This is a genomic window from Stenotrophomonas sp. Steno-C15, from assembly GCF_056393265.1.
The window spans coordinates 1-47,582 of the sequence record NZ_JBWJPF010000027.1 but is presented as its reverse complement, the minus strand read 5'-3'; the positions used below and the strand labels follow the sequence as shown (position 1 = coordinate 47,582).

General features: G+C 66.8%; 44 protein-coding genes. 25 read left to right on the top strand and 19 right to left on the bottom strand.

Annotated features, from left to right (window positions below):
- The first annotated feature begins 36 nt into the window (after positions 1 to 36).
- Positions 37 to 810 (top strand): NAD kinase, encoded by a 774-nt coding sequence (locus tag AC06FB_RS16650; RefSeq protein ID WP_053515423.1) that lies wholly within the window; start codon positions 37 to 39, stop codon positions 808 to 810.
- Positions 811 to 857: 47 nt separating this feature from the next.
- Positions 858 to 1,802: a 5'-nucleotidase gene (locus tag AC06FB_RS16645; RefSeq protein ID WP_053515425.1), complete on the top strand. Its 945-nt coding sequence runs from the start codon at positions 858 to 860 to the stop codon at positions 1,800 to 1,802.
- A gap of 75 nt (positions 1,803 to 1,877) precedes the next feature.
- On the opposite strand, the gene AC06FB_RS16640 is transcribed toward AC06FB_RS16645, so the two are convergent.
- The 12 genes from AC06FB_RS16640 to asnS all read right to left on the bottom strand — a co-directional run bounded on the left by AC06FB_RS16640 (position 1,878) and on the right by asnS (position 12,434).
- Positions 1,878 to 2,429: a DUF2939 domain-containing protein gene (locus tag AC06FB_RS16640; protein ID WP_461289477.1), complete on the bottom strand. Its 552-nt coding sequence runs from the start codon at positions 2,427 to 2,429 to the stop codon at positions 1,878 to 1,880.
- A 41-nt stretch (positions 2,430 to 2,470) separates the two neighbouring features.
- Positions 2,471 to 3,451: an aldo/keto reductase gene (locus tag AC06FB_RS16635; RefSeq protein ID WP_053515428.1), complete on the bottom strand. Its 981-nt coding sequence runs from the start codon at positions 3,449 to 3,451 to the stop codon at positions 2,471 to 2,473.
- Positions 3,451 to 4,137 (bottom strand): DUF2461 domain-containing protein, encoded by a 687-nt coding sequence (locus AC06FB_RS16630; protein WP_053515430.1) that lies wholly within the window; start codon positions 4,135 to 4,137, stop codon positions 3,451 to 3,453. The genes AC06FB_RS16635 and AC06FB_RS16630 overlap by 1 nt, the downstream gene beginning before the upstream one ends.
- Entirely contained in the window at positions 4,134 to 5,573 is a 1,440-nt protein-coding gene (gene sbcB, locus AC06FB_RS16625) for an exodeoxyribonuclease I (protein WP_065176050.1), read from the bottom strand. Before sbcB ends, AC06FB_RS16630 begins: the two co-directional genes overlap by 4 nt.
- Positions 5,573 to 6,940 carry an FAD-dependent oxidoreductase gene (locus tag AC06FB_RS16620; RefSeq protein ID WP_128987769.1) on the bottom strand — a complete coding sequence of 456 codons (1,368 nt, stop codon included), beginning with the start codon at positions 6,938 to 6,940 and terminating at the stop codon, positions 5,573 to 5,575. The genes sbcB and AC06FB_RS16620 overlap by 1 nt, the downstream gene beginning before the upstream one ends.
- 31 nt (positions 6,941 to 6,971) lie before the next feature.
- Entirely contained in the window at positions 6,972 to 8,246 is a 1,275-nt protein-coding gene (kynU, locus tag AC06FB_RS16615; RefSeq protein WP_053515435.1) for a kynureninase, read from the bottom strand.
- 216 nt (positions 8,247 to 8,462) lie between these two features.
- The gene (locus AC06FB_RS16610) at positions 8,463 to 8,984 is read right to left on the bottom strand and encodes a 3-hydroxyanthranilate 3,4-dioxygenase (RefSeq protein WP_263174992.1); all 522 of its coding nucleotides are present in this window, start codon (positions 8,982 to 8,984) and stop codon (positions 8,463 to 8,465) included.
- A 19-nt stretch (positions 8,985 to 9,003) separates the two neighbouring features.
- Positions 9,004 to 9,666, bottom strand: coding sequence for a carbonate dehydratase (can, locus tag AC06FB_RS16605; RefSeq protein WP_053515439.1), 663 nt, complete (start codon positions 9,664 to 9,666; stop codon positions 9,004 to 9,006).
- Between the two features lie 70 nt (positions 9,667 to 9,736).
- Entirely contained in the window at positions 9,737 to 10,375 is a 639-nt protein-coding gene (locus AC06FB_RS16600) for an FMN-binding negative transcriptional regulator (RefSeq protein WP_053515441.1), read from the bottom strand.
- A gap of 10 nt (positions 10,376 to 10,385) precedes the next feature.
- Entirely contained in the window at positions 10,386 to 10,700 is a 315-nt protein-coding gene (locus AC06FB_RS16595; RefSeq protein WP_053515443.1) for a hypothetical protein, read from the bottom strand.
- Positions 10,701 to 10,707: 7 nt separating this feature from the next.
- A complete protein-coding gene (locus AC06FB_RS16590; protein WP_262218767.1) occupies positions 10,708 to 11,007 on the bottom strand; it encodes a hypothetical protein in 300 nt (99 codons plus the stop codon).
- 32 nt (positions 11,008 to 11,039) lie between these two features.
- Entirely contained in the window at positions 11,040 to 12,434 is a 1,395-nt protein-coding gene (asnS, locus tag AC06FB_RS16585) for an asparagine--tRNA ligase (RefSeq protein ID WP_065182902.1), read from the bottom strand.
- Positions 12,435 to 12,561: 127 nt separating this feature from the next.
- On the opposite strand from asnS, the gene AC06FB_RS16580 reads away from it, so the two are divergent.
- The 6 genes from AC06FB_RS16580 (at position 12,562) to zipA (ending at position 18,865) form a co-directional block, all read left to right on the top strand.
- On the top strand, positions 12,562 to 12,900 hold the full coding sequence (locus AC06FB_RS16580; protein ID WP_053515449.1) for a HesB/IscA family protein: 339 nt from the start codon (positions 12,562 to 12,564) through the stop codon (positions 12,898 to 12,900).
- A 205-nt stretch (positions 12,901 to 13,105) separates the two neighbouring features.
- The gene (gene rpsF / locus AC06FB_RS16575; protein ID WP_053515451.1) at positions 13,106 to 13,543 is read left to right on the top strand and encodes a 30S ribosomal protein S6; all 438 of its coding nucleotides are present in this window, start codon (positions 13,106 to 13,108) and stop codon (positions 13,541 to 13,543) included.
- An 11-nt stretch (positions 13,544 to 13,554) separates the two neighbouring features.
- On the top strand, positions 13,555 to 13,785 hold the full coding sequence (rpsR, locus tag AC06FB_RS16570) for a 30S ribosomal protein S18 (RefSeq protein ID WP_002804494.1): 231 nt from the start codon (positions 13,555 to 13,557) through the stop codon (positions 13,783 to 13,785).
- Between the two features lie 104 nt (positions 13,786 to 13,889).
- Positions 13,890 to 14,339 (top strand): 50S ribosomal protein L9, encoded by a 450-nt coding sequence (gene rplI, locus AC06FB_RS16565; RefSeq protein WP_053515452.1) that lies wholly within the window; start codon positions 13,890 to 13,892, stop codon positions 14,337 to 14,339.
- A gap of 235 nt (positions 14,340 to 14,574) precedes the next feature.
- Positions 14,575 to 18,078: a chromosome segregation protein SMC gene (gene smc, locus AC06FB_RS16560; RefSeq protein WP_164152480.1), complete on the top strand. Its 3,504-nt coding sequence runs from the start codon at positions 14,575 to 14,577 to the stop codon at positions 18,076 to 18,078.
- 46 nt (positions 18,079 to 18,124) lie between these two features.
- On the top strand, positions 18,125 to 18,865 hold the full coding sequence (gene zipA / locus AC06FB_RS16555) for a cell division protein ZipA (RefSeq protein ID WP_111186144.1): 741 nt from the start codon (positions 18,125 to 18,127) through the stop codon (positions 18,863 to 18,865).
- A 76-nt stretch (positions 18,866 to 18,941) separates the two neighbouring features.
- Here the strand turns inward: zipA and AC06FB_RS16550 are convergent, their stop codons facing one another.
- Positions 18,942 to 20,072, bottom strand: a complete 1,131-nt coding sequence (locus tag AC06FB_RS16550; protein ID WP_461288381.1) for a pyridoxal phosphate-dependent aminotransferase — start codon at positions 20,070 to 20,072, stop codon at positions 18,942 to 18,944.
- 158 nt (positions 20,073 to 20,230) lie between these two features.
- On the opposite strand from AC06FB_RS16550, the gene ligA reads away from it, so the two are divergent.
- From ligA to AC06FB_RS16510, 8 genes are all read left to right on the top strand, one after another.
- Entirely contained in the window at positions 20,231 to 22,702 is a 2,472-nt protein-coding gene (ligA, locus tag AC06FB_RS16545) for an NAD-dependent DNA ligase LigA (protein WP_461288385.1), read from the top strand.
- A 52-nt stretch (positions 22,703 to 22,754) separates the two neighbouring features.
- Positions 22,755 to 23,240, top strand: a complete 486-nt coding sequence (locus tag AC06FB_RS16540) for a GNAT family N-acetyltransferase (RefSeq protein WP_053515463.1) — start codon at positions 22,755 to 22,757, stop codon at positions 23,238 to 23,240.
- The gene (gene epmA, locus AC06FB_RS16535; RefSeq protein ID WP_065176043.1) at positions 23,237 to 24,193 is read left to right on the top strand and encodes an EF-P lysine aminoacylase EpmA; all 957 of its coding nucleotides are present in this window, start codon (positions 23,237 to 23,239) and stop codon (positions 24,191 to 24,193) included. The genes AC06FB_RS16540 and epmA overlap by 4 nt, the downstream gene beginning before the upstream one ends.
- Positions 24,194 to 24,332: 139 nt before the next feature.
- On the top strand, positions 24,333 to 25,061 hold the full coding sequence (locus AC06FB_RS16530; RefSeq protein ID WP_080375199.1) for a DUF3011 domain-containing protein: 729 nt from the start codon (positions 24,333 to 24,335) through the stop codon (positions 25,059 to 25,061).
- Positions 25,062 to 25,108: 47 nt separating this feature from the next.
- Positions 25,109 to 26,173, top strand: coding sequence for an S-methyl-5-thioribose-1-phosphate isomerase (gene mtnA, locus AC06FB_RS16525; protein ID WP_065176042.1), 1,065 nt, complete (start codon positions 25,109 to 25,111; stop codon positions 26,171 to 26,173).
- A 247-nt stretch (positions 26,174 to 26,420) separates the two neighbouring features.
- Positions 26,421 to 29,135 carry a DNA gyrase subunit A gene (gyrA, locus tag AC06FB_RS16520; RefSeq protein ID WP_065182897.1) on the top strand — a complete coding sequence of 905 codons (2,715 nt, stop codon included), beginning with the start codon at positions 26,421 to 26,423 and terminating at the stop codon, positions 29,133 to 29,135.
- Positions 29,136 to 29,267: 132 nt separating this feature from the next.
- Complete coding sequence (locus tag AC06FB_RS16515) at positions 29,268 to 31,793, top strand: membrane-bound PQQ-dependent dehydrogenase, glucose/quinate/shikimate family (RefSeq protein ID WP_346480606.1); 2,526 nt, start codon at positions 29,268 to 29,270, stop codon at positions 31,791 to 31,793.
- 112 nt (positions 31,794 to 31,905) lie between these two features.
- Positions 31,906 to 32,376, top strand: a complete 471-nt coding sequence (locus AC06FB_RS16510; RefSeq protein WP_460255849.1) for an REP-associated tyrosine transposase — start codon at positions 31,906 to 31,908, stop codon at positions 32,374 to 32,376.
- 15 nt (positions 32,377 to 32,391) lie between these two features.
- Here AC06FB_RS16510 and AC06FB_RS16505 read toward each other — a convergent pair whose 3' ends face one another.
- Positions 32,392 to 32,784, bottom strand: coding sequence for a DUF3037 domain-containing protein (locus AC06FB_RS16505; protein WP_478053905.1), 393 nt, complete (start codon positions 32,782 to 32,784; stop codon positions 32,392 to 32,394).
- Positions 32,762 to 33,538, bottom strand: a complete 777-nt coding sequence (locus tag AC06FB_RS16500; protein WP_478053904.1) for a HipA family kinase — start codon at positions 33,536 to 33,538, stop codon at positions 32,762 to 32,764. Before AC06FB_RS16500 ends, AC06FB_RS16505 begins: the two co-directional genes overlap by 23 nt.
- A 221-nt stretch (positions 33,539 to 33,759) precedes the next feature.
- Here AC06FB_RS16500 and AC06FB_RS16495 point away from each other — a divergent pair, with 221 nt between their 5' ends.
- The 3 genes from AC06FB_RS16495 to AC06FB_RS16485 all read left to right on the top strand — a co-directional run bounded on the left by AC06FB_RS16495 (position 33,760) and on the right by AC06FB_RS16485 (position 37,535).
- Positions 33,760 to 34,089, top strand: coding sequence for a hypothetical protein (locus tag AC06FB_RS16495; protein WP_065176039.1), 330 nt, complete (start codon positions 33,760 to 33,762; stop codon positions 34,087 to 34,089).
- Between the two features lie 125 nt (positions 34,090 to 34,214).
- Positions 34,215 to 36,677 (top strand): S9 family peptidase, encoded by a 2,463-nt coding sequence (locus AC06FB_RS16490; protein ID WP_478053903.1) that lies wholly within the window; start codon positions 34,215 to 34,217, stop codon positions 36,675 to 36,677.
- 102 nt (positions 36,678 to 36,779) lie between these two features.
- The gene (locus AC06FB_RS16485) at positions 36,780 to 37,535 is read left to right on the top strand and encodes a hypothetical protein (RefSeq protein WP_478053906.1); all 756 of its coding nucleotides are present in this window, start codon (positions 36,780 to 36,782) and stop codon (positions 37,533 to 37,535) included.
- A 123-nt stretch (positions 37,536 to 37,658) separates the two neighbouring features.
- Here the strand turns inward: AC06FB_RS16485 and AC06FB_RS16480 are convergent, their stop codons facing one another.
- Positions 37,659 to 38,642, bottom strand: coding sequence for a hypothetical protein (locus AC06FB_RS16480; protein WP_478053902.1), 984 nt, complete (start codon positions 38,640 to 38,642; stop codon positions 37,659 to 37,661).
- A gap of 138 nt (positions 38,643 to 38,780) precedes the next feature.
- Between AC06FB_RS16480 and AC06FB_RS16475 the strand changes: the two genes are divergently transcribed.
- Complete coding sequence (locus tag AC06FB_RS16475; RefSeq protein WP_322523144.1) at positions 38,781 to 39,743, top strand: DUF2268 domain-containing putative Zn-dependent protease; 963 nt, start codon at positions 38,781 to 38,783, stop codon at positions 39,741 to 39,743.
- Positions 39,744 to 39,773: 30 nt separating this feature from the next.
- The gene (locus AC06FB_RS16470) at positions 39,774 to 40,565 is read left to right on the top strand and encodes an SGNH/GDSL hydrolase family protein (RefSeq protein ID WP_478053901.1); all 792 of its coding nucleotides are present in this window, start codon (positions 39,774 to 39,776) and stop codon (positions 40,563 to 40,565) included.
- A gap of 45 nt (positions 40,566 to 40,610) precedes the next feature.
- Here AC06FB_RS16470 and AC06FB_RS16465 read toward each other — a convergent pair whose 3' ends face one another.
- Positions 40,611 to 41,156, bottom strand: coding sequence for a thioesterase family protein (locus AC06FB_RS16465; RefSeq protein ID WP_065176034.1), 546 nt, complete (start codon positions 41,154 to 41,156; stop codon positions 40,611 to 40,613).
- Between the two features lie 68 nt (positions 41,157 to 41,224).
- Between AC06FB_RS16465 and AC06FB_RS16460 the strand changes: the two genes are divergently transcribed.
- Together AC06FB_RS16460 and AC06FB_RS16455 are read left to right on the top strand one after the other, a co-directional pair.
- Positions 41,225 to 41,806 (top strand): TetR/AcrR family transcriptional regulator, encoded by a 582-nt coding sequence (locus tag AC06FB_RS16460; protein ID WP_277380851.1) that lies wholly within the window; start codon positions 41,225 to 41,227, stop codon positions 41,804 to 41,806.
- A 44-nt stretch (positions 41,807 to 41,850) separates the two neighbouring features.
- Positions 41,851 to 42,231: a VOC family protein gene (locus tag AC06FB_RS16455; RefSeq protein WP_065182888.1), complete on the top strand. Its 381-nt coding sequence runs from the start codon at positions 41,851 to 41,853 to the stop codon at positions 42,229 to 42,231.
- Positions 42,232 to 42,385: 154 nt separating this feature from the next.
- Here the strand turns inward: AC06FB_RS16455 and AC06FB_RS16450 are convergent, their stop codons facing one another.
- Both AC06FB_RS16450 and AC06FB_RS16445 read right to left on the bottom strand, forming a co-directional pair.
- On the bottom strand, positions 42,386 to 44,494 hold the full coding sequence (locus AC06FB_RS16450; protein WP_478053900.1) for a TonB-dependent receptor family protein: 2,109 nt from the start codon (positions 44,492 to 44,494) through the stop codon (positions 42,386 to 42,388).
- A 149-nt stretch (positions 44,495 to 44,643) separates the two neighbouring features.
- Positions 44,644 to 46,080: a serine hydrolase domain-containing protein gene (locus tag AC06FB_RS16445; protein WP_478053899.1), complete on the bottom strand. Its 1,437-nt coding sequence runs from the start codon at positions 46,078 to 46,080 to the stop codon at positions 44,644 to 44,646.
- A gap of 177 nt (positions 46,081 to 46,257) precedes the next feature.
- Between AC06FB_RS16445 and AC06FB_RS16440 the strand changes: the two genes are divergently transcribed.
- Both AC06FB_RS16440 and AC06FB_RS16435 read left to right on the top strand, forming a co-directional pair.
- Complete coding sequence (locus tag AC06FB_RS16440; protein WP_111186132.1) at positions 46,258 to 46,938, top strand: GAD-like domain-containing protein; 681 nt, start codon at positions 46,258 to 46,260, stop codon at positions 46,936 to 46,938.
- A gap of 174 nt (positions 46,939 to 47,112) precedes the next feature.
- Positions 47,113 to 47,571: an Imm30 family immunity protein gene (locus tag AC06FB_RS16435; protein ID WP_478053898.1), complete on the top strand. Its 459-nt coding sequence runs from the start codon at positions 47,113 to 47,115 to the stop codon at positions 47,569 to 47,571.
- Positions 47,572 to 47,582: the final 11 nt, after the last annotated feature.

Here is a 47,582-nt window from a genome sequence, read left to right as displayed (position 1 = left end):
TATGCTCTCCCTCACGCCTTCCCCCCGGATCCACCGATGAGCGACACCCCCCGCATCGCTTTCCTGGCAAGCACCACCGAAGCTGCGCAGATGGCCCGCGCGGCCATGGTCGCGCGCTTTGGCGACCATGCCCCCGAGCAGGCCGACGTGCTCTGCCCGCTGGGCGGTGATGGCTTCATGCTGCAGACGCTGCATCGTCACGGCCACCTGGGAAAACCGGTGTTCGGCATGAAGCTGGGCACCGTAGGTTTCCTGATGAACCAGTACCGGGGCGACGACGACGTCAATGCACGCATCGCCCGCGCGGAACCGGCCAACCTGCGTCCGCTGGAGATGGTGGCGCTGACCGAATCGGGCACCAGCACCGGTTCGCTGGCGTACAACGACGTGTCCCTGCTGCGGCAGACCCGCCAAGCTGCGCACATCGGCATCGACCTCAATGGGCAGGAGCGGGTGGCCGAACTGATCGGCGACGGCGTGCTGGTTGCCACGCCCGCAGGCAGCACCGCCTACAACTATTCGGCCCACGGACCCGTGCTGCCCTTGGGCTCGCACACCATCGCGCTGACGCCATTGGCACCGTATCGCCCGCGACGCTGGCGTGGTGCCATTCTCAAGGCGGATACGGAGGTGCGCTTCCGCGTGCTGGACCCCTACAAGCGACCGGTCAGCGTGACCGCCGATTCGCACGAGACGCGCGACGTGGTCGAGGTGACCATCCGCGAGTCGCGCGACCGCCGGGTGACATTGCTGTTCGACCCGGAACACAATCTGGAAGACCGGATCCTGAGCGAACAGTTCGTTTTTTGAGGACAATAGGTTGCCGGTCGCGTCGACCGCCAGAAGGACCCCCACCGATGGGTGACAACTCCCCCCGTTTGCTGACCGTCGCGGTGACCTCGCGCGCCCTGTTCGATCTCGAGGAAAGCCACGCGCTGTTCGAGACCGATGGCGTGGCGGCCTATGCGGAGTACCAGCGCCAGCACGAGGACGACATCCTCGGTCCCGGCGTGGCCTTCCCGGTGGTGCGCAAACTGTTGGCGCTGAACCAGGGCGCCAGCCCGGAGAACCCGCGCGTCGAGGTGATCCTGCTGTCGCGCAATTCGGCTGATACCGGCCTGCGCATCTTCAATTCGATCCAGCACTACGGCCTGGGCATCATCCGTGCCACCTTCACCGCCGGTGAGCCGACCTGGCCCTACGTGAAACCGTTCGGCACCGATCTGTTCCTGTCGGCCAATCCGGAGTCGGTCCGCAGTGCGCTGCGCCACGGAATCGCCGCTGCGACGATCCTGCCCAAGCCACCCGGCGAGACCGCTGCGGCCGCCGCGGACCAGATCGACACCGGCCGACCGTCCGGCCAGCTGCGCATTGCCTTTGACGGTGATGCGGTGATCTTCGGTGATGAAAGCGAGCGCATCTCGCGCGAACAGGGGGTCGAGGCATTTGGCCGCCACGAGCGCGAACGTGCGCGCGAACCGCTCAGCGGTGGCCCGTTCCGCGGCTTCCTGTCCGCGCTGCACACGCTGCAGGAGGTGTTCCCGGCCGGTGACAGTGCGCCGATCCGCACGGCGCTGGTCACCGCCCGTTCTGCGCCCGCGCACGAGCGGGTGATCCGCACGCTGCGCGAATGGGGCGTGCGCCTGGACGAGGCGCTGTTCCTGGGCGGCCGCCACAAGGGGCCGTTCCTGCAGGCCTTCGGTGCCGACATCTTCTTCGATGATTCGCAGCACAACATCGACAGTGCCCGCGAACACGTTGCCGCGGGCCATGTGCCGCACGGTGTCGCCAACGAGGGATGACGCGGTAGCGCCGGGCCACGCCCGGCGAGCGTAGCGGCACCTGTAGGAACGCCGGGCCACGCCCGGCGTTCTGCATCATGGGGTGCCGGCCATTCCCAACTGCAGGTCAACCACTTTCCAGCGCAGCCCCTGCGGTTCCAGCACGACCTTCAACGGTGGTTGGCCCGGGCCGCGATCAACGTCGACGACGAAGCGGTCGAACGCTTCGAAACGGTGGCGGGCGTTCTTCAAAGGCCGTGCCGGTTCGGTCGCCGCGAAGGCATCTCCGCCCTGCAGCTCGTTGCGCCCACGCTTCCACAGCACATGGCCCTGCAGCATCGCACCGATGCCGGTCGGGGTCATCAGGGTGTCCACCGCCGCGCCCCCAAGCTGGTCGCCCAGGCCGTAGAGCAGGGCGCCGAACGGACTGCTGGCCACATCGGGGCCGGCCTGGCGCACGAGGTAATCATTGAGTTGCGCACGCAGGCTGACGCGCACGCGTGGAAAGTCGACGTAGCGTTCCAGTGCGGCGGTATCGCGCTGTTCGATGGCCTTGGACAGACCCTGTATGGTCAGGTAGGGACCGCCGAACCACACGCCGGCCAGGGCAATCACCAACAGGACCACGATCGCAGTGAGCTTCTTCATGCCGCCAGACTGCCGCAAGTGCGGCCGGCCGGGGTGAAGACTCAATGACTGGGCGAACCGCTGCCGTCGCCATAAGCGGCGACCAGGCGTTGCCGGTCGGCGGGGCGCAGTGCTTCGGGTCGCGTGGCCAGCACCTCCTCCAGACTGCCGACGCGGGTAGTGCCCAGGATGCCGGCGGCCACGCCGGGGTGGCCCAGAACGTAGGCAAACGCAGTCTGGGCCGGACGCTGGCTGTCGATCGCCGCAATGGCCCGGCGCATCGCACGTGCGCTGCGCATCAGACGGCGGCTGCTGGGCTTGAGCCACGCGCGCGCCAGGTACCAGGCATCGGCCAATCTCGGCCGGCGAGGCTGGCTGGGCAGCAGGTGGCCCTGTGCGAGCACGGTGCCTGCCAGTACGCCGATTCCGGCCGCATGCAGCTGGTCGATCAGCGGCGCACGATCCTGCTGCAGCGCGTTGTAGTCCAGCAGGACCACGTCGAATGCCTGTGGATGCGCAAGCATCCAGTGCAGCGTCGAGGCTGAGTGGGTGTTGATGCCGGTGGCGCGGATCAGGCCACGTTCGCGCAGGCGCTGCAGCGCATCGAGCAGATCGTCGTTGATGTCGTGCGCGGTGGCGCCATGCAGCTGGTAGATGTCCAGGTAATCCAGGCCAAGGTTGCGCAGCGAGGCTTCGCAGCTGGCGGTGATGGCCGCAGGCGAGAAATCGCGCTGTTCTGCGCCACTGATGCCGGCCTGTCCGGTCAGTGTGCCGCCCTTGCTGGAGATGACCAGTGACTCACGCGGGTAGCGGGCCAGCAGCGGTCGCAGGATGCGGCCCAGGCGCGGTTCGGCATGGAAGCCGGAGTAGTTGTGGCCGGTGTCGAACAGGTTCACGCCCTGGGCCAGCGCGTGCTCGACGATCGCTGCGGCGGCATGCTCGGCAAAGCGGCGATGGCCCCAGAAGCCCGAGCAGCCCAGCCCGACCGGCGATACGGACAGGCCGGTGCGGCCGAGCGGGCGGCGTTGCCGGGCCAGTGGCATCAGAACTCCAGATCCAGTGCTGCGCACAGATAGTCGACGAAGGGGCCGAGCGCGGCCAGGTCCTTGCCGAGCGTGGACAGCAGGCGCGGCCCGGTCATCGTCTCATCGTCCAGCGAGCGCCACATCACCCAGTTGCGATGCTTGAGATCGTCGATGAACTCGAAATCGGCGGGGAAGCCACGCGGCGGCCTGACCAGCTTCTCGCTCTGCTCGAAATCGAAACGCCGGCGCAGGGCGGGTGCATGCGCTGCGGCCTTCCAGCTGCCGGGGTTGTCCAGGATGAAATGGCGCACGCGGCGCTGGGTGTCCGGTTCGGGGTGCCACAGGCCGGCACCGACGAAGCTCTCGCCCGGCTGCAGATGCACGTAGAACGACGGAGCGGCCACTTCGCGGCGGCGTTCATGGAACAGGCGTGCGCCCTGCCAGGTCTTGTACGGCGATTTGTCGTTTGAAAAGCGCGCATCGCGATGGATGCGGAACAGCGAACCACCGACGCCACGGGTATCGGCACGGAAATGCGCGCTGACCTCGGCCAGCGCGGGCTGCAGGTCGCCCAGCAGGCGCAGGAACGGCTGCCGTACATGGTCTTCGTACTGCTGGCGATGGTCGTTGAACCAGGCCTTTTCATTGTGCCGCGCAAGGCTGCGCAGGAACCTGAAACTGGCGTCGCTGAAATAGGTGCTCACAAGCTCTCCTGCAGATGCTGGCCCCAGTCGCGCAGCGATTGCAGCAGGGCCAGGCGGCGATCGTCGTCCGGCGCCTCGGCGGCCAGTGCATCGAGCTGCTGCTGGTACTGGGGCAGGTTGAGTTCGCCCAGGCGGCCGTCACCGAGCAGGCGCTGGCGGCGGTAGTCCTGCCAGCGCTGGCGCTCGGCCGGTGCCAGGGTGTCGGGATGGTTGCGGGCGCGATAGCGGAACAGCAGTTCGGGCAGGCGCGGATCGCGGAAGCGGCCTTCCAGCGCAGCCAGCTCTGCGGGCGGCGTGGTCCGCGCCAGGGCCAGCAGTGGCTTGTCGCCATTGCCGAGGAAGCCGTCGTACAGCGAAGCATCGACGTCGGCCACGACGGCGTCCCGTGGTTGGTTGTACACCTGCCGTGCCTTCTCGGCCAGTTGCGGCGCGAATGCACGCAGCCGCTCGACCTTGGCTTCGATGGCGGCGACATCCAGGCCCAGGCGGGCGTGATCGTCGGGCCGCAGGTGGTTCCAGGCGACCAGCGCCGGGACCTTGTTCAGATGTACTTCCTTCAGCGGCACCCGGGCGACGCCTTCGGGCAGTTCGCTGGCGCGCAGGTAGAGCCGCTCGGCGATCGTCTCGGCTGGCAGCTGCAGCAGGTCGTCGATGTCACCTTCCAGATCGAACACGATCACCCGGTTGTTGATCGTCGGGTGCACCGCCAGCGGCAGCACCGGAGCCGCGCACAGCCGGCTGGCCGGGTATCGCATGGAAATGTGCAGCACCGGCTTCAGTGCGCCGACGTCCAGCAGGCTGCCGACGAAACGCTTGTCGCGCAGTTTCAACGCGTACTCCCACAACCGCGGCTGCGACTGCTTGAACAGGCGTGCCATGCCGATCGTGGCGCGCACGTCCGACAGCGCCTCGTGCGCATCGCCATCGCGCACATTGTTGGCTTCGGCCAGGTGCTCGAGCTTGAACGACGTGGCGCCGTCCTCGCGCAGTGGCCAGTGGATGCCTTCGGGACGCAGGGCGCGCATCAGCCGCAGCATGTCCAGCAGGTCCCAGCGCGAGTTGCCGTTGCGCCACTCGCGCTCGTAGGGGTCATGGAAGTTGCGGAACAGACCGTAGCGGATGAATTCGTCGTCGAAGCGCAGGGTGTTGTAGCCCAGGGCACAGGTACCCGGGCGCGACAGCTGTTCGTTGATGCGGTCGAACGCTTCGGCTTCGCTGATGCCTTCAGCCAGTGCCCGCTGCGGCGTGATGCCGGTGACCAGGGTGGCCATCGGCGAGGGCAGCAGATCGTCGGCGGGACGCACGAAGAAACTCACCGGCGTGTCGATCTCGTTCAGATCGGCATCGGTGCGGATCGCCGCGAACTGGGAGATGCGCGTTCGCCGTGGGTCCTGGCCGAAGGTTTCCAGGTCGTAGAACAGGAAGCTGTCAGCCATCAGTGTGCGCCCTCCAGAACCGGCAGCCGGGCATGGATCTGTGCCTCCAGAGCCGCCCAGTCGATGTTCTCCAGCGACGTATGGCCGATCGTGGCGGCCACCAGCATGTCGCGCTGGATGTCGGTCCGGCGCAGTGCCTCCGCGTAGGGCGTGTGCAGGAACGTGACCATGGTGTAGTGCGGTACGAAGCGGGTCGGCCAGCGACGCTGAAGCGCCTGCTCCAGCTCGCGCTGCAGCAGGAAGGCCGGGTCGGCGACGCGATCACGCATCTCCAGGTAGTTCTCCAGGGCCATCTGCTGGATCGCATGCGCGTTCGGCTTGCGTTCTTCCTCGAAGGCGGCGAACGCGCTCTGCAGGTCGTCGGCTTCCATCAGATGGCGGGCCAGTGCCACGCAGTCCTCGAACGCGCAGTTCATGCCCTGCCCGTGGAAGGGCACCATCGCATGCGCGGCATCACCGATCAGCACGGCCTGGCCCTGCTGGTGCCAGCGCTCCAGCGTCAGCGTGCCGAGCAGGCCGGGCGGATGCTGCTCCCAGTCCGTGCGCAGGTCGGGGATCAGCGGCAACGCATCGGCGAACTCGCGCGCGAACAGGGCTTCGGCCTGGGCGCCGGTATTGACGGTGGCGAAGCTGGGCTCGCCCTGGTTGGGCAGGAACAGGGTGACCGTGAACGTGCCTTCGTGATTGGGCAGGGCGATGCACATGAAGTGGCCCCGTGGCCAGATGTGCAATGCGTTGCGTTCGATGCGGAAGCCACCATCACGGTCCGGTGGAATCTCCAGTTCCTTGTAGGAGTGATCGAGGAAGGCGATGTCCTCGCCCAGCGGCGCGCGCCGGTTCATCGCCGCGCGCAGCGCCGAGCCGGCGCCGTCAGCGCCGATCAGGCTGTCGAAGTGGATGTCGTGCGGGCTGTCGTCGCGATCGTCGATGAAGCGCGCATGGCCGGCATCGAAATCGACGGTATGCAGCCGGCGGTGGAAATGTACGGTGGCACCTGCCTGCTCGGCCAGTGTCAGCAGCGTGGTGTTCAGGTCCCTGCGATGGATCGACCAGATCACTTCGCTGTCGTCGCGCCCATAGCGCTGCAGCTGCGCGGCGCCTTCGCGCGGATGCACCATGCGTCCACGCATCATCACCGCGCGGGCCATCACCTCGTCCTCCACGCCGGCCTGCCGCAGCGCGTTGCGCCCACGCTCGGCCAGCGCCAGGTTGATCGAGCGGCCGCTTTCGTAGTCGGCCACGCGTGGGTCGCCACGGCGTTCGTACAGGGTGATCCGCCAGCCCTGCCGCGACAGCAGGATGGCGAGCAGGGATCCGGCCAGGCCGGCACCAATGATGCTCAACGAGCGGGAGGCATGTGCGATCAACGAACTGTCCAGCAGGAGGGGAGGTGCCGGCTCAGAGGCCGGCCCAGGCTTCCACTTCCTCGACGAAATGGTGGACGTCCAGGTAGCGGTTGTAGAGCGGGGTGGGGGAGATGCGGATCACGTCCGGCTCGCGCCAGTCACCGAGCACGCCGACCGAGCGCAGGTGCTCGAACAGGGCGCGGCCACGCTCGCGGCCGGCGATCACCCGCAGCGAGAGCTGGCAGCCGCGCCGGTCCGGCTCGGCCGGGGTGACGATGTCGAGCACGTTGGCCAGGCGCGCGCGCACCAGGGCTTCGAGCATGCCGGTCAGTGCCAGCGACTTGCTGCGCAGGGCGTCCATGCCGGCCCGTTCGAACAGGTCCAGTGAAGCGCGCAGCGGCGCCAGGCCGAGGATCGGCGGATTGCTCAGCTGCCAGCCTTCGGCGCCGGTGGCGGGCGTGAACTGCGGGGACATCTGGAAGCGGGTGGCTTCGTCATGGCCCCACCAGCCGGCGAAGCGTGGCAGGGTGCTGTCACGGTGGTGACGCTCGTGCACGAACGCCCCGGCGACGGCCCCCGGGCCGCTGTTGAGGTACTTGTAATGGCACCACACGGCAAAGTCCGGCGCCACATCGTGCAGGCGCAGGGGCAGGTTGCCGACCGAATGCGCCAGGTCGAAGCCGATGCGCGCGCCCTGCAGGCGTGCGGCGCGGGTGATCGCATCGAGGTCGAAGGCCTGGCCGGTGCGGTACTGCACGCCTGGCCACAGCACCAGAGCCAGGCGAGGGCCATGCGTGGCGATCGCGCGTTCGATCGCGGTCATCGAGATCGTGCCGCTGGCTTCGTCCGGCTGCACCTCCACCAGGCAGTCGGCCGGGTCGAAGCCATGGAAACGGATCTGCGCTTCCACCGCGTGACGGTCCGTCGGGAAGGCGCCGGCTTCCATCAGGATCACCGGTCGTTCCCGGGTTGGCCGGTAGAAGCTGACCATCATCAGGTGCAGGTTCACGCTCAGCGTGTTCATCGCCACCACTTCGCTGGGCAGCGCACCGACCACCCGCGCCAGCTGCGTGCTGACCAGACGGTGGTAGGACAGCCATTGGGTGGGGCCGGTGAAGTGGCCTTCCACTGCCAGTTCAGCCCATTGCTTCATCACTTCCTGCACCGCCGCCTGTGCGCCGCGCGGCTGCAGTCCCAGCGAGTTGCCCACGAAGTAGGTCTGCTCGCCGCCGCCGTGGCGCGGAATCAGGAATTCACTGCGCAGCGGCCGCAACGGATCCGCGGCGTCGAGAGCGATGGCATGGGTGCGGTTCAGCAGGTCGGACATGGTCGGGCAACAGGCTGCAACGGGGCTGCCAGTGTAGCGCCTGGGGCCTGCGTGATGCCGCGCAGTACGCTCGCCGGGCATGGCCCGGCGCTACCCGGAGATCACGCGCATCGGCCATGCCGGGCCATGCCCGGCGGGGGAATCAGCAATCGCAGCACCGGTAGCGCCGGGCCATGCCCGGCGGATGCATCAGCAATCGCCATACCCGGCGATCGATCAGTCCGCCGCCGGTGCCGGCAACGGGTCGAGGTGGCCGCATTTGCCGCAGGTACGCAGTTCCAGGCTGGCGTGGTAACGCGCGAAGACCTTGGGCAGGTCGGTTTCGATGTTCTGCAGCGCGAAGAACTCCTCATGCAGCTTGTGGTTGCAGCGCTCGCAATGCCAGATCACACCGTCCATCTCGTGCGGCAGCCGCCTGCGCTCCACGACCAGCCCGACGCCGCCCGGTGGCCGGCGCGGCGAGTGCGGCACCTTCGCCGGCAGCAGGAAGATCTCGCCGGCACGGATCGGGATGTCGCGGACCGCGCCATTCTCCTGGACCTTCAGCACCATCTCGCCTTCGAGCTGGTAGAACCACTCGGGCCCTTCGTCGTAGTGATAATCGGTCCGCGAGTTCGGCCCGCCGACCACCATGACGATGAAGTCGCCGTTGTCGATCATCTTGTTGCCCACCGGCGGTTTCAGCAGGTGACGATGTTCTTCGATCCAGGCGTGCAGGTTGATCGGTGAGGCGAGCATGGTCGGGCTCCGTGGGGGATCAGTCGCGCTTGCCCTTGCGGGGGACATAGGAAAGCGCTTTCTCGTAAGCCGGCTGCAGATCTTCCGGCGAGCCGACATCGATGCCCATTTCGCGCACGCGGCCATCCTTCAAGCTGTAGACCCAGCCATGCACCATCAGCTTCTGGCCGCGTGCCCAGGCGTCCTGCACGATGGTCGAGCGGCACAGGTTGGCGACCTGCTCGATGACATTCAGCTCGCACAGGCGGGCATGACGCAGCTCGTCGGTCTCCAGCGCATCGATGATCGCCGCGTGCTTCTGCATCACGTCGCCGACGTGGCGCAGCCAGTTGTCCGCCAGGCCGACGCGGGTGTTGTGCAGGCAGGCATGCACGCCGCCGCAACCGTAGTGGCCCACGATGAGGATGTGCTTCACCTTCAGCTGGTCTACCGCGTACTGCACCACGCTCAGGCAGTTCAGGTCGGTGTGGGCGACCACGTTGGCGACGTTGCGATGCACGAACACTTCGCCCGGTGCCATGCCGATGATCTGGTTGGCCGGCACGCGCGAATCGGAGCAGCCGATCCACAGGTATTCCGGGTGCTGCTGCTTGGCCAGCTGATGGAAGAACTCGGGATCTTCCTTCTCGATGCGGTCGGCCCAGTCGCGGTTGTTCTGCAGCAGCTTGTGGATGTCTTTCATGTTCGGGTCCCTGACCTCGGTGGGGGCAAGTCGCGGCTGTCCGGCCGCGTCGTCGCGGGAGTCGGTGCGTTCAGCCGCTGCTGGCGGCCTCATCGCGGAACCAGCGCATCCACTGCGCCAGTTCGGTGGAAGGTGGGGCGTGCAGGCGATCCAACGCGTCGATCACCGCCTGCTGGTTGGCATCGGGATGGTTCTGGCTGAGCTTCAGTTTCAGCTGTACCTGTTCGACGTGGAAGTGGAACCCGACGATGGCGCGCAGCTCCGGGCCGTGCTCGGGACGATCAGCCTCGAACCGCCACTGCTGGCCGACGCTGGCTTCAAAGCGGTCGCTGATGTCCCCGACCAGCTGGGCCAGCGCATCGGTGCCGTCGAACGGCTGCAGCTGTCCGCGCAGCTCGGCAGCGGCATAGTTCCAGGTCGGAACGCGTGCCGCCGGTTCCTTGTCCGGATACCAGCTGGCCGAGACGTAGCCATGCGGGCCATCGACCAGCACCTTGGCGGTGCCTTCGCGACGCGACTGCGGGTTGGCCCGCGCCCAGTGGCCGCGCAGTTCGATGCGCTGGCCATCACGCCGGTACAGCACCGGCACGCGGGTCAGCTCGGGCAGGCCGTCGTCACCGGTGGTGAGCACGGTGACGAACGGATCGCGCGCCAGCAGGCGGTCCAGCCAGATCAGATCGGTCTCGGCGAAGGCGCGCGGAGTGAACATCGGCCTGGGCTCAGGCGCGCCCGCCCAGCGATTGCACCATGCGGCCACGCAGGCCCTCGTCGCTGTCGGCGTGCGGTGGCTGCACCTCGTGCAGGCTGAAGCCGCGCACCAGCGCATCTTCTTCGTCCAGGCCGTCGAATTCGACGAAATCGGCGTCGAACAGCTGCGCGCGGGCAGTGTCCTCGCTGTCGTAGCTGAGGGTGTTGCCATCACTGTCGAGCACTTCGGCCGTGCCGGCCGGGCGCACGCGCAGGCGGGCCCAGATCAGGGTGTTGCCGAGGCTGGCCAGCCACCAGCTGTCGTGCGGGGCGGAGAGATCGTTCATGTATGCGTTACCAGAGCGAAGCCAGCCAGAGCAGGGCGGCCATGCCCAGTCCGGCCAGCAGGGTCAGCAGCGAAACCCAGGCCGGCGTGGCCAACCCGGACAGCGAGCGATCCGGCTGCTGCCGGTAGTCGCGGCGCAGCAGCCAGGCCAGGGCTTCGGGCTTGAGGAAGGCGCCGCTGCCGAAGCGCTGTGCCAGCGCCGGATGGCGGTCACGCACGTGCACCAGGGTCAGCGGCCAGAAGATCACGAAGGCACTGAACCCGGCCACTGCGACGCCGACAAAGCAGAGGGCGAAGAACAGGGTCATGGGGGCAGTACCTCCGTGGTCGGTGGTGGGGCTTAGAAGTCCGCGCTGCCGGGAGCGCGCGGGTAAGGAATCGCATCGCGGATGTTGGACAGGCCGCAGACGTACACCACCAGGCGCTCGAAGCCCAGGCCGAAGCCGGCGTGCGGCACCGAGCCGTAGCGACGGAAATCGCGGTACCAGCTGTAATGCTCACGGTCCAGGCCGAACTGGGCCATGCGCGCGTCCAGCACGTCCAGGCGCTCTTCGCGCTGGCTGCCACCGATGATCTCGCCGATGCCCGGCGCCAGCACGTCCATCGCGGCGACGGTCTTGCCGTCGTCGTTCAGGCGCATGTAGAACGCCTTGATGTGCTCGGGGTAGTTGGTCACCACCACCGGGCGGCCGACGTGTTCCTCGGTCAGCCAGCGCTCGTGTTCGGTCTGCAGGTCCAGGCCCCATTCGACCGGGAAGTCGAACTTCCGGCCAGACTTCTGCAGCAGGCTGACCGCATCGGTGTAGTCGATGCGCTCGAACGGCGCGTTGATGAAGTCTTCCAGCTTGGTGATCGCGTTCTTGTCCACGCGTTCGGCGATGAAGGCCAGATCATCGCTGCGCTCGTTCAGCACCGCGCGGAACAGGTACTTGAGGAACTCCTCGGCCAGGCGCGCATCTTCGGCCAGGTCGGCGAAGGCGATCTCCGGCTCGATCATCCAGAACTCCGCCAGATGGCGGGTGGTGTGGCTGTTCTCGGCGCGGAAGGTCGGGCCGAAGGTATACACCTTGCTCAGGGCCAGGCAGTAGGCCTCGACGTTCAGCTGGCCGGACACGGTCAGGAACGTCTCCTTGCCGAAGAAGTCGCGGCTGAAATCGATCGCGCCCTTCTCATCGCGCGGCAGGTTCACCATGTCCAGCGTGGACACACGGAACATCTGGCCGGCGCCTTCGGCGTCGGAGGTGGTGATGATCGGGGTGCTGATCCAGTTGAAGCCGTTCTCATGGAAGAAGCGGTGCACGGCCTGGGCCAGGCAGTTGCGGATGCGGGTGACCGCGCCGAACAGGTTGGTGCGCGGGCGCAGGTGCGCCACTTCACGCAGGAACTCCGGCGTCATCGGCTTGGGCTGGATCGGGTAGGTGAGCGGGTCTTCGACCCAGCCGACCACTTCGACCGCACTGGCCTGGATCTCGAACGACTGGCCCTTGCCCTGCGATTTCACCAGGATGCCGGTGGCCACCAGCGAGCAGCCGGTGGTGAGGCGCTTGATCTCGTCGAAGTTGACCAGGGTGTCGTTGGCTACGACCTGGATCGGGGCGAAGCAGGAGCCGTCGGTCACATTCACGAAGGCCAGATTCGCTGAACCGCGCACCGTGCGCACCCATCCGCGTACCGTGACTTCGCCGCCTTCCGGGATCTTCCCGGCAAGCGCATGTTCAACGCTGACCACCGTCATGACTTGAATCCTCTGCTGATCGACTCGATCTGTGAACACGGGAGTTTACCGGTTGCAGCGTTCTGCTTGCGAGGCATTTCTGCGGCCCAACCTCCCTATAATGTCCCTGTTCCTCTGGAGTAGTCCCATGGCTGTCAGCCTGACCCCCATTGCCTTCGAGCGCGTGCAGCGCTTCGTCGCCCAGACCCCGGGCGCGCTGGGCCTGCGCTTCGGCGTGACCAAGACCGGCTGCTCCGGCTGGGGCCACGTGACCGACCTGGCCCGTGACGAGCGCGAGGGCGATACGGTCTTCGACCAGGACGGCGTGAAGATCTACGTCGATGCACAGAGCCTGGCCCTGGTCGACGGCACCGTGATCGACTTCGGCAAGCACGGCCTGAGCGAGACCTTCACGTTCAGCAACCCGAACGCGACCGCCGAGTGCGGCTGCGGCGAGAGCTTCACCACCGACGCCGACAAGGCCTGAGGGCCGCTTCCCCGGGGGCCTGCCGGCCGGTCCTCGGGCAGGTCCCGGCGCTGCCGGGTTCAGGTTCGGCCACGGTTGCCCGGCCGCCCCATCTGCGCCATAATGCGCGGCTTCCTGCCTTCCTGGCGGGAACCCTTGCCCCACCGCGGTCTCAACGGCGGGGGGCTGTCCGGCCGCAAGGCCACATCCGAAAGGTAGAAAAAACATGAGTCGTCATTACGAAATCGTGTTCATGGTCCACCCGGACCAGAGCGAGCAGGTCCCGGCCATGATCGAGCGCTACAAGTCGCTGGTCGAGAACGGCAACGGCACCATCCACCGTCTGGAAGACTGGGGCCGCCGCCAGCTGGCATACCCGATCCAGAACCTGGTGAAGGCGCACTACGTGCTGCTGAACATCGAAGCCGACCAGGCCGTGCTGAACGAGCTGACCGAAAGCTTCCGCTTCAACGACGCCGTGCTGCGCAACCTGGTCATCAAGCGTGACGAGGCTGACACCGAGCAGTCGCTGATCATGAAGAGCAAGGACGAGAAGGGTGACAAGCCGGAGCGCGGTGAGCGCCGTCGTCGTGACGACGAAGAAGGCGAGTCCACCACCACCGCTGACAACGAAGCCGGCGAAGACGCCGCTTCCGCCGCCTAAGGAGCCTTCCCATGTCCAAGTTCTTCCGTCGCCGCAAGTTCTGCAAGTTCACGGCTGAAGGTGTCAAGGAGATCGACTACAAGGATCTCAACACCCTGCGCCAGTACCTGACCGAGAACGGCAAGATCGTGCCGAGCCGCGTCACCGGTACCAAGTCGAAGTACCAGCGTCAGCTGGCGACCGCCGTCAAGCGCGCTCGCTTCCTGGCCCTGATTCCGTACACCGACAACCACGACGTCTGATGCCCGGCGGGGTGGCCGCGTGCCGCCCCGTTGTGCCAGCTATTCGGACAGCCTTTGTTGCGGGGCATCGCCTCGCTAACGAATAACTTATCTGGAGTAAAACCATGCAGCTGATCCTCCTGCAGAAGGTCACCAACCTCGGCAACCTGGGTGACCTGGTCACCGTCAAGCCGGGCTACGGCCGCAACTTCCTCGTGCCGCAGGGCAAGGCCGTGCCGGCCACCGAGAGCAACAAGGCAGAGTTCGAAGCAAAGCGCGCCGAGTACGAAGCCAAGGCCCAGTCCATCCACGCCGAGGCTGAAGCCCGCAAGGCGAAGCTGGAAGGCGCGAGCGTCACCATCGCCGCCAATGCTTCGACCGAAGGCAAGCTGTACGGCTCGGTCGGCCCGCGCGACATCGCCGAGGCCTTCACCGCCGCCGGCCTGCCGCTGGAAAAGAGCGAAGTCATCCTGGGCGAAGGCGCGTTCCGCAACATCGGCGAGTACGACGTGCTGATCCACCTGCACGCCGACGTCGAGACCACCGTCAAGGTCGTCGTCGAAGCCGAAGCCTGATCCCACGCCGCAAGGCCTGGCATCACCGCAGAACGGGCGCCCGCGAGGGTGCCCGTTTTGTTTTGTCGGCCCGCCCGGCGGGCGCGCGGGCCCCGATGTTCCACGCCCATTCGTAGAACACGGCCACATCGGTATACTCAGGGCGTCACACCCGTTCCACGGTCGGCGATCCCAGCAGGATCAATGACTTGGAGGGTAAACGCAGGCCGCTTGCCGGCCCCAGTCCGGAACCCCTATGCGTCTTTCCACGATCAAGCTGTCCGGCTTCAAGTCTTTCGTCGATCCGACCACCCTGCATCTGCCGACCAACATGACCGGCGTGGTGGGGCCCAATGGCTGCGGCAAGTCGAACATCATCGACGCCGTGCGCTGGGTCATGGGCGAAAGTTCGGCCAGCCGCCTGCGCGGCGACTCGCTGACCGACGTGATCTTCTCCGGTTCCAACGCCCGCAAGCCCGTCTCGCAGGCCACGGTCGAGCTGATCTTCGACAACTCCGACCACACCATCTCCGGCGAGTACGCCTCGTTTAACGAGATCTCGGTCAAGCGCACGGTCAGCCGCGACGGCACCAGCAACTACTACCTCAACGGCACCAAGTGCCGCCGCCGCGACATCACCGATCTTTTCCTGGGGACCGGCCTGGGCCCGCGCAGCTACTCGATCATCGAACAGGGCATGATCAGCCAGATCATCGAGGCGCGTCCCGAGGATCTGCGCGTCTACCTGGAAGAGGCGGCCGGAATCTCCAAGTACAAGGAGCGGCGCAAGGAAACCGAAACCCGCATCCGCCACACCCGCGAGAACCTTGATCGCCTGGGCGACCTGCGTGAGGAGATCAGCAAGCAGCTCGAGCACCTCAAGCGCCAGGCCCGGCAGGCGGAGCAGTACCAGGCGTTGCAGGAAGAGCGCAGGGTCAAGGATGCCGAGTGGAAGGCGCTGGAATTCCGAGGCCTCGATGGGCGCCTGTCGAAGCTTCGCGAGGGCCTGTCGCAGGAAGAAACCCGGCTTCAGCAGCTGATCGCGGACCAGCGCGACGCCGAGGCCCGCATCGAGACCTCGCGCATGCGCCGCGAGGAAGCGGCCGACGCACTCAATACCGCGCAGGCCGCGGTCTACCAGGTCGGTAGTACCTTGGCCCGACTGGAGCAGCAGATCCAGCACCAGCGCGAGCTGTCGCAGCGCCTGCACAAGGCCCGCGACGAGACGCGGCAGGCATTGGCCGAGCTGGGCCAGCACATCAGTGGCGACGAGGCCAAGCTGATGGTGCTGCGCGAGGCGGTGGACGCCGCGACCCCGCAGCTGGAGGCGCTGCAGGAAGAGAACGAGATCAAGCAGGAAAGCCTGCGCGAGGCCGAAGCCCGCCTGGCCGACTGGCAGCACCGCTGGGAACAGCACACCTCACAGAGTTCCGAGGCCTCGCGCGCCGGCGATGTCGAGCGCACCCGCGTGGACTACCTGGACCGGCAGATCCTCGATGCCGACCGGCGTCGCGAGGCGCTGGCCGCCGAGCGTGCCGGGCTGGACGTGGACGCGCTGGAAGAAGCCTTCGAGCAGCTGCACCTGCAGCACGACACGCAGAAGACCGCACTGGACGAGCTGAGCGAACAGGTCGAGCAGCGCAAGCAGGGCGTGGCCACCGTGCAGGAACAGCAGCGCAATGGCCAGAACGAACTGGCCGAGCTGCGCAAGCAGGTCAATGGCCTGCGCGGTCGCCTGGCATCGCTGGAAACCCTGCAGCAGGCCGCACTCGGCCAGGAGCAGGGCGCCGCGGTTGCCTGGTTGAAGGCGCGCGGGCTGGATTCGGCCGCGCGCGTGGGCGAGCGCCTGGATGTCGATGCCGGTTGGGAAAATGCGGTGGAAAGCGCCCTCGGCCAGCTGATCGAAGGCGTGCTGGTGGACGACCCGGCAGGCCTGGTCGATGCGCTGGGCGAACTGGGCGAAGGCCGCATCGCACTGGTGTCTGACGATGCCAGCGATCTGGACGTCGCCGCGACATCGCTGGCCGCGCGCGTGCGCGGACCGACGGCGATCCGACGCCTGCTGGCGCATTTGCATGGCGCGCGGGATCTGGACGAGGCCCGTGCCCTGCAGGCCCGGCTGCCCGCCGGTGATTCGATCATCACCCAGAGCGGTGAGCGTCTCGGCCAGGGCTGGGTGCGCGTGTCGCGCTCCGGTGCGGCCAAGCAGGGTGCGCTGCTGCGCGAGCGCGAGATCAATGAGCTGCGCGAGCAGATCGAACAGCTGCAGAACCGTGAGGTCGAGCTGGAAGATCAGCTGTCCGGCTTCCGCGAGCAGCTGCTGGCCGCCGAACAGCAACGCGAAGATGCGCAACGGGCGCTGTACCTCGCGCATCGTGCGGTATCCGAGCTGGCGGGTCAGCTTCAGGGCCAGCAGGGAAAGGTGGAGGCCGCACGCACGCGCATCGATCGCATCGAAGGCGAGCTGAGCCAACTGCTGGAGACCCTCGAGGTCAACCGCGAGCAGGCGCGCGAGGCACGTTCGCGGCTGGAGAGTGCCGTCAGCAGCATGGGCGATCTGGAATCGACCCGGCAGGCCCTGGAAAGCGAACGCCGGCAGCTGGCCGAAGCACGCGACCTCGCCCGCGAAGCCGCACGGGCGGTGCGCGAACGCTCGCATTCGCTGGCACTGACCCTGGAATCGCAGCGCGCACAGGTGGCATCGCTGAGCCAGGCGCTGGAGCGCATGAGCACCCAGCGCGGGCAGCTGGATTCGCGCCTGGGCGAACTGCATTCGCAGCTGGACGAGGGTGATTCGCCGGTCGAATCGCTGCAGGCCGAGCACCAGAATGCGCTGGAAGAGCGCGTGCGTGCCGACCGTGTGCTGGCCGAAGCGCGTACTCTGCTTGATGGCATCGACGCCGAGCTGCGCAATTTCGAACAGACCCGCCACCAGCGTGATGAGCAGGCGCTGGCGCAGCGCGAGCGTATTTCCCAGCGGAAGCTGGACCAGCAGGCCCTGGTGCTCAGTGCTGACACCCTGCAGGCTGCGGTGGAGAAGGCCGGCTTCGTGATGGCCGACCTGCTCAACGCATTGCCCGAGGACGCCCGCCTGGGGGACTGGGAGCAGGCCGTGCACCAGATCGACGGTCGCATGCGCCGGCTGGAGCCGGTCAACCTGGCGGCGATCCACGAGTATGGCGAGGCATCGCAGCGGTCGGAGTATCTCGATTCGCAGCATGTGGACCTGACCACGGCGCTGGAGACCCTGGAAGACGCCATCCGCAAGATCGACCGCGAAACCCGCGGCCGATTCAAGGATACGTTCGACCGGGTCAACGCCGGTGTGCAGGCCCTCTATCCGCGCCTGTTCGGCGGTGGCCATGCCTATCTGGAACTGACCGGTGAAGATCTGCTCGACACCGGCGTGACCATCATGGCGCGTCCGCCGGGCAAGCGCGTATCCAGCATCTCGCTGCTGTCCGGCGGCGAGAAGGCGATGACCGCGGTGGCGCTGGTGTTCGCGATCTTCCAGCTCAATCCGGCGCCGTTCTGCCTGCTGGACGAAGTGGACGCACCGCTGGACGAGGCCAACGTGGGCCGCCTGGCCAACATGGTCAAGGAAATGAGCGAGAAGGTGCAGTTCCTGTTCGTCAGCCACAACAAGGCGACGATGGAAGCTGCGCAGCAGCTGTCGGGCGTGACCATGCGCGAGCCGGGCGTCAGCCGCCTGGTCAGCGTGGACCTGGAAGAGGCCGCGCGATTGGCGGGCGCGGCCTGACGTGCCATCCTAGTTACCTGAATGAACTAGCCGGAGAACCTATCGAATGTCCGACACGGCACTGTTGCGCATCGGCATCCTGGCCGCCGGCCTGCTGTTGATCGCCGCGATCTTCCTGTTTGGCCGTCCGAAGAAGAAGCCCCAAGGCCGCCGCGTGGAAGGCACCGAACCGACCAGCAGCGAGCGCCGCGAACCGGTCCTGGGCGAGGACGGCGTACCGTTGGCCGATACCCGCCTCGATCCGGCACTGGGCGAAGAGGGTCAACAGGCCGAGCTGGGCCTGGCCGACACCGACGCCGGCGCGGCCAGCGACCTGGGCAAGCGCGCCACCCAGGATTTCGACAAGATCGTCTCGCTGTTCGTGGCCGCACGGGCCGGCGAGCAGCTGCGGGGCGAGGACATCGTCGTGGCGGCCGAGAAAACCGGTCTGGTGTTCGGCCACATGAACGTGTTCCATCGTCTGGTGGAGGGCCATCCGGAACGGGGGCCGATCTTCTCGATGGCCAGCATCATGAAGCCGGGCAGTTTCGACATGGCCAACATCCGTGCCATGGAGACACCGGCCATCGCCTTCTTCCTGACCCTGCCGGCGCCGCTGACCGCGCTCGATGCCTGGGAGAAGATGCTGCCGACCGTGCAGCGCATGGCCGAGCTGCTGGATGGCGTGGTGCTGGACGACAGCCGCAACGCGCTCGGCCGCCAGCGCATCGCCCACATCCGTGACGAGCTGCGTGCCTATGACCGCCAGCACCAGGCGCCGCCCCTGACCAAGACCCCGCGCTGGTAAGCGCGGTCATCCCGGGTATGCCGACCCACGGTCGGCACCCACCACCACAGCAGATCCATCGCCTGCGTGGATGAAGTCAGGAAGGCACCCCGGCGACCTGGGCGAACGCGGCGCGGAACGCTGCCATCTCCTCCTCGGTGCCAACGGTCACACGGACGCGCTGCGGCCAGATCGGCCAGCTGCGACCGATCACCACACCCTGTGCGGCCATCGCCCTGGCAAAGGCGGCACCGTCGCGCTGGACGTCCACCACGAAACAGTTCGCTTCCGACGGCAGGCAGCTGAAGCCACGCTTGCCCAGCCAGGCGATGGTCGCCTGCCGGATCTTCGCGTTCTGCAGACGGCGCTGCGGAACCAGCTGCGGATCGTGCAGGCTGGCCAGAGCGGCGGCCAGCGCCGGCACCGGCAACGGGTTGTCGCCGAGGCTGCCCAGCTCGCGCAGGCGATCGGGATGGGCCGCTGCCGCGCCCAGGCGCAGTCCGGCCATGCCATACAGCTTGGAGAAGGTGCGCAGCACGATCAGGTCATCGCGCTCCGCCACCTGCGCGATCAGGCTCGGCTGGTCGCTGTACTGCAGGTACGCTTCGTCCACCAGCACCCTGGTTCCGGCGGGCTTGCTGGCCAGCAGCCAGGCGAGCTCGGCGGGCGGGCTGATCGAACCCGTGGGGTTGTTGGGGTTGCACACATACATCAGCCCGGTCGGGCGCGCGTGCGCGGCAGCCACCATCGCGCGCACATCGTGCGCGCCGTCGCTGCGCAGAGGCACTCGGCTGACGTGTGCGCCCCGCGCGGCGGCCACGTCGCCAATCGCCTCGAAGGTCGGATCAGCCACGACCAGGCCCTGCTGCGGGCCGGTCCAGATTGCGGCGGCACGGTTCAGGGGCTCGCTGGAGCCCGGGTACAGGCGCAGGTGATCGGCACTGACGCCGCTGTGTTCGACGAATGCATCACGGACCTGCGCCGCCAGCTCGAAGCGGTAGCGGCCGCAGCGCGCGATGCTGTCGCGAGCGGCCGATTGCGCAGCGGCGGAAGGCCCATACGGGCATTCATTGAAGTTCAGCAGCACCGGCCCATCGGCGCGCGGCGACGCGGGAGCCGCAGCCGGGGAGGTTTGCGCGTATCCCAGGCCCGGCAGGCCACTGCCGGCGACGGCGAGGCCGGCACCGGCCAGCTGCAGGAAGCGACGACGGGAGGCGGGCAGGGTCATGGGCAGGTTTCCGGAGGGCGGCCGACGCACGCTAGCGCTGCCGGTGGAGGGCGGCAAGCCCGTCTTTCGCGGAGCGGGGCCCGGCGCTGCCGGGGCGGGGACGTTACAGGGCATGACGGCCGGGCGCGGTAGAATCCCCAGCCGCCCCAGAATCACCGATCACGATGAGCCCCAGCCCCGCCGAACGCGTCGATGAACTCCGCCGGCAGATCGCCCAGGCCAACCGCGCCTATCACGAGCTGGATGCGCCGGAGATCCCCGACGTCGATTACGACCGGCTGGTGCGCGAGCTGGAAGCACTGGAACGTGCGCACCCCGAACTGGCCCGCACGGACAGCCCGACCCAGCAGGTCGGCGCGCGTCCCTCCGGGCGTTTCGCTGAAGTCCGCCACGCGGTGCCGATGCTGTCGTTGTCCAATGCCTTCAGCGATGAGGAGGTGACCGACTTCGTGCGCCGCATCGACGAACGCCTGCGACGCGGTGCCGCGCGCTTTTCGGCGGAGCCGAAGATGGACGGGCTGGCGATCAGCCTGCGCTACGAGGATGGACATTTCGTTCTGGGTGCGACCCGCGGCGATGGCACGACCGGCGAAGACGTGACGGCCAACCTGCGCGAGATCGGCGACATCCCCCGGCGTCTGCACGGCAAGGGCTGGCCGGACGTGCTGGAAGTGCGCGGTGAGGTCTACATGGCCCGTGCCGACTTTGAAGCCTACAACGATCGCGCCCGGCTGCATGGCGGCAAGGTACTGGCCAACCCGCGCAATGCGGCGGCCGGGTCGCTGCGGCAGCTCGACCCGAAGATCAGCGCACAGCGCAAGCTCAGCTTCTTCGCCTACGGCACCGGAGAAGTGCAGGGCGGCGAACTGCCCGATACCCATTCGGGCACGCTCGCGCAGCTGGGTGCCTGGGGCTTCCCGGTCAGTGATCTGTGCAGGGTGGTGGAAGGTGCCGATGGGTTGCTGGCCTACTACCGCGATATCGGCGCACGCCGCGATGGCCTGCCCTTCGACATCGATGGCGTGGTCTACAAGCTGGACGACCGCGCTGGCCAGCAGGCGATGGGTTTCGTCTCGCGCGCACCGCGCTGGGCCATCGCGCACAAGTTCCCGGCGCAGGAACAGAGCACCACGCTGGAAGCGATCGAAATCCAGATCGGCCGCACCGGCGCTGCCACTCCGGTCGCGCGCCTGGCGCCGGTCGCCGTGGCCGGCGTGATCGTCTCCAACGCAACCCTGCACAATGCGGACCAGATCGAGCGCCTGGACGTGCGGGTGGGTGACAGCGTGATCGTGCGCCGTGCCGGCGACGTGATTCCCGAAGTGGTCAGCGTCATCCTCGACCGCCGGCCGCCGGGCACCACGCCGTGGCAGATGCCCACGCGCTGCCCGGTCTGTGGCTCGGAGATCGTGCGCGAAGAGGGCGCGGCCGCGTGGCGCTGCTCCGGTGAGTTGTCGTGCCCGGCGCAGCGCAAGGAGGCCATCGCCCATTTCGCTTCACGTCGCGCGATGGATATCGATGGCCTGGGTGACAAGTACATCGAAACCCTGGTGGATGCCGGCATCGTCAAGGGCGTGGCGGACCTGTACCGGCTCACCCGCGACCAGCTGCTGCACCTGAAGCTGGTGCTCGACGCGGAAGATCCGTCCGCGCTGGCCGCCAGCCTGGCGCCGCACCTGCCGGCCGAAGGCAGCGGCACCGTGCTCAATGCCGTGCTCAAGCTCGATGGCAACGATGTGGCCTGGCGCGCGAAGGCACTGGCGCAGCCGGCCAGCTTCGAGTGGAACACGAAGAAGATCGCGACCCGCTGGGCCGACAACCTGATCGCCGCGATCGACACCAGTCGTGCCACCACGCTGGAACGGCTGTTGTTCGCGCTGGGCATCGAACATGTCGGCGAAAGCACGGCCAAGGCGTTGGCGCAGTGGTTCGGTGATCTGGCCTTGATCCGACGGCTGCCCTGGCCACTGTTCAAGCGCGTGCCGGACATCGGTGGCGAAGTGGCACGTTCGCTCGGTCACTTCTTCGAGCAGCAGGGCAACCAGCAGGCCATCGACGATCTGCTGCAGGTCGGCCAGGTGCGCATCAGCGACGTGCATCCGCCCAGTGCGAAGCTGCGTGAGGGGCTGGACCTGGCTCAGCTGCTGGTGGAATCGGAGATCCCCGGCATCACCCGCCTGCGCGCGGAAAAGCTGGTGGCGTTGCTGCCCAGCGCGCAGGCCGTGCTCGATGCCGAGCATGGCCAGTTCGTCAATGCCGGATTGCCCGAGGACACCGCGCGCGGCCTTGCCCAGTGGCTGGAAGCGGACAGCCATGGCGTGATGCTGCTGGCTGCCGAGGAGGCGATGCGGCAGATCCTGGCCAAGGCGCCCGCGTTGACCGAAATCGTCGCCGGTCCGCTCGACGGGCAGACCGTGGTCCTGACCGGCACCCTGGCCCAGCTCACCCGCGATGTGGCCAAGGAGCGACTGGAGGCGCTGGGAGCCAAGGTGTCCGGCAGCGTGTCGAAGAAGACCCACTTCGTGGTGGCGGGTACCGAAGCCGGCTCCAAGCTGGACAAGGCGCTGGCCCTGGGAGTGCCGGTGTGGGACGAAGCGCGTCTGCTGGGCTTCCTCGCCGACCACGAATGATGACCCCGCCGGGCGTGACATGCGCCCGGCCCGAAACAGCAAAGGATTCCCGATGCAGACTGCCCCGCTGGACTTCCGCCTGGCCACCCGCGCCGACGAGGAACTGCTGATCTCGCTGATGCGCGCGTTCTACGCCGAGGACAGGATCGAGTTCGACGACGTGCGCGTGCGTCGCGGTGTCGATGCACTGCTGGCCGATCCGCGCAACGGCGAAGTACTGCTGTGGCTGGACGAAGCCGGTCAGGTGGTCGGCTATGCGGTGATCGCGATGGGCTTCAGCCTGGAGCAGGGCGGACATTTCATGCTGCTTGACGAGCTCTATCTGGGGCCGCGGGCGCGCGGCCGTGGCCGGGGCAAGCAGGCGCTGGCCATCTGCGAACAGCGTGCACGCGGACGCGGGGTCAGCCGCCTGCGCCTGGAGGTGAACCACCACAACGAACTGGCGCGTCGGCTGTACCTGGCCAGTGGCTACATCGATGACACCCGCGACCTGCTGACCCTGCCGCTGGATCACCCGCGCCCGGAGGGCATCCTGTGAGCGACGCCCTGCGGCGCAAACTGCAGCAGCGTGCCGCGCTGAACGCGCTGGTGCGCCGCTTCTTCGCAGAGCGTGACGTGCTGGAGGTGGAGACACCGATCCTGTCGGTGGCCGGTAATACCGAGCCCAACATCGACAGCTTCCATACCGACTTCAGCGGCCATGTCGACGCCGGCGGCCGCCGTCGCTGGCTGCGTACGTCGCCGGAGTACCCGCTCAAGCGGCTGCTCGCTGCCGGTGTCGGCGACTGCTACGAACTGGGGCGGGTGTTCCGCAACGGCGAGGCCGGCGGGCGCCATAACCCGGAGTTCACCCTGCTGGAGTGGTACCGGGTTGGCTGGGACCATCACCGGCTGGTGCAGGAAACCGCGGAGCTGGTCCGCCTGGCTCTGGGCCTGGTCGGACGCAGCGCCAGCCTGCGTGTGCTGAGCTACCGCGAGCTGTTCCAGCAGCAGGTGGGCGTGGATCCGTTCCAGACCGATGAGGCCGGGCTGCGCGCTGCGCTGGGTGACGTGCATATCGACCCGGTCGGGCTGACCCGCGACGACTGGCTGGATCTGCTGATGACCCATCGCATCCAACCGCATTTCGATGACGCGGTCATGACCGTTGTCCACGACTGGCCGGCGAGCCAGGCAGCACTGGCCCGCATCCGCCCTGGTACGCCGCCGCTGGCCGAGCGGTTCGAGCTGTACCTGGGGGCCGTGGAGCTGGCCAACGGCTATCACGAACTGAACGATGCCGACGAACAACGGGCGCGTTTCCAGCACGACCTGCAGCGCCGTCATGCGCGCGGGCAGGTGCAGCCGGCGCTGGACGAGGCACTGCTGGCGGCGTTGCCTGCCATGCCCGCGTGTGCGGGTGTCGCGGTCGGCATCGATCGCCTGTTGATGGCGATGAACCGCACGCCCCGCATCGCCGACGTGCTGGCCTTCGATTTCGCCGACGCCTGAGCACACGCGGCTTTCTGAACCAGACAGACTGAACGGATTGCCGCGTCCGCGCGCTTGATTCAGCAAGCACGATGATGCTCTCATCACTCCCGATGCCAGACACTGGCATGGCAGTTCGTCCAGTCCTATGGGGAAGGCTTTGGTCAAGTGGTTTGCGGTTGTGGCGGCACCGGTCTACTCCATTGCGATGTGGGGAGTGCTGACGCCGTTGCCGGCATCGGCGCAGCAGGCCGGCTATGACGGCGAAGTCGTCACCTGCGAGTCACGCGACATGGCCTGGGTGCACTGCGATATCGATGTCAGCAACGGCGTCGATCTGGTTCGCCAGTTGTCCAGCAACAGCTGTATCCGTGGCAGCGAATGGGGCACCGACCGCAGCGGCGTGTGGGTCACGCTCGGCTGCCGTGCCGAGTTCCGGGCGCGCCCGGCGCAGGGAGTGGCTGCGGCCGAGCCAGGCAGCAAGCGCAAGGTGCGCCGCGTGGTCCGCTGTGAATCCAATGGCCGTCCGCAGAGTTGTCCGGTGCGTCTGGACGGCGCACCGGTGCGCCTGCTGCGGCAGCTGTCGGTGCTGCCATGCCGGGAAGGGCAGGGCTGGGGTTACAAGCGCAACGAGGTGTGGACCAGCCGAGGCTGCCAGGGTGATTTCGAGGTGGCCGATGAGGATGGCCGTTTCGTCGACGTGCCGCGCCGGCTGACCTGCGAATCCAAATCGAAGAAGCGCCGGTTCTGCGGCGCCAGCATCTCCGTCGGTGCCGCGGTGCGACAGCAGCTGTCCAGCACAGAGTGCGTGGAGGGCAGCACCTGGGGCTGGAGCCGCAACGGCATCTGGGTGGACGGCGGTTGCCGCGCCGAATTCTCGGTGAATTGAATCCGGCCGGGTGCCTGCGCGAGGGGGCGTGGCCCTACAATGGGCCCATGAACACTGCCACCGACCTCGATTACGCCCGCTACGACCACATCCGCCCGATCCTGTGGACCGGCGATGCCCTGCAACTGCTGGACCAGCGCAAGCTGCCGTTCGTGGTCGAGCATGTGGTATGCCGGGACAGCGATGAAGTCGCCGCCGCCATCCACGCCCTGACCGTACGTGGCGCCCCGGCCATCGGCATCGCGGCTGCCTGGGGCGTGGTGCTGGCGGCGCGTGAGGTGCAGGCGGCCGATGGCCCGCTCGCCCTGCAGCAGCTTGAGCCGGCGCTGCAGCGGCTGAACGCCTCACGCCCGACCGCCGTCAACCTGGCCTGGGCACTGGCGCGGATGCGTCGTTGCCTGGGCAGCGCCGGTGCGGACTGGAAGACGCTGCTTGAAGCGGAAGCGCGGGCCATCGCCGAGGAAGACCTGGCCGCCAACCGCCACATGGGGGCGCTCGGCGCCGGCCTGATCGATGCCGGCAGCGGCGTGCTGACCCACTGCAATACCGGCTCGCTGGCCACCGCCGGCTTCGGCACCGCGCTGGGCGTGATCCGCGCCGGCATGGCCCAGCACCGGATCGCCCGCGTGTTCGCCGGCGAGACCCGGCCGTGGCTGCAGGGCGCGCGCCTGACCGTCTGGGAACTGCAGCAGGATGGCATCGACGCCACCCTGATCGCCGATTCGGCCGCCTCGCACCTGATGAAGACCGGGGCCGTGCAGTGGGTGATCGTCGGCGCCGACCGCATCTGCGCCAATGGCGATACCGCCAACAAGATCGGCACCTACCAGCTGGCCATCGCCGCGCGCCACCATGGCGTGAAATTCATGGTCGTGGCGCCGTCCTCGACGGTCGACATGGAGACCGTCGACGGCAGCCAGATCGAGATCGAACAGCGCGATCCGGGCGAGCTGTACGGCGTGGGCGGGACGCGCACGGTGGCCGAAGGCATCGCCGCCTGGAACCCGGTGTTCGACGTCACCCCGGGCGAGCTGATCGACGCCATCGTGACCGAGCGCGGCGTGATCCTGAACCCGACCGTGGAGAACATGCGCGCCGCCTTCGGCGGTTGAGACGCACAGGCGGTCTGCGCCGCGGGAGCCGGGCGCATCTTCCGGGTTCGCCGCGGCCGGCCCCGGGCGTGGCCCGATGGGCCCCGTCCTGCCCCTAAGTTCCTGATTTGTGCCGGTAAAACCCCTGTAAACACAGGCGGGGAATGGTCCGATGTGGTAGTATCCACAGGTTGAATCGAGGTTCCGGCATGGTCACCCCCGCAGGTGTCCGCGCCGGACTGGACCGCTACCAGACAACGGAACCCGAATGGCAGAAACCGCCAAGGAAATCATCCAGGTCAACCTGGAAGACGAGATGCGCAAGAGCTACCTCGATTACGCCATGAGCGTGATCGTGGGCCGCGCGCTCCCGGATGCGCGCGATGGCCTCAAGCCGGTGCATCGCCGCGTGCTGTACGCGATGAACGAGCTCAACGCGCACAGCAACAAGCCCTACTTCAAGTCGGCGCGTATCGTCGGTGACGTCATCGGTAAGTACCATCCGCATGGCGATCAGTCGGTGTACGACACGCTGGTGCGCCTGGCCCAGCCGTTCTCGCTGCGTTACATGCTGGTCGACGGCCAGGGTAACTTCGGTTCGATCGACGGTGACTCCGCCGCGGCGATGCGATACACCGAAGCGCGCATGTCGCGCCTCGCGCATGAGCTGATGGCCGACATCGACAAGGAAACCGTCGATTTCCAGCCCAACTACGACGAGAAGGAACTGGAGCCGACGGTCATGCCGACCCGGTTCCCGAACCTGCTGGTCAACGGTTCGGCCGGTATCGCGGTGGGCATGGCGACCAACATCCCGCCGCACAACCTGAGCGAATCGATCAATGCCTGCATCGCGCTGATCGACAACCCGGAAATCGACGTCGACGGCCTGATGGAGTACATCCCGGGCCCGGATTTCCCGACTGCGGGCATCATCAACGGCACCGCCGGCATCGTCGCCGGCTACCGTACCGGCCGTGGCCGCGTGCGCATCCGCGCCAAGGCGGATATCGAAGTGGCCGACAACGGCCGCGAATCGATCATCGTCACTGAAATTCCTTACCAGGTGAACAAGGCGCGTCTGATCGAGAAGATCGCCGAGCTGGTCAAGGAAAAGAAGATCGAAGGCATCAGCGAGCTGCGCGATGAGTCCGACAAGGACGGCATGCGCATCTACATCGAGATCAAGCGCGGTGAATCTGCCGAGGTTGTGCTGAACAACCTGTACCAGCAGACGCAGATGGAATCGGTGTTCGGCATCAACATGGTGGCGCTGGTCGACGGCCGCCCGCAGTTGATGAACCTCAAGCAGATGCTGGAGGCATTCGTCCGCCACCGTCGCGAGGTGGTCACCCGCCGCACCGTGTTCGAGCTGCGCAAGGCGCGTGCCCGTGCCCACGTGCTGGAAGGCCTGACCGTCGCGCTGGCCAACATCGACGAGATGATCGAGCTGATCAAGACCTCGCCCAATCCCAACGAGGCGCGCGAACGCATGCTCGCCCGCCTGTGGGAGCCGGGCCTGGTCGGGGCCATGCTGGGTGCTGCCGGTGCCGAGGCCTCGCGCCCGGAGGACCTGCCCAAGGGCGTGGGCCTGATCGAGGGCGGCTACCAGCTGACCGAGATCCAGGCCACCCAGATCCTGGAAATGCGCCTGCACCGCCTGACCGGGCTGGAGCAGGATCGCCTGACCGACGAGTACAAGCAGCTGCTGGAAGTGATCGCCGGTCTGATTCACATCCTGGAAGATCCCGATCGCCTGCTGCAGGTGATCCGCGAGGAGCTGGTCAGCGTCAAGGCCGAGTTCGGCGACGAGCGTCGCACCGAGATCCGCCACAGCGAAGAAGACCTGGACATCCTCGACCTGATCGCCCCGGAAGACGTGGTGGTCACCCTGTCGCACGCCGGCTACGTCAAGCGCCAGCCGGTCAGCGCCTACCGCGCCCAGCGTCGCGGTGGCCGTGGCCGCAGCGCGGCGGCGACCAAGGAAGAGGATTTCATTGAACAGCTGTGGCTGGTCAACACGCACGACACCCTGTTGACCTTCACCAGCTCGGGCAAGGTCTTCTGGCTGCCGGTGTACCAGCTGCCCGAAGCCGGCTCCAACGCACGCGGCCGGCCGATCATCAACTGGATTCCGCTGGAACCGGGTGAGCGCGTACAGGCCGTGTTGCCGGTGCGCGAATACGCCGATGGCCAGTTCGTGTTCTTCGCCACGAAGAACGGCACGGTCAAGAAGACCCCGCTGGGCGAATTCGCCTTCCGTCTGGCCCGCGGCAAGATCGCGATCAACCTTGACGAGGGCGATGCGCTGGTTGGCGTCGGCCTGACCGATGGCGAGCGTGACATCCTGCTGTTCGCCTCCAACGGCAAGACCGTGCGTTTCGGCGAGGACAAGGTCCGCTCGATGGGCCGTACCGCCACCGGCGTGCGCGGCATCAGGATGCCGCCCGGCGAGGAAGTAGTCAGCCTGATCGTGGCCGAGAGTGCCGGTGGTGCCGAGGACGAGAACGAGGACGACAACGGTATCGAGGAAGCGGTCGCCAATGGCGATGCGGTGATCGACGGTGCCGACGACGCCAACCTGCAGTACATCCTCACCGCCACCGAGAATGGTTACGGCAAGCGCACCCCGCTGCCGGACTATCCGCGCAAGGGGCGTGGTACCCAGGGCGTGATCGGCATCCAGACCACCGAGCGCAACGGCAAGCTGGTCGCCGCGGTGCTGATGGGCTCCAGCGATGAAGTGCTGCTGATCTCCGATGGCGGCACGCTGGTGCGCACGCGCGGTTCGGAAATCAGCCGCGTGGGCCGCAACACCCAGGGCGTCACCCTGATCCGCCTGTCCAAGGACGAGAAGCTGCAGGCGGTGGAGCGCATGGATGCCTCGATCGACGAGGACGAGGACGAGGTGGCCGCGGTCGCCCCGGCCACGGCCGAAGGCGCCCCGGCTGCCACCGGCAGCGAGGATGCCGCGCAGGAGTGATCCGGTCGCGCTGACGAGGTACCCGACGACGCCGGCCCCGTGCCGGCGTCGTCGTATGCGGGAGCATGGAATACGCACGCGCTTCACGGCGGCGGTGGGATAAGGGCAGCATGCTGCTCCCGGAGATCGACGATGTCCGCCACGCCGCAGTCCGCGCCGGCGCCCGTGCGCCGCCACCCCCTGGTCACGGTCCTGTCGCTGCTGCTGGTCATCCTGGGCCTGGTGATCGGCGGGCTGGGTGCATGGCTGTTCCAGCTGGGGGGCTCGGCCTATTACCTCATCGCCGGCTGTGGCCTGCTGGCCAGCGGCATTCTGCTGTGGCTCAACCGTCGCAGCGGTGCGCTGCTGTACGCGCTGGTGTTCGTCGGCACGCTGCTGTGGACGGGGTGGGAATCGGGCAGCGATTACTGGCGCTGGGTGCCGCGGCTGGGGCTGGTCACCGCGCTGGGCATCGTTCTGGCGCTGCTGACGCCGACGTTGCGCGCGCCGCTGTCCAAACGGCTGTCGTGCAGCATCGCCGCCGTGTTGCTGCTGGTGTTCGTCGGCGCGTTTGCCCTGGCGTTCAGTCCGCACGGCAGCGTGGACGGCCATGCGCCGTTCCCGGAAGCAGCCTTCAGCGCAGGCCTGGAGCCGACCCGCGACACCACCGGCCTGCAGCCGGCCGACCAGCCCGCCGAGGGTGACTGGCCCGCCTGGGGCCGCAGCAACGCCGCCACCCGCTTCTCGCCGCTGCAGCAGATCACGCCCGCCAACGTGGCTACCCTGCAACTGGCTTGGCAGTTCCGCACCGGCGACCTGCCGAAGAGGCGCTGGGGGGCCGAGACCACGCCGTTGAAGATCGGCGAGCGGCTGTACTTGTGCACGGCACGCAACCGCCTGATCGCCCTCGAGGCCAGCACCGGCAAGGCGCTGTGGCAGTTCGATCCAAAGGTGAAGGACGCCTCCATTCCGTACACCGCCGCCTGCCGTGGGGTGTCCTACTACGAGCAGCCCGCCGTGCCGGTGTTCGCCGATGCGGCATTGGCGGATGTGGCTGCCGATCTCGCCTTGCCCCTGCCACCTCCCAGCGTTCGACCGGGCGCGGCGGCGGGCGCGCGGCCTGCCTGCTGGGCGCGCGTCATCGAAGGCACGCTGGACGGACGCATCATCGCAGTGGATGCCGACAGCGGTCGGCCGTGCGTCAATTTCGGCAACAACGGCCAGATCGACATCACCCTCGACATGGGCGAGGTGCCGCCGGGCTATGTCTCGATCACCTCGCCGCCGGCCATCGTGCGCGGCGTGATCGTCACCGGTCACCAGGTGCTGGACGGGCAGCGCCGTGACGCGCCTTCCGGCGTGATCCAGGCCTATGACGCGATCACCGGCAAGCTGCGCTGGGCGTGGGACATGGAGCGGCCCGAGCGCACCGGTCCGCCACCCCGCGAGCAGGTCTATACCCGGGGTACGCCGAACATGTGGACCACCGCCACCGGCGATGAACAACTGGGCCTGGTCTACCTGCCGTTGGGCAATGCCGCCGGCGACTACTGGAGCGGCTCGCGCAGCGAGCAACAGAACCGCTATGCCACCTCGCTGGTGGCACTCGACGTGGCCACCGGCAAGCCGGTCTGGCATTTCCAGGCCGTACGCAAGGATGTCTGGGACTACGACCTCGGTTCGCAGGCCAGCCTGATCGATTTTCCGACCGCGGCAGGCAAGGTGCCCGCGATCCTGCTGCCGACCAAGCAGGGTGACCTGTACATCCTCGACCGGCGCAACGGCCGGCTGCTGACACCTGCCGAAGAGCGCAGGGTTCCGCAGGGCGGCGTGGAACCGGAGCAGCGCTCACCGACGCAGCTGTTCTCGCTCTATCACACCCTGCGGCGCGAGCAGCCGCTGACCGAGCGTGACATGTGGGGCATCACGCCGATCGATCAGCTGGTCTGCCGCATCCAGTTCCGCAGGGCGCACTACCAGGGCTTCTACACGCCGCCCACCAGTGATCGCCATTCCATCGAGTATCCCGGTTACAACGGTGGCTCGGACTGGGGTGGCGTGGCCATCGATACCCGCCGGGGCGTGATCGTGGCCAACTACAACGACATGCCCAACTACAATCGGCTGGTACCGCGTGCCGAGGCCGACCGGCGGGGATGGCTGCCGCGTGAGCAGATCCGCGCCGACCGCGGCGCTGGCGAAGGGGCAGGCGACCCGCAGATGGGTACGCCGTATGCCATCGACGTCAATGCAGGATGGCGGCTGCCATTGACCGGCCTGTCGTGCAAACAGCCGCCGTATGGCGGCATCCGCGCGATCGATCTGCGCACGGGCACGCTGCTGTGGGACCGGCCGTTCGGAAGCGCGCGCGGCAACGGCCCGTTCGGCATCCGCTCCGGCCTGCCGATCGAGATCGGAACGCCCAACAATGGCGGTGCGGTGATCACTGCCAGCGGTCTGGTGTTCATCGCCGCCGCGACCGACGATCTGCTGCGCGCGATCGATCTGAAGACGGGCCGGGAACTGTGGCATGCCAGGCTGCCTGCCGGGGGCCAGGCCACCCCGATGATCTACGAGCAGGGGGGACGCCAGTACGTGGTGATCGTCGCGGCAGGCCATCACTTCATGGAGACCCGTCCCGGCGATTACGTGATGGCGTTTGCCCTGCCCGAACATTGAGCATCGTTCGCGGCGGGGCCTGTCCGCCGATTCCCGGAAGCGGCCATTTCCCACCCGATGACGTGGTGTCCACCGATGCAGTAGCGGTGTGCCGGCGGGCACGCTGTTGCGCATGCCCAGCCTGTCGAACCCTGTCAGCCGCGAGCCCATCATGGGCAATGTCCATCTGCTCACGTTGACCTGCTGCAATCGGCAGCGCCTGTTCGAGAACGCGGCGCATGCGGATGTCGCGATGCAGCTGTTGGCTGCGATGGACCGCGAGGGGCTGACCACCTCGCTGGCCTGGCTTGTCATGCCCGACCACGTGCGATGGCTGGCGCAGCTGCGTGGCTATCCACCCGGATACTGCGTACAGCGCTTCAAGGCGCGCAGCAGCTTCCTGATCAACCGCCATCGCGGCCGCAACGGAGCGGTCTGGCAGGCCGGCTATTTCGATCAGGTGATCGACAATGATGCTTCGTTGCCTGTGCGGGCCCGGCAGGTGCTGGCTTACCCGGTCCGCGCGGGGCTGGCCGGGCAGGTGGGCGAGTATCCCCATGGCTGGTGTCGCTGGCCGCTGCAGGACGCCGCGATTGCGCGGTAGTGGCGGGCTGCCGTGTTACTGCGGCACCCGTACCATCCTCGTCATCAAGTGTTCGACCACACCCGCCGGGTTGGCTGTGCGGCCCACATGCGTGCTGGACATCTGCACGATCGAGCTGCGTTTGGCGGTGAGGAAATGGAAGCGTGCGCGTGCCGGAAGCTGCGCGATGGGGCCGGCGGTGGCATCGCCGCGGCAGATGGCCACGATGGCATCCAGCCACGGTTGCAGCGCCTGCTGGTCCAGCGCCGGTGCGAACGCCTGCAGGCGTGCCGGGTCGATCTCGATGGCCGCTTCCAGATGAGGCGCGCCGGGACAGGACACGATCACCCCGACGTTGATGAATTCCTCGCGCTCCACCCGCGGTACAACGCGGATGACCGCATAGTCATACGTGTGCAGCGTGGGCACGGATGGCCTCCTGCACGAATACCGCACGCACCTTCAGGCGATGCTTGAGATAGTCGATGTAGCCCTGGCGGTAGGCCTGCGGGCTGTCGAACGCCGGCTCGTTGACCAGCCAGCTGTCTGGCACGAGGCCGACGATCCGCTCGATCTCGGCATCGGTCAGGCGAGCCGCCAGCTCGGCATCCACCTCGGCGATGCGGCTGGCGAACGACAGCAGCACGTGGTCGCGGATCAGCACGAACGGCCTTTCGCAGGCATCGCCGGCGTTGGCCCAGTCGTGGTGGAAATACATCGCTGCACCGTGGTCGATCAGGTACAGCTGGCGGTGCCACACCATCAGGTTCGGGTTGCGCGTGGTGCGATCGACATTGCTGGTGAACGCATCGAACCAGACGATGCGCGAGGACAGGTCGGCGTCCACTGGCATGGCCGCCGGGTCGTAGTTGATCGCGCCGGGCAGGTAATCCAGGCCCAGGTTCAGGCCCTCGCTGGCGCGGATCAGTTCCTGGATCTCCGGATCCGGTTCGGTACGCGCGAACTCGCTGTCCAGTTCGACGAACAGCAGTTCGGGAATCGGCAGGGCCAGGGTACGGGCCATTTCACCTGCGATCAGTTCGGCGATCAGGGCCTTGGGCCCCTGGCCCGCACCCCGGAACTTGAGTACGGCCATGCCGTCGTCGTCGGTCTCGACCACGGCCGGCAGGGAGCCGCCCTCCCGCAGGGGCGTAATGTAACGAAGAGCATTCACGGTGCGCATGCACGCATTCTAGCGTGGCACACAGTGCTGCATTGCATGCGCCGCAGAGCACACGCCGCGCATGCCGACGCAACGCAGGCAATGCTGAATGCACGCTGCGCAATGTGCCGCGCTTCACACGATCCTCCGGACGGCGCGGGCAACATGCTGTCCATGGCGTTCGCGGAAACGCCGCGCGGATCCTGCTCCACGATGTCTCCACCAGATGCGGAGGTACAGGGATGAGCGACCAACTGAATGCGGCACTGCCGCCTCTGGATGATGCCAAGGCCGAAGAAATGATCGGTAAGGTAGTGCTGGTGGGCGTCACCCGTTACGGCGGTGACGGGCAGGTTCAAGGGCTGGAGCAGTATGCCGGCACGGTGCTGCGCATCAGCGCGTTCGAAGGCGTGGTGCTTGCCGACGAAAACGATGGGCACGAGCGCTACCTGCCGCCCATGCTCGACCAGTACCTGCCAGCCCAGCCGGGCGAATACTGTATGCGCTCCAACGGGATGATCGTGGTGGACCCGGACTATCTGGCCACCTGGGACCTGCACGCCCGGCAGTAGTGACCCGGCCTGCGCTTTGCCTTATCCGGTGACTAGCCCATCCGGCCCATTGAACGCGGGCCGGGCGGTGCTAGATTCGGCGCATGCCCGCTTCGCGGGCAGCCCGACACTACCAGGGGATAAGGATGCTCATCCGTCGTACCTCTCTGGCGGCTGCCATTGCCGTCGTTGCCGTCACGCTGTTGTCTGCAGGCCCGGCATGGGCCGACTATGCCAAGCCACCGGAGCATCTGCTGAAGGTGCTGAAGGCACCGCCGCCGCCAATGCCGAACGTGGACCCCAGTGGCCAGCGTCTGTTGCTGACCACCGCGCAGACCTATCCGTCGATCAGCCGGGTGGCGCAGCCCTACCTGAAACTGGCCGGCGTGCGCCTGGAGCCGAAGAACCGCAGCCGCCATGACACGCCCGGAGGCTATGGCATACCGGCCTGCGTGGCCGACTTCACCCTGGTCGAGATCGGTAGCGGCAAGGAGACCCGGGTCAACCTGCCGCAGGGCTGTGCCGGTGGCGCGCTGTGGTCGGCCGACGGCAGCCACTTCGCGTTCCAGAATGCGGTCGAGACCAGCGTGCAGCTGTGGGTGGGCGATGCCGCCACCGGTCAGGTCAAGCAGGTACCGAACGTCCAGCTGAACCCGATTTTCGGCAGCACCGTGCAGTGGCTGGGTGGCAGCCAGACACTGCTGGTGAAACTGGTACCGGCCAACCAGGGGCCGGCGCCGTCCGATGGCGGCGTGCCGACCGGACCCGATGCACAGGAGTCGCTCGGCAGCAGTGGCGAGAGCAGCACCTATGAGGCACGCGACACGCTGACCAGCGTGCATGATGAAGCGTTGTTCGCCTACTACGGGGCCTCGCAGCTGGCGGTGGTGGATACCGCGGCGGGCACCGTGCGAACGGTCGGCCAGCCGGCCATCTACAACGATGTCAGTGCGGCGCCAGACGGCGTGCATGTGCTGACCGAGTCGATCAAGCCACCGTTCTCGCATGCGGTTACCTACCAGCGCTTCGCCAACGACGTCGCGGTACTGGATGTCAGCAGTGGGCGCACGACCACCATCGCCCGCCTGCCGTTGGCAGACCGCGTGCCGGTGCACGGCGTGCCGGAGGGGCCGCGCGGTTTCGACTGGCGCTCCACCGATCCGGCGACGCTGGTGTATGCCGAAGCACTGGACAAGGGCGACTGGAAAGTGAGTGTGCCGCACCGTGACCGCGTGCTCATGCTCAAGGCGCCGTTCACCGGCAAGCCGGTGGAGATCGCGCGTACCGCGCAGCGCTTCGAAGGCATTGCCTGGACGGCGGACCCGGCCGTGTCGTTCCAGTTCGAGAATGACGAGAACCGGCACTGGGTGCAGACCCGCATCGTCGATGTGGACAAGCCCCGGCAGGAGGGCCGCCTGTTGTGGGACATGTCCAGCGACGAGCTGTACGGCGATCCGGGCAACCTGGTGTTCAAGCGCCTGCCCAATGGCGCACCGGTGGTGCGGCAGGAAGGGACGTACGTGTTCCTGCGCGGGCAGGGCGCTTCGCCGCAGGGGGATCGCCCGTTCCTGGACCGTCTGGATCTGGCCACACTGAAGAGTGAGCGCCTGTTCCGCAGCGATGCCGATGCCTACGAGCAGTTCCTGGGCTTCAGCAATACGCCCGGCCGCTACCTGACGTGGCACCAGTCGGTGATGGACCCGCCGAACGCCTTCCTGCGCCAGCAGGGCGATGCTGCGGCGGACGCCAAGCAGGGCGAGGCGCAGTACACCTCCACCGCGACGGCCCTGACGAAGCTGGTCGACCCCACGCCTGAAGTGCGGCAGATCAAGAAGCAGCTGGTGACCTACAAGCGCGCCGACGGCGTGGACCTGTCGTTCACCCTGTACACGCCGCCCGGCTACCGGGAAGGCCAGCGCCTGCCGGCCATCCTCTACGCCTATCCGGCAGACTTCGCCAATGCCGCGCAGGCCGGGCAGGTCTCCGGTTCGCAGCAGACGTTCACCCGCCTGCAGCCGTACCGCCTGATGCTGCTGGCCGGCTACGCGATCATCGACAATGCCTCGTTCCCGATTGTCGGTGATCCCAGGAACGCCTACGACACCTACCTGGAGCAGTTGGAAGCCGATGCCAAGGCGGCCGTGGACAAGGCCGTCGACATGGGCGTGGTGGATCGCAACCGGATCGGCGTGACCGGCCACAGCCACGGCGGCCTGATGACCGCGAACCTGATCGCGCATACCACCCTGTTCAAGGCGGGCGTGGCGACCAGCGGCTCCTACAACAAGACCTTCACTCCGTTCGGATTCCAGAACGAGCGGCGTTCGGTCTGGCAGGCACAGGATGTCTACCTGAAGGCATCGCCGTTCTTCTACGCCGACAAGATCAAGCTGCCGTTGCTGCTGGTGCATGGCGAGGACGATGCCAATCCGGGTACCGAGCCGTTCCAGTCGCGCAAGCTGTACCAGGCGATCCGTGGCAACGGCGGCACCACCCGCCTGGTGATGCTGCCGAACGAGCCGCACTGGTATACGGCGCTGGAGTCGAACGAGCAGCTGGTGGCGGAGATGCTCAACTGGTTCGACACCTACGTGAAGAACGCCAAGTGAGGAATGGAAAGGCCGCCCTCGGGCGGCCTTCCTGCATCCTGTGGAGCCGAGCCATGGTCGGCTGCTGTAGTACAGAGCCTGGGAAATCACATGAAGGCATGGATGTTGGCGCTCGCTCCGCTGTTGGTTTCTCCTGTGGCCATGGCGGTCGAGCGGCCGATGAGCGTGCACGTCACGTACGACTGGTCTGGCTGGGGTTCCGTATCTGAGCGCTGGGTCATCCGGCGCGATGCCTACGGCGTGACCACCCGTGTACAGGTGGTTGACCCGCCCGACGTGCAACCGCGGGTGCCGGAGCTGCTGCCGTTCGGCGCGATGTCAGCGTTCGAGGCTGCGCTGCAGGCAGCGCCGTTGACCCGGGATGCCACGGTGGATCTGATTGCTTCGCGTATGGACCGGTCCACCATGCTGAAGCTGGATCCACAGTTGCGCAGCACGCCGCCGGCCAGATGCTCGTTCGCCCAGCAGCAGGCCTGGGCACGCCGGGCGCTGGCCGGGCAAGGTCTGCAGGAGCGCGTTGCAGCGCATTTCCGCGGCCTCTGGACTGACGACCATCCCAGCATGACCGTGGTCGTAAGCCGTCCGGGCCGCCCGGAAACCGTGCTGGTGTCCACTTCCCAGTACGCAATGATGCTGCCATGGAAGCGCGTGTCATCGACGAACTTCGACCAGCACGTTCTGGCAGGCGCGCAGGAGCAGTGGCGTCCGGCGTTGAGCGATGCACTGATGGCGCTGCTGCCTGCGGGGGAACCCAGCCGCGAACGTTTCAGGATCAGCTGGTTGCAGAACAGATTACGAGACGACATTGCCCAGGAGGCGCTGCGTTGTGGGACGCTGAGCAAGGAAACCGCAGATTGATCATCCACGGATGCTCTGCGATCAACGGTGCAGACTCGATAGCGACAGGTCGATCGCGGTGCGGCCGGACAGGCGCCCCAGCAGGGAAGTTGTGCGTGGAGAGCGCTGCCTGGGCATCCGCGCTCACGCCAGTGGCAGGCGGTCCTGCGCGTGCGAAAGGCGATCATGCAGGTCGCGCACATGCTCGGCCCTGGCATGTACCCGGGTGGTGTCGCCGAAGCTGCGCAGATAGGCGCAGGCAGCGAAGCCGTCACTCTTGCTTTCATACTCCGTAATCCAGGCCAGTCGGTCCGGATTGTCGGCCTGCTCGGCCGACCACGCGGCGGCGGGCGGGCGGATGCGGTACTTCAGGCCGACACGCCATGGTTTCGGTGTCAGCCGGGCCCGGAAGCAGTGCTGCAGCCGGCACATGCGCGCGTACAGCGTGTCGGTGCCCAGTGCGTTGAAGAACGCCTGCAGCGCCTCGTCGCCGGGGGAGAACGTGGCATGCATGGCCAGTATCCGCAGCCCGGCCGGCGTCCGGTACGCGCGCAGATGCCAGTCCGGGTGCTGCCTGCTGAAGTCCGCAACCCGCTGCAGGGCCACGCCCTCGGCGCCACCGGCAGCGGCCAGGCGACGCCTGCGTTGCATCAGCATCGCGGTATTCACCAGAGCCACGGCTGCCACGCCCAGTACCAGCCCCACCAGCCAGTGCCAGAGCAGGGTGCCGACGAGGGCAACGGCAGGCAGCAGGGTTGCCGTGATGACGACGGGCATCACACATCCTGCCGGTGGTTGCGGGTGGTCAATGTCGGCGAACAGGACGTCCGGAGTGTTCAGGCACAGCGCACCGTAGCTGTTGCGGGTGATCACCACGCCGCCATCGCGCTGCACGATCTGCTCGCGGATCGGCACGCCTTCCACGCCGTAGTTGCTGCGGACCTCGCGGCGCGGCAGTGCCTGCCCGGCGAGGATGGCATTGAGCGCTTCGTTGGCCCGGCGCTCGGCGTGTGCCTGAGCGTCGGCAGGGCTTGTGTCGGACCATCCGAAGCGACGCACGACCACCGGCCGGCCGCGGAAACGGGCCTGCAGGCGGGCTTCGGCCCAGTACGCGGGAACGATCATCATCGTGCGGTGCGCCATCATCCATGGCAGATGCCGAGGTGAGTCTGGCACAGGCGCGTAACGGCCGCACCCGCCTGCTGCGGCGAGGCCGGCGCAGTGATAGATTGCCTGCCTGGCATTGTCTCCACCAAGGACGGATCGATGTTCGTTTCCCTGCGTGGCCTGCTTGCCCTGGCGCTGGCCGGGACGGCCGGCGTGGCCCATGGTGCAGCGCCCGGGCCCGAGATCCTGATTTCCGACGCCAGCCGCTTCTATGCCCTTTACGACACGACCGATGGCCAGCCCAGCGTCGCCCAGTTGGCGCAGTACCTGGCCGAAGGGACGCCCAGCCTGGGCGAGTTCGCGAGCCGGCGACGGGTCACCGCCGAGCGCATCGCCGACGCCATGCGTCGCGACCCTGCGATGTACGCCAACGGCCGGACCTGCCTGGTTGAACTGCCTGCGGTACGCCAGCGGCTGGTGCAGGTGTTTGCCAATCTGCAGGCGATCTATCCGCAGGCGAGGTTTCCACCGGTCGCGATCATGGTCGGGCGCGGCCGCCCGGTCGGCCTGACCCATCCGGGGGGCGTGCTGATCGGGCTGGAAGCCCTTTGCGCGGCTGACTTCATGAACCCCAATGTGCAGGACCGCTTCGTGCATGTGATCGCGCACGAGTACGTGCACATCCAGCAGACCGGTGCGATCGATTTCGAGCAGGGCGATCCGCGTGCGACGGTGCTGCGCCTGTCACTGGCCGAAGGCGTGGCCGAGTTCATCACCGAACTGGTTTCCGGCAACGTCGGCAACGGACGCCACGCGGCATGGACGCGGGGCAGGGAAGTGCACATCGAAAGTGCATTCGCGCTGGACCTGGACAGTACCGACCTTTCGCCCTGGCTGTACAACTACACGCCCGGTTCCGACGCGCCCTACGATCTGGGCTACTGGGTGGGCTACCGCATCGCCAAGGCGTACTACCTGCAGGCCAGGGACAAGCGCGAAGCGGTGCGCGCGCTGATCGAACAGGACGATCCGAAGGCGATCCTGGCGGCCAGTGGCTGGACGCCGGGCATGTGGATGCCGGCGAAGGTGACTGGCGTGGCCGCGCGCGCTGCGGCACGCTGAGTGCGGAACAGAACGCTACGGGAGATCGGCATGCGCATTCCTGCTTTGACGGCCGGCGCCATCGCGCTGGCATTGGCGATGACCGGCGGCGTGAGCGCGGCCGATGCACCCGCCATCAACCCGCTGCTGACACGGCCAGTGGAGCAGCTGCGGCCGGACGAAGTCCGTTTCATGCAGCAGCGTCTGGCGGATTGGCCACAGCTGCAGCGCTATCGTGACGCCAACGCAGCACTGCCTGCTGCCCGGCCCGGACAGCCACGCGTGGTGTTCTACGGCGACTCGATCACCGAGGGCTGGGGGGCTGAGGGCAGCGCCGCCTTCTTCCCCGGCAAGGGGTATCTCAATCGTGGTATCGGTGGCCAGACCACGGCGCAGATGCTGGTTCGCTTCCCGCAGGATGTGCTTGCGCTGCATCCCCAGGTGGTGGTGATACTGGCCGGCACCAACGATATCGCCGGCAATACCGGCCAGGCCACGCAGGCGATGATCGAAGACAACGTGCAGGCGATGGTGGCGCTGGCGAAAGCGCAGGGCATCAGCGTGGTGCTGGCCTCGGTGCTGCCGGTCAGCGAGTACCCCTGGATGCCTGGTATCGAGCCCGCCGCGAAGGTGCGCGCATTGAACCGTGCACTGAAACGCCATGCCGACGAACAACAGCTGGTCTACCTGGATTACCACACGCCGTTGGCCAACGCGCAGGGCGGTCTGGATGCCGACCTGGCCGGCGACGGCGTGCATCCCACCACGAAAGGCTACGCGGTGATGGCACCGCTGGCTGAGGCTGCGATCGATCAGGCGCTGGCGAGGCGCGCCGCTCGGTGATGGTCGGCAGGACCATGCCGCAGGTCGGGACGTGATGGCGGGAACTCAGTCGTCGTCGCGCTTCAGCGCAGCGTCGGCAGCCAGCAGAGCTTCGGCGGCGGCGCTGAGTGCGGGGGAGGGCGGCAACGGCGAACCGATGGCGTCCATCATCTGCTGCATGCCCACGAATGCACGCGCGCGGCGATCATAGATGCCGGTGACCAGCAGGGCGCGCGTGGCGATCTTCTGGCCGTCGCCGACCAGCACGCGCTGCTCCATGATCACGCGCGTGCCGACCCAGCCGGCCAGGCGTGTTTCCAGGGTGAAGCGCTGGAATGGCCGGAGCTCGCGGCGGAACTGGATGGTGCCGGCGCCGACGATCGGCGCCCATTTCTCGCGCAGCGCCACCTTGCCCAGGCCCATGCGCAGGATCAGGTCCAACCGGCCCAGATCGAAGATGTTCCAGTAGCGGCCGTTGGTCATGTGCAGGTTGCTGTCCAGATCGTTGGGCAGCACCCGGAACTGCAGCCGCGACACGCCGAAAGGCGCCTCCAGCCTGGGCCGGAACAGACTGCACAGCAGCAGATGGAGCAGGCGGAACCAGAGATTCATGATTATTACGAGTGTTATAGAATCGACGGTACGCTAGTCTATGGCGACTGTCTTAGCAAGGCGCAGCCATGAGTCCGCGAACGTCCGACGCTCCCCAGCGCGTGATCGATGCCGCCGCGCAGATGCTGGCTCGGGTCGGGCTGAATGCAACCAGCATCCGTGAAGTGACCAAGCTGGCCGACGCGCCGCTGGGTTCCACCTACCATCACTTTCCCGGCGGCAAGCAGGAGCTGCTGGCGCGCGCCACGCTTATGGCCGGCGACAAGGTGGAAGCGCTGCTGGTGGCGCTGCTGAACGGCGGTGCAGTGCAGGGCCTGCAGCAGTTTCTGGCGATGTGGCGCGAGCGCCTGCTGCGCTCCGGGTTCCGCGCGGGTTGCCCGGTGCTGGCCGCTGCCGTTGAGGAGCCGATGGACGCAGTGCCGAGCCAGCCCCGCGCGGCAGCTGCCGAGGTGTTCGTGCGCTGGCACGATCATCTCGCCACGGCGCTCGTCGCCGAAGGACATGCGCCAGCCGCTGCGGGTGAGCTGGCCAGCCTGGTGATTGCCAGCGTGGAAGGCGCGGTGGCGATGTGCCGCGCGCTGCAGGATATCGCTCCGTTTGACCAGGTCGCCGCGCAGCTGCTCAGGGCTGTCGCGGCACCTGCGCGCTAGAATCAACGCGAACGCGCTGCTGCGTGCCCGGCAAGGACGTCCACATGTTGCACCACCTCTCCCTCGGCGTCCGTGACCTCGATGCCGCAGGCCGCTTTTACGATGCCGCACTCGCCACGCTTGGGTTTCGCCGGGTCTTCGAGGACGAGACCGCGATCGGTTATGGGGTGGTCGATGATGAGGATGCGCTGTGCCTGAAGCTGCGTGATGACGCCGCAGCGCCGGGTCCCGGTTTCCACGTAGCGTTTGCCGCGGACTCGGCAGCGGCCGTGGATGCCTTCCACGCAGCCGCCGTGGCCAACGGGGGCGCTGACAACGGTGCGCCCGGGCCGCGCCCCGATTACGGAGACTTCTACTACGCGGCGTTCGTGGTCGACCCCGATGGCCATCGCATCGAAGCGGTGACCAAGGCGCGGCCGGAGTGACGCAGCCAGGTGTTTCGGCGCCCGCACGCTGACAAGCACAAGCGCACGCAGCAGCTCACGCCAGCGATGGTTCGCGCGGTGGGACGCTGCCGGGTACGTCGTCGAAGTGGCTGAAACGACGACGCCGGATCACACCCGGCGCCGCCCGGGGCGATCAATCGAAACGCCAGCGCACGCCTGCATAGATGCCCCGGCCTTCGCCAGGCGTGGAGCGGGCGACATCCTTGCCGGCGTCGTCGTAGCCCGGCGTGACCGTGGCCGCGTAGTGGCGGTTACCGAGGTTGCGCATCTCCGCCCACGCCTGCCAGCGCCCACCGGGTGCGTCGTAGCCGATGCGGCTGCCGAAGATCACGTGGCTGTCGGCCCAGTAGCTGTTGGCGTAGTCCACCGCGATGCGCGAGGCGTATTCGGTGTTCAGCGCGGCGTACAGGCCGGAGGCATGATCGAAGCGCAGCTCGGCCTGGTAGCTGTGGCGCGGCAGGCCCGGCAGGCGGTTGCGGTCGAACCGGGCGTCATGGCGGTAACGGAAATCACTGAAGGTGTACGCTTGGCGCAACGACAGGCGCCCCGGCGCGGCCTGCCACAGCGTGCTGTCCAGACCGGCTTCGATGCCACGGTGCACGGTGGGGCTGGCGTTGTTCTCGGCGATGAACAGGTTCGGCACCGGTTGCAGTTCGACAGTCAGCAGCTCGTGGTTCACGTGCGCGTAGTAGCCGGTCAGCTCCCAGCGGCCCAGCACGGCATTGCCGCGTGCACCCAGTTCCAGCGTGGTGGCGGTCTGGTTCTGCATCGGTACCGGCGCGCGCTGGCGGCCGCTGGACGGGCCGTTGCCCGGCCCGAAGTACTGGTTGGAACCCCAGATCATCGACCACGGGTGGGGCGCTTCCACCGAGCGGCTGAGGTTGCCGAACCACTGGGTCTGCGCGCTGTGCTGCCAGGTGAAGCCCAGTCGCGGTGCGTAGTCCCAGTCGTGGTCGCGCAGGCGGCCGCCACTGCTCGGCCAGGTCACCTGCACATCGCGGCGGGTGTTGATCAACGCCAGCCCGGTCTGCATGCGCAGGCGGTCATTGAAGGCGAGGGTATTGCTGACGTGCAGTGTGCTGTCGGTGCCGTGGTGGCGGAAGTCACGCGTGCGCGTACCGGCGGCATAGCCGTTGCTGGCAAAGCGCAGCGACTCGCGCACATCGGCGTCCAGATCGTGGGTGACGCGCAGACCGATCGTGGTTCGGCTGTCCAGGCCGAACAGCCGGTGGCGGTGGTGGTAGTCCAGCGTGGCGTTGAGGTTGGCGTAGTCCAGCTGCTGGCGGTACAGGCTCTCGTTCAAGTCCATCGGATACGTGTGATAGACCAGCCCGGCCTGCAGCGAAGAATCCTCGTCGATCTGCAGCGTGGTGACACTACCGACCCAGGTACTGCCCGGCTGCGGGCGGCGCGCATCGATGGCCAGGTTGGCTGCGTTCGCGGCTCGCGGATCGTTGCGGATCTGATCGCGGGTCAAGCGACCGGGCGTTTCGTGATTGGTTTCGCGGTAGCGAACGAAGAAACGCGTCTGCAGGTCGGGCGTGATCTGCCAGCCGATGTTGGCCATCGCGCCCTTGCCGTCGCCGCGCGCATGGCGCTGATAACCATCGAACTCGGTATCGGTGTAGGCCAGGAAGTAATCGAGATCGCCGTTGACACCGCCCCAGCTGATGCCGCGTTTCTGGTAGCCACGGCTGCCCGCTTCGTAGTGCAGCTGCATGCCGGCCGAATCACGGCCGCTGCGGCTTACATAGTCGATGGCACCGCCCAGCGCCAGCGCGCCGCGCTCGAAGCCGTTGGCGCCGCGCAGCACCTCTACCCGCGACAGCCACAGCGGTTCCAGCAGTTCGTAGGGCGTGCCGCCGGGGCCGGTCAACGGCAGGCCGTCGATCGATACGGCGATGCCGGAGGCATGTGCGCCCGGGCCGCGATTGATGCCCGAGCCACGGATCGAGACCTTGGTGCCTTCGTTGCCGGGCGATTGCGCGCTGATGCCGGGCTGGAAGGCGAGTACATCGGCACTGCTGGCCAGTCGGCTGTCGGCCTTGGCCACGTCGATGACGTTGCTGGCGCCGGGTACGCGCTTCAGCGCCTCGCGGGCCTGGGCGCTGGCATCGGCCGCAGTGACCTGCACGGCATCAAGGGTAGTGGCCTGCGGGGCCGCGGCGGCGGTGGAGGAAAGGCCGAGGAAAACGGCCAGGAACAGCAGCGACGGGATGGGGCAGTACGGCGCGAGCGACATGCGGAAATGCTGTAAACCATGAAAGTGGCGCGCAAGTTAACAGGTCGACGGCGCCACGTCACCCATCACCGGCGTATGGGGCTGGTGCACCTGTAGAGCCGAGCCCATGCTCGGCTGCTTTTTTTGCGGAGCCGAGCATCGGCTCGGCTCTACAAAGACGGTTTCGCCAGCGCCTTCGACTTCGCATACAGCCGCTCTGCGACATCCTTCTCACCCAATGCCGCATGACACTCGGCCAGGCTGTCCCACACATTGGCCGAATCCGGATACAGCTCGGTGTTGAGGGCGAATACCTTCAACGCGCTGCGCGCACCGAGGTTCGCGAAGATGGCGTAGCCATCGCTGTTGATCGCACGTTCCAGCTCGCTGCCGGTGACGCCGTGGTCGTCGCGCAGCCAGGCCCGCATTGCCTGTGCAGCCCCTGCGTCATCGTCCAACGCATAGGCAATCAGGCGTTCGGACAGCGCAGCGTGCGGAAACACCTTGGGTGCGGCGACGGCCATCGTGCTCTCCACCAGGGTGCTCGACCAGACGTTGCGGGCGCTGCCGTTGGTGAGGTACACGAACAGCCAGTAGCCGCTGGCCAGGGTGTCCTTGTACGCCAGCCGCGCACGCACGCGGGTGCCACCGTCGTGACCGACCTGGGTGTAGCCATCGCTGCGCGTGGTATCCCAGCCGGTGGAGAAGAAATTGCTGCGGCCATCGGTCAGCCTCTGCGGCTGCCAGAGCTTTTCCAGTGTTGCCGTACGCAGCAGCTTGCCGGTGGCCAGCGCCTGCAGGAAACGGTTCATGTCGCCCACGCTGGTCTGCAGATCGGCATGGCCCCAGCCGTAGTCCGGCCACGGGTCTTCGTTGGCCGGCTGCAGCTGCCCATCCTTGCCGATGTACGGCACGGCCGCGCGCTGGGCTGGCACGCTGGCGACACCCCACGAGGTGCTGGCCATCTTCAACGGCTGCAGGATGCGTTCGCGGGCGATCGCCGGGTAGGGCCTGCCGTAATGCGTTTGCAGCAATGCGGTCAGCACCAGATAGTTGGCCTGCGTGTACTGCACGCGGCTGCCGGTGGTGAACTGCATCGGCGCCGAACCAGCGACCTTCAGTGCGGCGGCGAGATCGGGTGCGAGGCCGTTGTAGCCCTTGCTCACCCAGCGGTTGTCCACCCGCTCGTAGTACTCGCCGATACCGGAGCTGTGGTTGAGGAAATCACGCACACGGATCGCCTGCCATGCGGCGGGCAAGTCCGGCACGTAGCGGCTGGCCGGTGCATCCAGATCCACCTTGCCCTCATCGACCAGCTGCATCACCAGCGTGCTGGTCAGCAGCTTGGCCATCGACTGCGCGGCGAAGATGGTATCGACGGTGGCCGGTGAATGGGTAGCGGGATCACGTTCACCGCTGGCGCCCTGGTACAGCATCTGGCCGTTGTGTGCGACCAGTACCGCCTGGCCAGCGATGCCATAGCGTTCGCGGTTGGTCTGTAACTGCGCGTCCAGCTGCGCGGTAAGGTCCCCTGGAACGTCACGCGCTGAAGCGGGCAGGGCGATGGCCAGGGCCCAGAGCAATACGGCAGCAAGCGTGCGGTACATCGCGGTGTTCCGTCAGCGGCGATGGCGCATCTTGGTCACGGTGTCGCACAGGGTCAAGCGGGGCGTGCGGCTGCGTGAGTGCGAGGAGTTCCGATGGGCTGTCGTAAATGCCGCTTAGAACCCGATGAAGCATCAGACATAATAGGGCTTCAGTTCGCGCTGGCGAGACATCCCTGCATGGCAAGGAAAACGGAAGAGGATCAGGATTTCGCGCTCTTCATTGAGAGCTTCGGCGAGGCGACTGAACACGTTCCGGTGCCAGAGACCAGCTTCACTAGGTGGGCGGGCATCTTGCCTGAATCGCTATTGAGTTACTGGCGTCGGGATGGATGGGCCAACTATGGCGACGGACGCCTGTGGACGGTGAATCCAGACGACTACGAAGGTGCAATGGGCGCATGGTTGGCTGGTACGCCATTTCCCTTGATCGATACCTACCATGTATTTGCCAGGACCGGATTTGGAAAGCTCTTCCTGTGCGGCGAAGAGTCAGGCGCTGGGCTGAGCATTGATCCAATTCGCTGTGAGGTGTTTGCTCTGCAGAACCGTTTGAGATCCAAGTCTCTTGAACGACAGGATGGCGGAATCAGGGCCTTCTTCGCCTGTGCGGAGCTTGACGATTTTGATTTCCAGGATGGGGACGAACAACTGCTGTTTGATCGAGCAGCCAAGATGTATGGGGCTCTATTGGCGGATGAGATGTATGGCTTTGAGCCAGCGTTGGTCCGTGGTGGAGAAGTGCGGCTCAGCAATTTGCGTAGGATCAAGTTGCTGCCGCATCTGCATATGCTGAGGAACTTCGCGGAGCCGTCGTTTCCGCGCTATGCGATTGATGTGAAGCCGCTGGTACGGAAGTAGCCCGATATGGGGGTGCTATCTGCTGGTGCTTCTCGGTAGCACTTTGCAATGGTCAGGCGGTGTTTCTCGTCGATCGCGGGGTCGTTCCACAGCGCCCGTACAATCTGCTTTGCCTCCTCTGATCCACTGGTGAAAACAGTAAAAGGCCCGTTAGGCTCTTCCACCGATACCATGATGAAAGACCAGCTTCTGGACGAGTTGCTACGCGTTTCGCGAATGCGAACTTCGGAAGAGGTCAGTGCCTTCGACCGCACAGTGCAGGCACTCTCAGGACAGGGATTTTCCAGGCGGGAGCTGGGAGTCCTTTTCTCGATGTTCGCCGATGACACTCCGCATCATGAAGTCATGTATGGACTTCTTCATCTCATTGAGCAAAGTTGCGACGAGGGGGGGATTGCAGCGTTGATCGAATCAGCTCCGGACATGCAAAGAGCTGCGCCAGAGTGGTTGGAGACGTTCATCTGCAGAGTGCTGAATCATGATCCCGCCAGGGATGTGTTGATTACCAGCTTGAGAGATATGCCTTCCATAGAGGGCGCGGCCGAGGTCATCTCTGTGGTCGCGGGCTTGAAAGAAGATGCGTTGGACAGGATCCGAGCGAATGCGTCGATGGTGGTTTCGGCACTGATGTAGCGATGCGAGCG

What these genes read in the sequence shown, in the direction of transcription:
- AC06FB_RS16440 (WP_111186132.1), top strand. Translation starts at nt 46,258, where the DNA reads ATGGCAAGGAAAACGGAAGAGGATCAGGATTTCGCGCTCTTCATTGAG.
- AC06FB_RS16490 (WP_478053903.1), top strand. Translation starts at nt 34,215, where the DNA reads ATGCTCATCCGTCGTACCTCTCTGGCGGCTGCCATTGCCGTCGTTGCC.
- zipA (WP_111186144.1), top strand. Translation starts at nt 18,125, where the DNA reads ATGTCCGACACGGCACTGTTGCGCATCGGCATCCTGGCCGCCGGCCTG.
- kynU (WP_053515435.1), bottom strand. Translation starts at nt 8,246, where the DNA reads ATGTCCGACCTGCTGAACCGCACCCATGCCATCGCTCTCGACGCCGCG.
- AC06FB_RS16460 (WP_277380851.1), top strand. Translation starts at nt 41,225, where the DNA reads ATGAGTCCGCGAACGTCCGACGCTCCCCAGCGCGTGATCGATGCCGCC.
- AC06FB_RS16500 (WP_478053904.1), bottom strand. Translation starts at nt 33,538, where the DNA reads ATGCGCACCGTGAATGCTCTTCGTTACATTACGCCCCTGCGGGAGGGC.
- AC06FB_RS16455 (WP_065182888.1), top strand. Translation starts at nt 41,851, where the DNA reads ATGTTGCACCACCTCTCCCTCGGCGTCCGTGACCTCGATGCCGCAGGC.
- AC06FB_RS16515 (WP_346480606.1), top strand. Translation starts at nt 29,268, where the DNA reads ATGTCCGCCACGCCGCAGTCCGCGCCGGCGCCCGTGCGCCGCCACCCC.
- AC06FB_RS16550 (WP_461288381.1), bottom strand. Translation starts at nt 20,072, where the DNA reads ATGACCCTGCCCGCCTCCCGTCGTCGCTTCCTGCAGCTGGCCGGTGCC.
- AC06FB_RS16510 (WP_460255849.1), top strand. Translation starts at nt 31,906, where the DNA reads ATGCCCAGCCTGTCGAACCCTGTCAGCCGCGAGCCCATCATGGGCAAT.
- asnS (WP_065182902.1), bottom strand. Translation starts at nt 12,434, where the DNA reads ATGACGGTGGTCAGCGTTGAACATGCGCTTGCCGGGAAGATCCCGGAA.
- AC06FB_RS16580 (WP_053515449.1), top strand. Translation starts at nt 12,562, where the DNA reads ATGGCTGTCAGCCTGACCCCCATTGCCTTCGAGCGCGTGCAGCGCTTC.
- rplI (WP_053515452.1), top strand. Translation starts at nt 13,890, where the DNA reads ATGCAGCTGATCCTCCTGCAGAAGGTCACCAACCTCGGCAACCTGGGT.
- AC06FB_RS16650 (WP_053515423.1), top strand. Translation starts at nt 37, where the DNA reads ATGAGCGACACCCCCCGCATCGCTTTCCTGGCAAGCACCACCGAAGCT.
- AC06FB_RS16480 (WP_478053902.1), bottom strand. Translation starts at nt 38,642, where the DNA reads ATGATGATCGTTCCCGCGTACTGGGCCGAAGCCCGCCTGCAGGCCCGT.
- AC06FB_RS16635 (WP_053515428.1), bottom strand. Translation starts at nt 3,451, where the DNA reads ATGCCACTGGCCCGGCAACGCCGCCCGCTCGGCCGCACCGGCCTGTCC.
- gyrA (WP_065182897.1), top strand. Translation starts at nt 26,421, where the DNA reads ATGGCAGAAACCGCCAAGGAAATCATCCAGGTCAACCTGGAAGACGAG.
- AC06FB_RS16450 (WP_478053900.1), bottom strand. Translation starts at nt 44,494, where the DNA reads ATGTCGCTCGCGCCGTACTGCCCCATCCCGTCGCTGCTGTTCCTGGCC.
- AC06FB_RS16495 (WP_065176039.1), top strand. Translation starts at nt 33,760, where the DNA reads ATGAGCGACCAACTGAATGCGGCACTGCCGCCTCTGGATGATGCCAAG.
- AC06FB_RS16465 (WP_065176034.1), bottom strand. Translation starts at nt 41,156, where the DNA reads ATGAATCTCTGGTTCCGCCTGCTCCATCTGCTGCTGTGCAGTCTGTTC.
- AC06FB_RS16540 (WP_053515463.1), top strand. Translation starts at nt 22,755, where the DNA reads ATGCAGACTGCCCCGCTGGACTTCCGCCTGGCCACCCGCGCCGACGAG.
- AC06FB_RS16435 (WP_478053898.1), top strand. Translation starts at nt 47,113, where the DNA reads ATGAAAGACCAGCTTCTGGACGAGTTGCTACGCGTTTCGCGAATGCGA.
- rpsR (WP_002804494.1), top strand. Translation starts at nt 13,555, where the DNA reads ATGTCCAAGTTCTTCCGTCGCCGCAAGTTCTGCAAGTTCACGGCTGAA.
- AC06FB_RS16640 (WP_461289477.1), bottom strand. Translation starts at nt 2,429, where the DNA reads ATGAAGAAGCTCACTGCGATCGTGGTCCTGTTGGTGATTGCCCTGGCC.
- rpsF (WP_053515451.1), top strand. Translation starts at nt 13,106, where the DNA reads ATGAGTCGTCATTACGAAATCGTGTTCATGGTCCACCCGGACCAGAGC.
- mtnA (WP_065176042.1), top strand. Translation starts at nt 25,109, where the DNA reads ATGAACACTGCCACCGACCTCGATTACGCCCGCTACGACCACATCCGC.
- AC06FB_RS16445 (WP_478053899.1), bottom strand. Translation starts at nt 46,080, where the DNA reads ATGTACCGCACGCTTGCTGCCGTATTGCTCTGGGCCCTGGCCATCGCC.
- AC06FB_RS16485 (WP_478053906.1), top strand. Translation starts at nt 36,780, where the DNA reads ATGTTGGCGCTCGCTCCGCTGTTGGTTTCTCCTGTGGCCATGGCGGTC.
- AC06FB_RS16645 (WP_053515425.1), top strand. Translation starts at nt 858, where the DNA reads ATGGGTGACAACTCCCCCCGTTTGCTGACCGTCGCGGTGACCTCGCGC.
- AC06FB_RS16610 (WP_263174992.1), bottom strand. Translation starts at nt 8,984, where the DNA reads ATGCTCGCCTCACCGATCAACCTGCACGCCTGGATCGAAGAACATCGT.
- sbcB (WP_065176050.1), bottom strand. Translation starts at nt 5,573, where the DNA reads ATGGCTGACAGCTTCCTGTTCTACGACCTGGAAACCTTCGGCCAGGAC.
- AC06FB_RS16600 (WP_053515441.1), bottom strand. Translation starts at nt 10,375, where the DNA reads ATGTTCACTCCGCGCGCCTTCGCCGAGACCGATCTGATCTGGCTGGAC.
- AC06FB_RS16590 (WP_262218767.1), bottom strand. Translation starts at nt 11,007, where the DNA reads ATGACCCTGTTCTTCGCCCTCTGCTTTGTCGGCGTCGCAGTGGCCGGG.
- AC06FB_RS16595 (WP_053515443.1), bottom strand. Translation starts at nt 10,700, where the DNA reads ATGAACGATCTCTCCGCCCCGCACGACAGCTGGTGGCTGGCCAGCCTC.
- smc (WP_164152480.1), top strand. Translation starts at nt 14,575, where the DNA reads ATGCGTCTTTCCACGATCAAGCTGTCCGGCTTCAAGTCTTTCGTCGAT.
- AC06FB_RS16475 (WP_322523144.1), top strand. Translation starts at nt 38,781, where the DNA reads ATGTTCGTTTCCCTGCGTGGCCTGCTTGCCCTGGCGCTGGCCGGGACG.
- AC06FB_RS16470 (WP_478053901.1), top strand. Translation starts at nt 39,774, where the DNA reads ATGCGCATTCCTGCTTTGACGGCCGGCGCCATCGCGCTGGCATTGGCG.
- can (WP_053515439.1), bottom strand. Translation starts at nt 9,666, where the DNA reads ATGAAAGACATCCACAAGCTGCTGCAGAACAACCGCGACTGGGCCGAC.